This is a genomic window from Tardiphaga sp. GW822-FHT04G09, assembly GCF_058800725.1.
In genome coordinates this window covers 1-44,979 of the sequence record NZ_JBXAMO010000032.1, presented here as the reverse complement: position 1 = coordinate 44,979, position 44,979 = coordinate 1, and the positions used below count along the sequence as shown (strand labels likewise).

The 44,979-nt window shown below is 61.2% G+C and carries 52 protein-coding genes and 2 pseudogenes; 36 read left to right on the top strand and 18 right to left on the bottom strand.

Annotated elements, in window-relative coordinates; translation table 11 throughout:
- Positions 1–7: 7 nt before the first annotated feature.
- The 4 genes from AC1RLZ_RS29940 to AC1RLZ_RS29925 all read right to left on the bottom strand — a co-directional run bounded on the left by AC1RLZ_RS29940 (position 8) and on the right by AC1RLZ_RS29925 (position 3,365).
- Positions 8–916, bottom strand: coding sequence for a phage terminase large subunit family protein (locus tag AC1RLZ_RS29940; RefSeq protein ID WP_493191646.1), 909 nt, complete (start codon positions 914–916; stop codon positions 8–10).
- Positions 864–1,583 carry a hypothetical protein gene (locus AC1RLZ_RS29935; protein WP_493191645.1) on the bottom strand — a complete coding sequence of 240 codons (720 nt, stop codon included), beginning with the start codon at positions 1,581–1,583 and terminating at the stop codon, positions 864–866. The genes AC1RLZ_RS29940 and AC1RLZ_RS29935 overlap by 53 nt, the downstream gene beginning before the upstream one ends.
- A gap of 524 nt (positions 1,584–2,107) precedes the next feature.
- Positions 2,108–2,467, bottom strand: a complete 360-nt coding sequence (locus AC1RLZ_RS29930) for a hypothetical protein (protein WP_493191644.1) — start codon at positions 2,465–2,467, stop codon at positions 2,108–2,110.
- 469 nt (positions 2,468–2,936) lie between these two features.
- A complete protein-coding gene (locus AC1RLZ_RS29925) occupies positions 2,937–3,365 on the bottom strand; it encodes a hypothetical protein (protein ID WP_493191643.1) in 429 nt (142 codons plus the stop codon).
- Between the two features lie 22 nt (positions 3,366–3,387).
- Between AC1RLZ_RS29925 and AC1RLZ_RS29920 the strand changes: the two genes are divergently transcribed.
- Positions 3,388–3,561, top strand: a complete 174-nt coding sequence (locus AC1RLZ_RS29920; RefSeq protein WP_493191642.1) for a hypothetical protein — start codon at positions 3,388–3,390, stop codon at positions 3,559–3,561.
- A gap of 83 nt (positions 3,562–3,644) precedes the next feature.
- On the opposite strand, the gene AC1RLZ_RS29915 is transcribed toward AC1RLZ_RS29920, so the two are convergent.
- The 5 genes from AC1RLZ_RS29915 to AC1RLZ_RS29895 all read right to left on the bottom strand — a co-directional run bounded on the left by AC1RLZ_RS29915 (position 3,645) and on the right by AC1RLZ_RS29895 (position 7,995).
- Positions 3,645–3,956: a hypothetical protein gene (locus tag AC1RLZ_RS29915; protein WP_493191641.1), complete on the bottom strand. Its 312-nt coding sequence runs from the start codon at positions 3,954–3,956 to the stop codon at positions 3,645–3,647.
- A 117-nt stretch (positions 3,957–4,073) separates the two neighbouring features.
- Entirely contained in the window at positions 4,074–4,424 is a 351-nt protein-coding gene (locus AC1RLZ_RS29910) for a hypothetical protein (protein ID WP_493191640.1), read from the bottom strand.
- Positions 4,425–4,548: 124 nt separating this feature from the next.
- Positions 4,549–4,935, bottom strand: coding sequence for a hypothetical protein (locus AC1RLZ_RS29905; RefSeq protein ID WP_493191639.1), 387 nt, complete (start codon positions 4,933–4,935; stop codon positions 4,549–4,551).
- A complete protein-coding gene (locus AC1RLZ_RS29900) occupies positions 4,932–6,944 on the bottom strand; it encodes a hypothetical protein (protein WP_493191638.1) in 2,013 nt (670 codons plus the stop codon). The genes AC1RLZ_RS29905 and AC1RLZ_RS29900 overlap by 4 nt, the downstream gene beginning before the upstream one ends.
- Before the next feature lie 337 nt (positions 6,945–7,281).
- A complete protein-coding gene (locus AC1RLZ_RS29895; RefSeq protein WP_493191637.1) occupies positions 7,282–7,995 on the bottom strand; it encodes a hypothetical protein in 714 nt (237 codons plus the stop codon).
- Between AC1RLZ_RS29895 and AC1RLZ_RS29890 the strand changes: the two genes are divergently transcribed.
- From AC1RLZ_RS29890 to AC1RLZ_RS29825, 14 genes are all read left to right on the top strand, one after another.
- The gene (locus tag AC1RLZ_RS29890) at positions 7,960–9,306 is read left to right on the top strand and encodes an AAA family ATPase (RefSeq protein WP_493191636.1); all 1,347 of its coding nucleotides are present in this window, start codon (positions 7,960–7,962) and stop codon (positions 9,304–9,306) included. The two genes, AC1RLZ_RS29895 and AC1RLZ_RS29890, sit on opposite strands and share 36 nt — an antisense overlap.
- A gap of 2 nt (positions 9,307–9,308) precedes the next feature.
- Positions 9,309–9,572, top strand: coding sequence for a hypothetical protein (locus tag AC1RLZ_RS29885; RefSeq protein ID WP_493191635.1), 264 nt, complete (start codon positions 9,309–9,311; stop codon positions 9,570–9,572).
- A complete protein-coding gene (locus AC1RLZ_RS29880; protein ID WP_493191634.1) occupies positions 9,565–9,846 on the top strand; it encodes a hypothetical protein in 282 nt (93 codons plus the stop codon). The genes AC1RLZ_RS29885 and AC1RLZ_RS29880 overlap by 8 nt, the downstream gene beginning before the upstream one ends.
- On the top strand, positions 9,839–10,048 hold the full coding sequence (locus tag AC1RLZ_RS29875; RefSeq protein WP_493191633.1) for a hypothetical protein: 210 nt from the start codon (positions 9,839–9,841) through the stop codon (positions 10,046–10,048). Before AC1RLZ_RS29880 ends, AC1RLZ_RS29875 begins: the two co-directional genes overlap by 8 nt.
- Before the next feature lie 165 nt (positions 10,049–10,213).
- Positions 10,214–10,807 (top strand): hypothetical protein, encoded by a 594-nt coding sequence (locus AC1RLZ_RS29870; protein ID WP_493191632.1) that lies wholly within the window; start codon positions 10,214–10,216, stop codon positions 10,805–10,807.
- Entirely contained in the window at positions 10,807–11,154 is a 348-nt protein-coding gene (locus tag AC1RLZ_RS29865; protein WP_493191631.1) for a hypothetical protein, read from the top strand. Before AC1RLZ_RS29870 ends, AC1RLZ_RS29865 begins: the two co-directional genes overlap by 1 nt.
- Before the next feature lie 14 nt (positions 11,155–11,168).
- Positions 11,169–11,369 carry a hypothetical protein gene (locus AC1RLZ_RS29860; RefSeq protein ID WP_493191630.1) on the top strand — a complete coding sequence of 67 codons (201 nt, stop codon included), beginning with the start codon at positions 11,169–11,171 and terminating at the stop codon, positions 11,367–11,369.
- The gene (locus tag AC1RLZ_RS29855; RefSeq protein WP_493191629.1) at positions 11,366–11,572 is read left to right on the top strand and encodes a hypothetical protein; all 207 of its coding nucleotides are present in this window, start codon (positions 11,366–11,368) and stop codon (positions 11,570–11,572) included. The genes AC1RLZ_RS29860 and AC1RLZ_RS29855 overlap by 4 nt, the downstream gene beginning before the upstream one ends.
- A 2-nt stretch (positions 11,573–11,574) precedes the next feature.
- On the top strand, positions 11,575–11,868 hold the full coding sequence (locus tag AC1RLZ_RS29850) for a hypothetical protein (protein ID WP_493191628.1): 294 nt from the start codon (positions 11,575–11,577) through the stop codon (positions 11,866–11,868).
- Positions 11,865–12,362 (top strand): hypothetical protein, encoded by a 498-nt coding sequence (locus tag AC1RLZ_RS29845; protein WP_493191627.1) that lies wholly within the window; start codon positions 11,865–11,867, stop codon positions 12,360–12,362. Before AC1RLZ_RS29850 ends, AC1RLZ_RS29845 begins: the two co-directional genes overlap by 4 nt.
- Before the next feature lie 94 nt (positions 12,363–12,456).
- Entirely contained in the window at positions 12,457–13,002 is a 546-nt protein-coding gene (locus tag AC1RLZ_RS29840; protein ID WP_493191626.1) for a hypothetical protein, read from the top strand.
- The gene (locus AC1RLZ_RS29835; protein ID WP_493191625.1) at positions 13,002–13,316 is read left to right on the top strand and encodes a hypothetical protein; all 315 of its coding nucleotides are present in this window, start codon (positions 13,002–13,004) and stop codon (positions 13,314–13,316) included. Before AC1RLZ_RS29840 ends, AC1RLZ_RS29835 begins: the two co-directional genes overlap by 1 nt.
- A gap of 102 nt (positions 13,317–13,418) precedes the next feature.
- The gene (locus AC1RLZ_RS29830) at positions 13,419–14,558 is read left to right on the top strand and encodes a DNA cytosine methyltransferase (protein WP_493191624.1); all 1,140 of its coding nucleotides are present in this window, start codon (positions 13,419–13,421) and stop codon (positions 14,556–14,558) included.
- A gap of 22 nt (positions 14,559–14,580) precedes the next feature.
- Positions 14,581–15,324 carry a hypothetical protein gene (locus tag AC1RLZ_RS29825; protein ID WP_493191623.1) on the top strand — a complete coding sequence of 248 codons (744 nt, stop codon included), beginning with the start codon at positions 14,581–14,583 and terminating at the stop codon, positions 15,322–15,324.
- Positions 15,325–15,403: 79 nt separating this feature from the next.
- Here AC1RLZ_RS29825 and AC1RLZ_RS29820 read toward each other — a convergent pair whose 3' ends face one another.
- Together AC1RLZ_RS29820 and AC1RLZ_RS29815 are read right to left on the bottom strand one after the other, a co-directional pair.
- Entirely contained in the window at positions 15,404–15,577 is a 174-nt protein-coding gene (locus AC1RLZ_RS29820; RefSeq protein ID WP_493191622.1) for a hypothetical protein, read from the bottom strand.
- A gap of 58 nt (positions 15,578–15,635) precedes the next feature.
- Complete coding sequence (locus tag AC1RLZ_RS29815; RefSeq protein WP_493191621.1) at positions 15,636–16,526, bottom strand: SDR family oxidoreductase; 891 nt, start codon at positions 16,524–16,526, stop codon at positions 15,636–15,638.
- Here AC1RLZ_RS29815 and AC1RLZ_RS29810 point away from each other — a divergent pair.
- Entirely contained in the window at positions 16,510–16,770 is a 261-nt protein-coding gene (locus AC1RLZ_RS29810) for a hypothetical protein (RefSeq protein ID WP_493191620.1), read from the top strand. The genes AC1RLZ_RS29815 and AC1RLZ_RS29810 overlap by 17 nt on opposite strands.
- Positions 16,771–17,422: 652 nt before the next feature.
- Here AC1RLZ_RS29810 and AC1RLZ_RS29805 read toward each other — a convergent pair.
- Positions 17,423–18,313, bottom strand: coding sequence for a helix-turn-helix domain-containing protein (locus AC1RLZ_RS29805; RefSeq protein ID WP_493191619.1), 891 nt, complete (start codon positions 18,311–18,313; stop codon positions 17,423–17,425).
- Positions 18,314–18,481: 168 nt separating this feature from the next.
- Between AC1RLZ_RS29805 and AC1RLZ_RS29800 the strand changes: the two are divergent.
- The 6 genes and pseudogenes from AC1RLZ_RS29800 to pobA all read left to right on the top strand — a co-directional run bounded on the left by AC1RLZ_RS29800 (position 18,482) and on the right by pobA (position 24,689).
- Positions 18,482–20,196: pseudogene (locus tag AC1RLZ_RS29800) on the top strand (FAD-dependent oxidoreductase).
- Between the two features lie 58 nt (positions 20,197–20,254).
- On the top strand, positions 20,255–21,493 hold the full coding sequence (locus AC1RLZ_RS29795) for an ABC transporter substrate-binding protein (protein ID WP_493191618.1): 1,239 nt from the start codon (positions 20,255–20,257) through the stop codon (positions 21,491–21,493).
- Positions 21,494–21,503: 10 nt separating this feature from the next.
- The gene (locus tag AC1RLZ_RS29790; protein WP_493191617.1) at positions 21,504–21,833 is read left to right on the top strand and encodes an NIPSNAP family protein; all 330 of its coding nucleotides are present in this window, start codon (positions 21,504–21,506) and stop codon (positions 21,831–21,833) included.
- Positions 21,834–21,873: 40 nt separating this feature from the next.
- Positions 21,874–22,689 carry an SDR family NAD(P)-dependent oxidoreductase gene (locus tag AC1RLZ_RS29785; RefSeq protein ID WP_493191616.1) on the top strand — a complete coding sequence of 272 codons (816 nt, stop codon included), beginning with the start codon at positions 21,874–21,876 and terminating at the stop codon, positions 22,687–22,689.
- Positions 22,686–23,462: an SDR family NAD(P)-dependent oxidoreductase gene (locus tag AC1RLZ_RS29780; RefSeq protein WP_493191615.1), complete on the top strand. Its 777-nt coding sequence runs from the start codon at positions 22,686–22,688 to the stop codon at positions 23,460–23,462. The genes AC1RLZ_RS29785 and AC1RLZ_RS29780 overlap by 4 nt, the downstream gene beginning before the upstream one ends.
- Positions 23,463–23,516: 54 nt before the next feature.
- On the top strand, positions 23,517–24,689 hold the full coding sequence (gene pobA, locus AC1RLZ_RS29775; RefSeq protein WP_493191614.1) for a 4-hydroxybenzoate 3-monooxygenase: 1,173 nt from the start codon (positions 23,517–23,519) through the stop codon (positions 24,687–24,689).
- 231 nt (positions 24,690–24,920) lie between these two features.
- Here the strand turns inward: pobA and AC1RLZ_RS29770 are convergent, their stop codons facing one another.
- Entirely contained in the window at positions 24,921–26,510 is a 1,590-nt protein-coding gene (locus tag AC1RLZ_RS29770) for a flavin-containing monooxygenase (RefSeq protein WP_493191613.1), read from the bottom strand.
- 421 nt (positions 26,511–26,931) lie between these two features.
- Between AC1RLZ_RS29770 and AC1RLZ_RS29765 the strand changes: the two genes are divergently transcribed.
- The 4 genes from AC1RLZ_RS29765 to AC1RLZ_RS29750 all read left to right on the top strand — a co-directional run bounded on the left by AC1RLZ_RS29765 (position 26,932) and on the right by AC1RLZ_RS29750 (position 32,446).
- Complete coding sequence (locus tag AC1RLZ_RS29765; RefSeq protein ID WP_493191612.1) at positions 26,932–27,801, top strand: branched-chain amino acid ABC transporter permease; 870 nt, start codon at positions 26,932–26,934, stop codon at positions 27,799–27,801.
- Positions 27,798–30,347 carry a branched-chain amino acid ABC transporter ATP-binding protein/permease gene (locus tag AC1RLZ_RS29760; protein ID WP_493191611.1) on the top strand — a complete coding sequence of 850 codons (2,550 nt, stop codon included), beginning with the start codon at positions 27,798–27,800 and terminating at the stop codon, positions 30,345–30,347. Before AC1RLZ_RS29765 ends, AC1RLZ_RS29760 begins: the two co-directional genes overlap by 4 nt.
- A gap of 26 nt (positions 30,348–30,373) precedes the next feature.
- Entirely contained in the window at positions 30,374–31,648 is a 1,275-nt protein-coding gene (locus AC1RLZ_RS29755) for an ABC transporter substrate-binding protein (protein WP_493191610.1), read from the top strand.
- A gap of 69 nt (positions 31,649–31,717) precedes the next feature.
- A complete protein-coding gene (locus AC1RLZ_RS29750) occupies positions 31,718–32,446 on the top strand; it encodes an SDR family NAD(P)-dependent oxidoreductase (RefSeq protein ID WP_493191609.1) in 729 nt (242 codons plus the stop codon).
- A gap of 39 nt (positions 32,447–32,485) precedes the next feature.
- Here the strand turns inward: AC1RLZ_RS29750 and AC1RLZ_RS29745 are convergent, their stop codons facing one another.
- A complete protein-coding gene (locus AC1RLZ_RS29745; protein ID WP_493191608.1) occupies positions 32,486–32,971 on the bottom strand; it encodes a MarR family winged helix-turn-helix transcriptional regulator in 486 nt (161 codons plus the stop codon).
- Between the two features lie 195 nt (positions 32,972–33,166).
- On the opposite strand from AC1RLZ_RS29745, the gene lipP1 reads away from it, so the two are divergent.
- The 3 genes from lipP1 (at position 33,167) to AC1RLZ_RS29730 (ending at position 35,977) form a co-directional block, all read left to right on the top strand.
- A complete protein-coding gene (gene lipP1, locus AC1RLZ_RS29740; RefSeq protein ID WP_493191607.1) occupies positions 33,167–34,102 on the top strand; it encodes a LipP1 family hormone-sensitive lipase in 936 nt (311 codons plus the stop codon).
- Positions 34,103–34,144: 42 nt separating this feature from the next.
- Entirely contained in the window at positions 34,145–34,966 is an 822-nt protein-coding gene (locus AC1RLZ_RS29735; protein ID WP_493191606.1) for an SDR family NAD(P)-dependent oxidoreductase, read from the top strand.
- Positions 34,967–35,158: 192 nt separating this feature from the next.
- Positions 35,159–35,977, top strand: coding sequence for an IclR family transcriptional regulator domain-containing protein (locus tag AC1RLZ_RS29730; RefSeq protein WP_493191605.1), 819 nt, complete (start codon positions 35,159–35,161; stop codon positions 35,975–35,977).
- A gap of 24 nt (positions 35,978–36,001) precedes the next feature.
- Here AC1RLZ_RS29730 and AC1RLZ_RS29725 read toward each other — a convergent pair whose 3' ends face one another.
- Positions 36,002–36,550, bottom strand: a complete 549-nt coding sequence (locus tag AC1RLZ_RS29725; protein WP_493191604.1) for an NADPH-dependent FMN reductase — start codon at positions 36,548–36,550, stop codon at positions 36,002–36,004.
- Between the two features lie 174 nt (positions 36,551–36,724).
- On the opposite strand from AC1RLZ_RS29725, the gene AC1RLZ_RS29720 reads away from it, so the two are divergent.
- The 6 genes from AC1RLZ_RS29720 (at position 36,725) to AC1RLZ_RS29695 (ending at position 43,054) form a co-directional block, all read left to right on the top strand.
- The gene (locus tag AC1RLZ_RS29720; protein ID WP_493191603.1) at positions 36,725–37,987 is read left to right on the top strand and encodes an aromatic ring-hydroxylating dioxygenase subunit alpha; all 1,263 of its coding nucleotides are present in this window, start codon (positions 36,725–36,727) and stop codon (positions 37,985–37,987) included.
- Positions 37,984–38,469 carry an aromatic-ring-hydroxylating dioxygenase subunit beta gene (locus AC1RLZ_RS29715; RefSeq protein ID WP_493191602.1) on the top strand — a complete coding sequence of 162 codons (486 nt, stop codon included), beginning with the start codon at positions 37,984–37,986 and terminating at the stop codon, positions 38,467–38,469. Before AC1RLZ_RS29720 ends, AC1RLZ_RS29715 begins: the two co-directional genes overlap by 4 nt.
- 69 nt (positions 38,470–38,538) lie before the next feature.
- Positions 38,539–39,561 (top strand): 2Fe-2S iron-sulfur cluster-binding protein, encoded by a 1,023-nt coding sequence (locus tag AC1RLZ_RS29710; protein WP_493191601.1) that lies wholly within the window; start codon positions 38,539–38,541, stop codon positions 39,559–39,561.
- Positions 39,562–39,575: 14 nt separating this feature from the next.
- Complete coding sequence (locus tag AC1RLZ_RS29705) at positions 39,576–40,586, top strand: PdxA family dehydrogenase (protein ID WP_493191600.1); 1,011 nt, start codon at positions 39,576–39,578, stop codon at positions 40,584–40,586.
- Positions 40,587–40,622: 36 nt separating this feature from the next.
- Entirely contained in the window at positions 40,623–41,612 is a 990-nt protein-coding gene (locus tag AC1RLZ_RS29700; RefSeq protein WP_493191599.1) for a Bug family tripartite tricarboxylate transporter substrate binding protein, read from the top strand.
- 53 nt (positions 41,613–41,665) lie between these two features.
- Positions 41,666–43,054 (top strand): MFS transporter, encoded by a 1,389-nt coding sequence (locus AC1RLZ_RS29695; protein WP_493191598.1) that lies wholly within the window; start codon positions 41,666–41,668, stop codon positions 43,052–43,054.
- An 18-nt stretch (positions 43,055–43,072) separates the two neighbouring features.
- Here AC1RLZ_RS29695 and AC1RLZ_RS29690 read toward each other — a convergent pair whose 3' ends face one another.
- Positions 43,073–43,831, bottom strand: coding sequence for an FAD-binding protein (locus AC1RLZ_RS29690; protein WP_493191597.1), 759 nt, complete (start codon positions 43,829–43,831; stop codon positions 43,073–43,075).
- Positions 43,832–43,923: 92 nt separating this feature from the next.
- A pseudogene (locus AC1RLZ_RS29685) lies at positions 43,924–44,268 on the bottom strand (FAD-binding protein); the annotation flags it as partial.
- A 98-nt stretch (positions 44,269–44,366) separates the two neighbouring features.
- On the opposite strand from AC1RLZ_RS29685, the gene AC1RLZ_RS29680 reads away from it, so the two are divergent.
- Positions 44,367–44,609, top strand: a complete 243-nt coding sequence (locus tag AC1RLZ_RS29680; RefSeq protein ID WP_493191647.1) for an OB-fold domain-containing protein — start codon at positions 44,367–44,369, stop codon at positions 44,607–44,609.
- Here AC1RLZ_RS29680 and AC1RLZ_RS29675 read toward each other — a convergent pair.
- The gene (locus AC1RLZ_RS29675) at positions 44,521–44,766 is read right to left on the bottom strand and encodes a hypothetical protein (protein WP_493191596.1); all 246 of its coding nucleotides are present in this window, start codon (positions 44,764–44,766) and stop codon (positions 44,521–44,523) included. The genes AC1RLZ_RS29680 and AC1RLZ_RS29675 overlap by 89 nt on opposite strands.
- Between the last annotated feature and the right edge of the window lie 213 nt (positions 44,767–44,979).

Sequence of the window (44,979 nt, the reverse complement as noted above, 5' to 3'; positions counted from 1 at the left end):
CTTGCGGCTACGATGAACCAGAAATCCTCCCTCCGGGAAGTCCCTCAATTTGTCTCATGGGCGCTGACGGGGAACACAGCTTGATGAAGTGGACGGCGCCACCGACATCGTGCGGGCAGGGAACGTTGTAGTAGCGGCGATCCCCATGCAGGAACGCCTTCTTGATCTTCGAGGTTTCCTCGTCGACCGGCGTGGAGATCATCATGATCTTCGCGCGGCCCTGATTGAAGAAGGTCGAGGTCCTCTGTTCGGCCAGGAGGATCGGGTCGCCTTCGCCGTCGGCGTCGTGCGGGTACCGGTCCGGTTCGTCGCAGATCAGATACTGGATCGGCATCGACGCGAGCGACGCTGCCGAATTCGAGCCGGCCAGCATCAGGATGCCGCCCGGAAAATCCTTCATCAAAAGGGTGTCGGCGGCGTCTCGCGACGTGGTCTTGCCGGCGCCGACGAGCTTGCGGAGAACCTTGGACTCCTCGATCATCGGACCGAGGCGCTGCCGGCTCACTTTCTTCGCCATATCGACGGTGGGCTGCACCATCAAAATGGCGCCGGGCCGTCGGTGAATCCAGTAACCCAGGGCGTTGTTGGCACACTCGGTGCCGCCGACCTGGGAGCCCTTCATGAAGACCACCTTCTGCGTCGGGCTCGACGCGGACATGTGGTCCATGATCTCGGTGAGGAACGGCGTGCGCTCGTTCCTCCATGGTCCGGGAGCAGCCGCGCCTTTCGACGGCAGCACCCGGTTGTTATGCGCCCACTCAGAGACGGTCTCGTCCGGATCGGGCTCCAGTCCGCGACGCCACGAAGTCAGAAGGTCCGAGCTGTCGAACAGGGCGTTGAGGCCGTCGATACCTCCGATCGGCTCAATTGACGGCGGCGGTGTCGCCGTCGAGGGTGACGCCGGCGCTGAGTGCAAGCTGGTCTCGGACATGGGCTTCTAGCGTCACGGTGACCAGGTGCACGTCGACTTCGATGCCGAGCCTCTCCGATAGCTGCGCCGCCATCAGGGGACCGGTCGTCACGACCCAGTTGAGCCAGGCGTCGCGGAACTGCCGCGCCACCTCGAAGAACCGGTTGTTGGCTGAAATTCGGTCGATGAAGCGTCCCTTGAGCTGGCCGGCCTTGGTCCGTCGTTCGTCGATCTTGATGAGTTCGTGGGCGAGCTGGGCGTCCACCATCGTGAGATTGTCAGCAGGCTGGTCGCCACGCGCCAGCGCGAACGCCGCCGGCGTGAATGCCACATCATCTTTCTCACCTTTGATCGCCCCGCCGTGAGCCTGAGCGTGCAGCGGCTGGTTGGTGCGGGTGTCACGCCCGAGCGAGCGGCGCAGCGCGATCTCCGCGGGATCCGGTTCGGCGTCGTCCGCCACCGGCGCCGCCTTGGCCGCGGTCCGTGCCTTCTTGGCCTTCGCCTTAACATTCGACAGATTGATCCGGGTGTTGGCCGCCCAGTCGCGGTCGGCCTGTTCCGGATCGATCTTGCCGTCGGTGAGCTTGATGCGGCCCGCCTTCACGGCTTTGCCGACCATCACATGCGACACGCCGCGATGCGTGGCGTACTGGCGCTGCGACATCATCGGCATGTGATAGGGTCCGATTGGTTACCACTTCGCCGAAGCGAGACGTGGTAACCGGAAAGTGGTAACCTGTCGGCCTGGTTACCGGCCGCAGAAAATGTCCGGACGCTCGCCGCAAAAGCCTGAATTGAGGGGCTCCGGCGAGGTTCGAAGGCGACGACGAGGCCACTTCCGCGCTGAAATTTCGAAGCGCGTGGTAACCCGCTTTTTCGAGTTTTGACTAGAAATCGTGGGCGCCCTCGCGAATGACCCCCGCCCCGGGGGTGGGCCAGGAAGGACCCAGACACCCCCTCCCATCTAGCCTACGAGCCCGCTGGTGAGCGAGATCGCGAAGCTCTTGATGTCGGAAAGCAAATGAGGCCTTCGCCAACCAGCGCGGCTCTAATCGATTTCATGTGCCAACATTGATCATCTATGTTGGCAAGTCGTCCATCTATGTTGGCAGTTCGCGCCGCATATGTTGGCAGCCTGCACCGGACATTCATGATGTCCCGAACGGGCAGTCAACTCGACTTAGCTTCCCATCCGCATCACGGCTTGGGCAGCCTCTTGAGCACGTTGCGGACGGCACGCTTCAGCGTCCGCTTCACCGTCTCGCGGACGATGGCCTCGACGTTGAGCCGCTGTTCGAACCTCGCCTGCTTCTTGATCACCGCGATGAGGTACATCGCGTTGTGATCGACCTTGCCGAGTAGCTTGCCGCCCGCCTTCTTGGCGGTGATCTCTCTCGCGGCATCGCGTGCATAGATGAGCAGATCGCCGTCCTTGCCCGTCTTCGAGAACGTCAGCTTCTTGCGGCGGAGCCCCTTGAGGAAGTTCCGCGAGAGGCTGCCGAGCTTGTCGAAGCCCGGGGTCGACCAGCTCCGCGTCGGGGCCAGGGACCACGACACCGAGATCGGAGGTCGCGTAGTCGCCTGCCGTCCGCACGCCTCCGTAGGCCTGCAGCCAGAGATATTTGTTCTGCACGTCCTTCGCGAAGACCGCGGCCGCCACGATGTCCGGATCGCCGCTAACCAGCGGGCCGAACGTGAATGCCTTGCGTGTCAGCGCGTTGGGCTTGTCGAAGACCTCGCCGGTGGCCTTGTTGAGGTCGAAGCTGGCGAACTTGGCGACCTCGGTCACTGCCTGCTGGGCGGGATCGAGCAGCGCCCGGTCGATGATCTTGTCCGGATCGATGGTCTTCGTCCGGACCACCCGAAACTGGACCGGCATCGGCGGACACCTGAAATGGGTGAGCCCGCCGGGTGGGGCCGGGCGGGCTCTGGGGGCATTCTTGGTCCCGACGACTGCTTTATCCCCGCAGTTCGGGATCATCCATCACAAAGTCAGGTCGACGTCCGCATGTGTCAAATAGAATTTTCACGCTGCGACATCGTAGGATTCGAGGGCTGTGGATTTCTCATCCATCCACGCATGCCGACGGCGTTGTCCGGTCGGCGCCCAGTTGAACATCCGCGACATGACGTCGAGGCTTTCCTTACAGACGCGTTCGGCTTTCCGGGTCGCCAGGCCGAGTTCGGCGGCCGTGACCTTCAGCGGGATCCCGTGGCCGCCGATCATCACGGCCGGCCGCACGTCGATCTCGCGGCGGGCGCATTCCTTGATCCACTTCGCCATGCGTGCCCGGGCTTCGGCGGCGCGCTCGTTGTCCGTCAGGCCCTGGGACGGTCCGAAGCCTGATCTGGACGTCATCATCCGGATCAGGTCCTGACCCTTCGCACCGATCGACTCCTGGCACGCCGTGCGGAGCTGGAGCGCCGCGAAGTGCTGCGCCACGTCGAACTTCATCCGGAGCAGGGGATCGCGGGAGATGTCCCATGCGGACTTCGAGACGAAGCGTTCGAAGCGGGACCGCCGTGCGTGCGTTCGCGGCCTTCCGCAGGCCGCAAGCCTTCATGCGCCGTCGGATCGTCTGCCGGTCGACGCCGAGGCGTTCGGCCATGAGCTTTTGGCTCAGGCCTTCGGCGATGAGTGGCTTGAGTAGTTCGGCGGTGATGTCGGAGACGCGCATCGGAATCCCTGTTGGATTGCAATGCTCTGACCATCTCGGGCCGAGTTCCGCATCTGTCAAACCGAATTGTCGACTACGAGCCGGATTCCCCGGTTTTCTGCGGCCGAGCCTCCGCAGGCTTCGTGCAGCATGTGATCGACGATCCGTTTGATCTTCGCGAGCTGCGCGATGCGGTGGTCCGGGTCGATGCTGTCGCCGGCCTGCATCGCGAGCGTCATGATGCGGTTGACCGCATCCGGCGGCACGCGAAGCGATGCGGCTGTCAGCGTGCCGACGACGATCGACGGTGCGTTGTATTGGACCGCATCGGACACGGCGAGCAGAAGCGTCCTGAGGTCGCCGGCGAGCTTGAGGTCAACGGGTCGCACGGGCGGTCATCTCCGGAAGCAGGCGGGCGAGAGCGACGAGCGTGACGGTGCTAAACCCGACGGTGGCGAGGCAGCAGAGAATGATGAGCATGGAAATCACCGGATGACGCATGGCGGTCAGGCCGCTGCGCTCGGACGGCGGTCGTCACCGTCCGGCTGTCTGTCACGGATTTCCTCGGCGATCCGGCGCAACGTGCGTTCGATCCCCGCATCCGAATAACGCGGCGTTCCATCCGTTCGGACGATCGAGCGAAGCATCTCGTCGGCGGTCTGCATGATCCTGCGGGCCGAACCTTCGTCTCGGAGAGCATGTTCAAGAACCACTTGCAGGACCGCTTCGGCGAGCACAGGACGCGTCGGTTGACCGTCTTCGGCCAACCGCTGTCGGTACGCCGCATCGTGCTGTAGCTGTCGCTGACGCCGTTCTTCGGCCGACCGTTCGCGACGGGTTGAAAGTGCAGTTCGCATGCTGACTCCCGAAAATGAAAGAGGCCCGCTCCGGTCAGCCTGGCGAGACTTACGGAGCGGACCTCAGTTTGTCCCATTGAGTGGAACGAGGATCAGTCTACGAAGAGAGCTGCAACGCTCAAGCCTACCAACAAGACTTCGGCAGGTTTTTTTGGAATGACCGGATCACGTCCTCGATTTCCTCTCGGTCGAACCCTCGGCCGACCAGAGATTCGAACATCCGACGGACAACACCGATTTCATCCGACGTGAGCTGCGAGAGTGAATATGTGGTCACCAGTGACTCAAGGAGCGCGCTGGCAACCGTGCTGCGCTCCGGACGACGGCGCTGATCAAGCCGCACGCGGTAGGCTGCGCTCCTCAATCTGTCCTTTGCTTTGCGGAGTTCCGGAGATTGTTTCACGCGCTTCGCGACGAACTTGCTGTTCGGGCGGTCCGCGTTACGCATGAATGCCTCGGCTTTCATCCGGTCGTATTCGGCGATCGTCGAAGGGCGAAATGTCTCTGTCACGACCGGACTCCGAAGGCGATGGCGGTGGTCGGATGGATTGTCCGGCTGACCGCAGGGATGACACGGCGGGCGCGACGGGTGAGGTCGGAGGACCGTCCTGATGCGGTGATCCGGCGGTTTGATGCGGCGGTCGGTGATGCGAGGTACTCGGCGAGCCGTTCGAGACGGTCGGAGGGCGTACGGTGGACCACGAGGACGCCGGCACGAAGGAAGTTGGTCAGGTTTGTTCCGGATGCCGACGGCTGCGCCGGGCGGTCTGATAATTTTTCGAGGCGTTCGACCGGCTTGGACCATCCGCCGGTGATCGTCGGAGGGTTGGACGGTGCGTCGTTGTTGCCGGCATTGAGCGACAGGACAGGGGTTACCCCCTTCTCTAGCGTCTCAACTGCATGTTCGGACGCGCACGCGTTCGGACCGGCCGAGACGGCGCTTTTCGCGAGGGACAGTGCGACGCGCCAGTATTCGGCGACGGTGCGGACGGAACGACCGCAGGCCTCGGCGATGAGCTGCTGGGTGATCTTCCCACCGGCGCGCAGCGCGGCGATCAGAGCGTCCTTGATGGCGGTCAGGGAGGCAGCGCGCTTGTTGCCGGCGGAGTAGGTCTGTCCGATGCGCTGGGCCTGGCTGACAGCTTCCTTGGCGGTACGCTGCACGCCGTCGTCGAGGCCGGCGTCGACGAGGTGCTCGGCGGCGCCGCGTCGGCGGCCGCGGTCTTTCGTGCCCTTCAGGAATCGCTGGGCGGTCCACTCGGCGCAATCCCGAATCTGCTTCTCGATCGCACGGCGACGGGACGGCTTCGACATATCGAAAGTCTGTTCCGCCTGCTGCAGGAGGCGCTCGACGATCATCTCGCGAAATTCGACGCGCTCGATGACGGTCGGCACCGGAGACAGACCGGACGAACCGTTCTCATGAAGCGTCTGCCCGATGGTCCAGGTGCCGGCGCGCGCCCAGGAGAACAGCTTGTTGCTCTGGTCGTCCGACAGCATGGCGGCCTGCAGCTCGATCAGGGCCATGCGGCGCGCGATCTGGCGAGGCTCGACGGTGGCGTTGAGCAACGCAAGGTGCTCTTTCAGATTCAGAAGCTTGCTGTCGTTCCAGATGATGTAGGCGCAGTGCGGGCTGATCGGGTTTTTGGTGTCGTGAATGTTGGCAAGCCCGCCTGAGTCTGCTCCCATCTTCTGCAGCGCGGAGGTGAGGCCGGCGGCGACCGCGAACAGCATGCGCTTCTGTTTGCCGTCCTCCCACACTCCGCATCCCTCGGGGAGCGCCCAGAGGAGGTGAGGGTGCAGGATGCCGGCGCGGTGATCGTCGCGCACCCATGCAACGATCTGGGGTTCCTGCTCGGGCGCGAGGCCGCATTCGCGGAAAGCGTGCGAGAGATCGACTGCCGTGGTGAAGTCAGCATCGACCTCGACACGGAAGAAGTCGGCGCAGTCCGTCCTCAACATCAAGTGAGGCATCATGAGCGCGTCCCACTTGCGCGAGAAGGTCTGGCGGAAAGATTTGGTCATGCCGGCGGTGCACTGCTGGGCGCCGGTCTTCCTGCTCGGCTTCGGCACGGCGGCGACGAAACGGCGCAGGAGCCAGTGATCCTCGCTGGCGAACTGGGTGCAGGTGAAATCCCGCTGGCGATATTTGCCGCTGACCAGGCCGCCGGCGAACGTGTAGCCCTTGGAGACGCGCTCCGAGAGCGTCTTCGGCGGCCACTGTCCGTTCTTCTTCAGGTTCTCGATGCGCTCATGGTTCCGGATGAGGGAGCGCTGCTTCGGCGTGGCAAGCGAGGCATCTCCGGTCCGGAGGGATTCGTAGCAGGCGTCATATGCGAGCTGTAGCTGGACATGCGCCGCGGCTTCGCGACGTAGCTTCTCGTCGAGCTGATCGATGCGGTAGCACTCGCGCTCGTGCGCGGACATCGCCTTCAGCCGCTCGACGAGCTCGCTACGCTCTTCCTGGCGCTCCTTGGCGTCATCGGTGCGGCGCTTCGAGCGCTCGTCGCGGACGGCCACGTAGCCGGCGTCGAAAGTCGCCTGGCTACGCACGCGCGCAGCTTTGCCGCGCTTGATGGCGGGCAAATCTGTAGCTGCGTAGGTGTCGGTGAGAGCGGTGTCCATGGGTTCGCCAGGCTGCGGGAGCCCGCATCATCACCGCGGTTCCGGACAGGCGCAAGCGCCGGAAAGCCTACAAATACAGTATGTTGGCATCTTGCGACAGGTCGCACACGCGTCCCGTTCAAGCGGGCGTGGATTTCTCGACCGATATGTTGGCAGAAAATAAATTTCAGGCGGGCGGTGGAGAAATGTGGACTGCGAGTCCTTGCGGGCTCGGGAGGGCAGTTAAGTGTAGTTAGCTGCCCTTACGCGGCTTGGTGACGTCGGGTTGCAGGATTCCCTGCCAAACCGAATTGATCGCATCCACGCTGCCCTTGCTGTCGGCCGGCGCCGGCTTCTCATATCGACCGATGCGATCGAGCCGCTGCGGGTGCCCGTCTGGACGGCGTGAGTTCAGGAAGGTCAGCAGCACGCGTTCCACAAAAAGGGACCGGCTGATGCCTTGCTCGCGGCTCGCTTCGATCAGCTCCGACATCAGATCCGGATGAATCCTGACGACCAACCGATCGGACCGCAGGTCGGCTGGGTCGTGACGGGGGCGGCCACCGGGCAGGTGGTCCTCAGCGGGCTTCCTTCTGGACTTGGTAACCATGTTGTAGTCGAATCCTTGCTTTTTGGTGCCTATTAGTGGCAACAAAAACCTATGCCAACTGACAACAAAATATCCGATTCCAAGGGCCGCCGACAAGGCTTCCAGCCGATCGGCGTGGCCGCTGTCGCTGTCCAGGAAACCCTGCGCGAGCGCCTGCTGCGCGCGGTTGCCGAGGACCGTGCCGAGTTTTTGACCGATGCCGAGGATGATGCCGTGCGCTGCAGTTACCCGATGCCGATCAGTCTGCTCATGGAATCCCGCTGGGATGACGCCGCCGAGACCGCTTGGGCGGACAGTTGCAAATATATCGGCGATCAGCAGTTGTACGACGTCATCGAAGCGCTGTTCCGCAAGCATAACGACGGGCCTCCCAGGCCGCCCCGTGACGTCTGGGCAGGCCCCGTGACGGCCGTCGCCGATACGCTGACCGCGGGCGGCCAGGCGTTGGAGGCCATCGCGTGGCGTATGCTCCAGGCCGACCCGCAGCAGCCGTGGACGTTCGCGCGCTTTCTGCCGCAACTCGATCACCTCGTCCGTGAGAGCGCGGCCACGTTGGCCCCGGCTCTAGTCCGCGAGGCGACACGCCGGCTTGTGCATTGGCGCAAGGCCGCGAACGGGGAATACGTCGAGTCTCCATTCAGCGTTTTCCGCATCGCTGCCGTGGAAGTCGATCGGCAGCTCGCCGCCGTCGGCGATCTTGCGCAGGACGACACCGTCGACGTCGAGCCTAGCGTCTGGGATCGGATGAAGGAGCGCGATGCCGAGCGAAAGGGGGATCGCGAGCGGATTGCAGCCGCGAAGAAATCGCGACCCGGCATCGTCGCGATCCCGATGGAGAAGTCGACGAAGCTGGACCGTAACGCGCACGCGGCATTCATGCCGCTCGTCGGAGCGCACCTGCCGCACGTCCTGGCACCGGACCTCGCCGAGGTGCGCCGTGCATTGCTGGCGGAGTATCCGCACGCGCCGTCGGTGGTCGATCTTCTGATCCGCGATCTCCGCGAGGACCGTCCCGCCCTGATCAAGCCCGTGCTGATCGTCGGCGAGCCCGGCGGCGGCAAGAGCCGCATCGCGCGCAGGCTCGCGGAGCTTGTGGGGCTGTACTGCTACAGGTTCGACGGTGCGGGATCCGCTGACTCACGCTTCTCGGGTAGTTCGAAGACGTGGTCTTCGACCACGCCATCGATCCCCGCGCGTGCGCTATCGATGGCGAAGTCGGCGACGGTGATGGTGATGATCGACGAACTGGAAAAGTCGGCCTCGAGCGATTTCAACGGCAACCTCTGGAACGCGCTGACGCCGTTTTTGGAAGTCGAGACGTCGCGCGTCTACCGCGACAGCTCGCTCGACGCCGAGATCAACCTGTCGTTCGTCAGCTACGTCTGCACGGCCAACTCGCTCGACCCGCTGCCGGGATACCTGCTCGACCGTTTCCGCGTCGTGAAGATGCCGATGCCGACGCTGGAGCACCTGCCGGCGCTCGCGGCGAACGTGCTGCGCGAGATCGAGAAAGAGATCGACGAGGTGGGCTTCAACGCGCCCCTTGAGCCCGATGAGCTCGAGGTGATCGGTCGCGTCTGGAAGCGCGAGCGCTACAGCATGCGTAAGCTCCAGAAGCTGGTCTCGGCGACGCTGGACGCGCGTGCCGCCACCGCACCGAGGCACTGACCATGACTACACTGACAGAACTGATGGCCGGAAAAACGCCGACGGACGCCGAGATCGCTACCGCTCCCGTCGTCGAACAATGGCGGCTGACGGCGGACGTCGAGCGCGGCGCATATCACATGCGCGGCGTCATCATTGGCTTCGACGACGTCGAGGAGCGCGTAACGAAACTCGACGTGCTGTACGTCGACCCGAACCTGAAATGGTTTCTGATCCCGCACGGATACTATGGGCTCGGTCAACGCGCGGAGTTGGACGATGAATGATGGCATCTTGCGACTGCTGGAGAAGCTGCAGACGGGCTGGGGACCGGACGCGAACGCGATCTACGTGCCGCAGCGCGATCTGTTGAACTGGGGCTGGTGGCAGAACGCCGGCACGCAATCGATCGTGCTGCACGGGCAGGACATCGACGGCGGACTGGTGATCGTGCTGCCGATCTGGATTGATCGCAGCCTCGAATGGTGCGTCACCGAGGACGAGTTCGTCTGGCTCTACGACGACGCCGAAAGCGAGAAGGTGAGGTACCTCGGTGGCTGATCTCATCATCACCGCACGGTGGGATGGAGCCGAGCGTCCGATCGCCACCGTTACCGTGAAGGAGGACGGCGTCACGCGCGCCGTCGGTGGTCGTCATCTGCAGATCCTCGCGAAAGTCCTGCCGCCGGACCCGGCCGTCGAGGGCGTGTTCCGATGCCTGGAGCGCATCGTGTCCGAACTAGCATTCATTGACGAGATTTAAGAGATTTAAAGAAGGTTACTCTTGAGCGTTGCAGCTTTCGGACGATGATTGCGAGCTGCCGGTGGCGGTAGCGAACGGGATAGCTATCGCCTGAGCAGCGCGCCTGGATCGCTCCGGGTGTTCTGCAAGAGACAACTCCGGCCCCTCACATTTCAGGAGGCTGGCGTGACGGACAAGTTCGAAGTGTCGGGGATCGACGATGCCATGAAGGCGATGAACGAGATGGCCGCCACGGCGGCGGCATCGGAGACGCAGTCGAAGGACTTCATCCACCGGCGCATCACGGCCGCCGCGGCGATGGCTCTCGCCTTCAATGAAAACCCGTCGCTCGATGAACGCCGTGGTGGCGAGCTTCTGTTGAATGAAGAATGGGGCATCACGGTCGATGATGCCGATCAATTCAGGTTCGACCTCGCGGATAGCCTGGGTGACCGCGGGTTCACCGGAACGATGTCGTATCACGGATGCCTCTTCAGTATCGCGACACATGAATTCGAAGACGTTGGTTCCGAAGAGTATGAGACCGTCAAGAAGGCGCTCGTCTTCTTCCATGGTCGAGACTACGCATGGTGCGGCATCGAGAAGTTCGGCTTCACCATTCAGGACATCATCAGTCAGTCGGGCATTCCGCAGGCCTCTGCTGATGAAACGAAGGCCTACTTTGACCTGCTCATGCGCAACGGAAAGCGCTTCGGCGTGATGCTTCAGGGCGACGACGGCGAATGGAGCACGCTGGAGCCGAGGGAGGAGGCCGCCTGATGAAAATCATCCCGCACGGCTACAACCCACCGGAAGCGCGCATCCTCTCGGAGGTGCCGCTCTTCGTCGAGCCGCGCGGCGCCATCATTAAACCGCTCGACATCCTTGACGTCGGCCATTTGATGACCATCCGCGAGATGCCCGACCTGACCGTCTTCGTCGCTGACTGGTCCGGATGCCGATCGCCGAGCCGCGCCCGCCGTCGGCTGCGCCAGGGCCACCGGCAGCACGTCCGATACCATGTCGCTCCGGATCCCATGATCACCCTCACTGGCAACGTCATCGTCGGACATCCGGAGACGATCAAGAAATTCCTCGATCAGATCCCGGTGGGGAAGGCGGCGTGATGGAAGACTTTCGAATGACGCGCATTCGCGAGCTGCGCGCCCAGTACGGCAATTCGATTTCGGAGGATGAGTTTGCGCTTCGCCTTGAGCAAGCGGGCCTCATCACCCGGAGCGGGCCTGAGGAGTTGCCCAGGCGCTACCGCGTCGGCGGCGAGGGCATGAACCGCCGCGAGCGTCGCGCCGCCTCCAGCAAGCTCAGGAAGGCGAAGACATGACCACCGACGCCTTCATCGACGCCAGTCGCGACACCCTCTTCTTCATGCTGCACGACGGCGAGGAGATGCCGTACGTGACGATCTCCCGCCTGGAGAAGAACGGCTACTCATACAATTGCGCCGACTCCCTGGACGGGACGGGCCGGCGTCTCATCTACTTCACGCGCGTGGTACCAGAGCCCGCGCCGACGCCGGGGATGTGATGATGGCCAAGATCGAACAGCGTCCGAAGATCGAATGCGATTGCGTCATGAGGCTGACTGAGCCCGAGATGAGGGCGCTCGACGCCATCGTCGGGTACGGCTGGGAGGGCTTCATCAAGACGTTCAAGAAGCACATGGGCGAGAGCTACATCCGCGACCACGAAGAGGGCGGCAAGCTTCTGTTCGAGACCGTGCGGAGCCTGATCCCATCGATCCTTCGGCGCACCGACGACGCACGTGCCGTCTTCAGCGGCGAGAAGGAAGCCAGGAACATCGTCCGGAAGGAAGTCGCATGATGGCAAAAGAACGCACTGAGGGCGATGCCGTATTCGATCTGTTCGATGCCCAACATGGATATCACATCGGCTTAGCAAACACGTTTCTCAATGCTCTTTATCGACTCAGGGCGAACCCGTTCTCTCGAGAAGAGGTGGTATCGAGGTGGAACGACAGCGATCGGGATTGCCAGGAGGTCATCATGAAATTGATGGTCCTTCTGGAGCCAGAATTCGAGAGCGAGGTCGTGCAGATCCATGCCATGCTCATCGATCGGCGGCGTTGGATCATCGAGAGCTTAAGTCCGCATGAAGTATACTTTTGGATTCATAACACCGCCATTGCGCGCGCCGAGGCAGGCGATGCTGAAGGCGCCAAGCATTGCGACGACGCATCTGAGTTTCTTCAGAAGGTCTTTTCGAGACCGTCGCACCCAGGCGAGAGGGCTCCTCGCTACGGAGAGATGCGTCTGCAGGAGATCGCAGAGGACGTTGGCTGCGAGAAGGATGCTTGATGCCCACCGCCGCCTCAAGCCATCAATGGACGCTCCGCTTCGACCGCACCGTGTGCCGGGATTGCGGCGTCGACGAGCGTGACGCCGATCTGCCGTGCAGCGGCGCCGTGAGGATCAGGCCGATGGCGACACAAGTGAGACAGCAACAGAACGAGGAGAGAGCAAGATGACTGACAGAAACCAGGCCACCATCGCAGACAAGATTCTGGGGGAGGATCTGCTGAAGCTGGTCGAGGCGGCGTACAGGGACAACGACTTCCCGACGTTCGAACGTGCCATCAGGATGCTGCGCGAAAGCTGCTGCGACAGTGATAGCTTCCCGAAGGGCTCCACCGCTCTGCAGCGGAGTCTCTCTAGGCTGATCACGACTCCGAAAGAAGTGCTCGATCTGAGCATGAAGGACTATGAGATCGAATTCCGAAAGTTCGATCGCGAGAAGACCGTCTTCGAACACATCGATGCAACTCTGGTCGATTTTACCAACCTCTCCGACCTATCAGCCACCGAGGACGAGCGCAGGGCATACGGCAACGCTGCAGACAGACTCAGGAAGGCGCTTATTGGCGACCGGCTGACATTCCGAGAACTCTATCGCGACCCGTTGCTGGCGGACGAGGCGGCGGTCATGAGGGCGGTCTGATGGCACACTTCATCGAGTCCACCGACAAGCCGCTCGCCGGCTTCCAGAACGACGCAGTCAATCTCGACACGATCGCCCGCGTCCGGAAGAGCGTATCGACTTCCCACTTCGACAGGCACGGCAATCGCGCTCGCGGCCTCATGCAGGTCGCAGTCGCCGTGAATGAGGTAAGCGGTCCCTCGATCCGCTTCGAGGGCATCACCGAGCGCGCCGACAGCACCTGGGCGTTCGAGACCGAGGAGCACCGCGACGCCGCTTGGCAGCGCGTCATGGAAGCGAGGGGCCCTGAAGACAAGGGGAACTTGATCGCTTGATTACTGTATGTTCACAAGTTCGTTCTACATTTGTCCTTGATTTTCAGGGACGATCGGGGCCTAACATGCCACAATCCCACAGTGAATCGCGTCGGACCTGACATGCCAGACTTCTACGAATTCTTCGCCGGAGGCGGTATGGCGCGAGCTGGCCTGGGCGATGGCTGGTCGTGCAGTTTCACGAACGACTTCGACATCAAGAAATCCGCCGTCTACCGCGACAATTGGGGTGCCGACGGCCAGCTCACCGGCGACGTCCGCAAGGTGACCGCTGACCAGCTCCCTGGCACTGCCGATCTCGCATGGGCCTCGTTCCCTTGTCAGGACCTCAGCCTCGCCGGCGGCGGTGCAGGCCTGAAAGGCGACCGCTCAGGCACGTTCTGGCCTTTCTGGGCGCTCATGAAGGATCTGCAGGCCGACGGCCGCGCTCCTGCGATCATCGCGCTGGAGAACGTCTGCGGCACGCTGACGTCGCATGGCGGCAAGGACTTCGCCGCGATCTGCAACACGTTCGAGTCGGCCGGCTACACGTTCGGAGCCCTGGTCATCGATGCTTCGCTGTTCATCCCGCATTCCAGGCCGCGTCTGTTCGTGATCGGGGTCCGGCCGGACGTCGCGATTCCGGCCGGCCTGACCACCACGGTTCCGTCCGAGGTGTGGCACACGAAAGGCCTGCAGGCCGCCTACGACGGCGTTCCGGCCCGGATGAAGAAGAACTGGGTCTGGTGGTCGCTGCCGCCCGTGGCGAAGCGCAACACGGTGTTCGCCGATCTGATCGAGGACGATCCGGCCGACGTCGAGTGGCACACCCAGGAGGAAACCCGCCAGCTCCTCGGCATGATGTCGCCCCTGAATCGCAAGAAGGTCGAGGTGGCCAAGCTGGCGAAGCGCCGCATGGTCGGCGGCATCTACAAGCGCACGCGCCTCGATGAGGACGGCGTGAAGGTGCAGCGCGCCGAGATTCGCTTCGACGACGTCGCTGGCTGTCTCCGGACGCCTGCGGGCGGGTCGAGCCGTCAGTCGATTCTGGTCGTTGACGGCAAGAAGGTCCGGTCGCGTCTCATTTCGTCGCGGGAGACCGCGCGATTGATGGGGCTTCCCGACACGTACCGGTTGCCCGGTAACTATAACGAGGCGTACCATCTCACCGGGGACGGCGTCGTCGTGCCCGTGGTGCGCCACCTGGCCGAGAACATATTCGAACCGATCTTGGCTCCTTCCCGAGTGCGCGCCGCAGCCTGAACTTCCTGATCGAGTCTGCTGCATGCCCGAAGCCTCCATCCCGTGCGAGAAGAATCCCGACCTCGAAGCCAAGATCGAAGCGTTCGCCGAGGTCATCCGGACGGAAGCCCACAAGCTCTCCGGTCACGGGCTCGAAGAGAAGGACTTCTACGACAGCGGCATCCTTGAGGGGGCGATCCAGCGCATCCGCGGGCAATACTCCGCATCGATGGCGACGAAGCGCCACTTCGTGTCGCTCGTCCTCAATCACATGCAGGACGAGAAGCTGATCAAGGATTGGCAGAGCGCGGGCGGATCGAACCGCTACGACTACTCCGTCACGCTCCTCGACGATCGGGTCTGCGCGATCGAGCTGAAAGGCTGTCTCGACGGCAACAACACAAACATCTTCGAGCGTCCCACCCACGTGCAGGAATTCGTGATGTGGTCGGTCTGCAGCAACGCGGCCGCTGACCCGAGGCATAACGTCTGGTCCGGGATCCACACGCGCTTGTCGGCGGAGATCATCGAGAACGAGAAGCAGGTCGACGGCCTGGTCGTTTGGGACTGGATCTGCGGCACGGTCGGACGTCCTTGCCCGAAGCTCTCGAAGCTGAAGCCGGTGAACGACCAAGGCAAAGAGCTGCCGCGGCTCACATCAGTCGGCCAGTATCAGCTTCCGCCGGCGTGTATCTATCTATGCGCTCATCCTCGATCATGTTCATGCCGCAGGCAGGGCAAGGCGGCCGCGTCGGGCAATCCACGATGGTGGCGCGCTGGACCATAAAACGTCTTTCATGTAGCCGGCTGCCGGCGCCGGAGAGCGCCGCGCAGCTTAATTGTGGGCGTAACCACTCCGCCTCTGCTTAGTCGTTCGGTGGACCGGACATCGGCTTGTCCGCGTCCCATCGCTGACCTTCGGGCGTCACCCCCTCGTCATCGACCTGGCGCTGCGGCTCAGTCTGCGCGACAGTTTCTTTGTCGATCGACAGGCCGAGCACTTCTGCTTTGAGGGATTTGATGAACTCATCAATCGCCATAGCGCTGTTCTCCTTCCTGAATTGAACTGCACGTCGCCGGCGCGCAAAGTCCTGCCGCTCACGGCTGTCCGGAGCCGCCGGCCGATCCATAAACCTGGCCCGTCGCATAGCTTGCATCAGCCGCAGCGAGCTGGACATAGATCGAGCCGAGTTCAGCCGGCTGGCCCGGACGCCCGAGCGGCGTCATGCTGCCGAATTTCTCCAGCTTCTCCATCGTCGCGCCGCCCGACACCTGCAGCGGAGTCCAGATCGGGCCGGGTGCGACCGCGTTGACGCGAATGCCCTTGGGCGCGAGCTGCTTGGCCAGCGATTTCACGTAGTTGGTCGTCGCGGCCTTGGTCTGCGCGTAATCGTAAAGTTCGGCGGAGGGATCCATCGCCTGCTCCGACGAGGTCGCGAGAATGGCCGATCCCGGCTTGAGATGCGGCAGCGCCGCCTTGATGATCCAGAACGGCGCGTAGATGTTGGTCTTCATGGTCGCATCGAAATCTTCCGACGACACATCCAGGATCGACGCGCGGGTTTGTTGCCGGGCCGCATTGTTGACGACGATGTCGAGGCCGCCCAGTTCCTGCACCGCGCGCGCGACCAGGCTGGTGCAGAAGGCCTCGTCCTTGAGATCGCCGGCGATGCCGACGCCGATACGGCCTTCCGCCTTGATGAGCTTCAGCACGTCATCTGCATCGGGCTGTTCGGCCGGAAGATAGTTGATGACCACATCGGCGCCCTCGCGCGCGAACGCGATCGCGGCGGCCCGGCCCATGCCGGAATCGCCGCCGGTGATCAGCGCCTTGCGTCCGGCCAGACGGCCCGAGCCACGGTAGCTTTGCTCGCCATGATCGGGCGGCGGCTGCATCTCGCGGGCGAGACCCGGCCAGGGTTGCGACTGCCGCTTGAATGGCGGCTTTGGATATTTGCTGCGTGGATCGTCCATGGCAGGGGCTGGCATCGATTGCTCCGTCTTGGCGGCTGCAGGCGCCGCGAATGCACTCAGGCCGGCCAGTGCGATGCCGGCTTGCGAAAACGCGCGGCGCGTAAACCTGCTGGATGCGTGGTCGTCGGCCATCTCGGCACGTCTCGCTGGTTACGACATGCGTCCGCGCGGTGAGGCGGCGTCGGTGCAGGCCATCGTTGGTGTGCAACGACAAGCACCGGATGTCGGCAACGTTCCGATGATCCGCGTGGGGCAGTGATCACAAACAGGCCAAAATCGCAGCGTGCCGAGCCAGGAACCCCTCGACTGTTCATCGGGGCACAGCGACCAGCCGACGACTTCGCGGAACGGCTGCGTCATTTGCTTCGCACCACCTTCGCAGGCGCAGACAGCGGGATTTGTGCATGAACTGGCGAGGAGAGAGGCAGCGAGCGCCGATAACAGGTCCGCAACGTGCTAGGCCGACCTGCGCGTGTCATTGCCGATGAAACGGCAATGAATCGATCCAGCCAAGATAATGAGGCTGGCGCTCCCTAGGGGAATTGAACCCCTGTTTCAGCCTTGAGAGGGCCGCGTCCTTTTATACCCCTACGTAATATTACCACCAATTACCAATCGCAATGCCGAAGGCTATCTGGGCTCCGATTGATAAGGAGCTCAGACCGAACTTGAATCAGTCTTGCGCAGCGGATTCCTACATAGCAGGCAAGCAGGGCCGTCTGTTCTCCCGCGCTCGGTCGCTGGCGAAAGTTCGCGGCCACGCGGGCCGTTTGCGGGGGCGGACAGTAGCGGAGTGGTTTTTGCCCTACGGTTCAGTTGCGGCGATCCCTGCAGTGGCCGAATTATGCCCAAACGTCGATTAGTATCCGACTACGAGATAGTGCTGGATCAATCGCTTGAGGCGTACTGCCCTACACAGCAAGACCACGCTTCTTGATTGCGCCCGATGCTTCCTTCCGGAACGCCCCCGGGGACGTTCCGACGCCCTTCGTGAAGAACCGATTAAAGTATGCAGGATCAGAAAAACCCAGGGCTACTGCGATCTCTGCAACGTTGTGTTCCGAGTAAATCAGCTTCCTTTTAGCCTCAACGAGCAACCGCTCGTTGATCAATTCCAAGGACGACTTTCCCGTTGCGCTTCGACAGCAAGTGTTAAGACGCGCGGTCGTGACGCCGAGCTTGCGGGCGAGAGTGGCGAGCGATGGGTGGTCGCGATACGATCCTTCGATCAGTTCGCGGAAACGCAGTACGACATCGACATCGCGTGCGCCGGAGCGGTTCGGCTGGTCCGCCTTCCCGTGCAAACGGCTGACGGTGACGACGATCAGATGCAAATATGCACGGATGGCCGCGCTTCGGCCGGGCGCAGCCCAGACAAATTCCCTCTCAAGCGCGGCAAACACCTTCTGCAAATCGATACTGTCTCCAAGATGTTGCGGCAGAAATCGCGCTGGACGTACCAGAGCGCTCAGGAGATCCGGATCGTCGCGCAGGATAGAACGGAGGTATGAAGTCGACACCGTGATCACGAGGCCGTTCGTGCCGCGCTTGAAGCGGAATCCGTGCACCGTCATCGCGGGCATAATGATCAGTGTGCCGGACGTTAGGTTCCAGTCTTCGCCCTCGACCTCAACCGTCCCTCCGCCCTTCGATAATAACAGGATCTGATGGTGGTCCGGATGGGTGTGTGTTCGGATTATCCAATCATGCTGGCTGCTGCGAACAACGATCGGTTCGATGTGAAGGAACGAGCCATCGATATCCTGTGAACTTTCTTCAGAGAGAAAATAGTGCGGTATCACGCGCGTCGCTCCGTACGAGACGATTAGTGTGCGTTGCGGCACAGGATGTGGTTTGCGAAAAGTACAATAAATGATTCAGATCGTCCATTGCCGGGCGGCCGTTCACCCATAATGATCGCGTTAATGTCCAGAAAAGCGCGGCGTCGAAGGGCGTCGCTGAGGAAACCCATGGGATATGAAACGCAGACGTGTGACGTCTTGGTTATTGGGTCGGGAGCAGGTGGATTATCAACCGCCATCACCGCCAAGAAGCTCGGTCTTGACGTCATCATCATCGAAAAAGAAGAGCACTTCGGAGGCACGACGGCTTTCTCTGGTGGCGTGCTGTGGATTCCTGGCAACTCTCATGCGGCGCGTGCCGGACACTCTGACAGTCGCGAGGCGGCGATCACCTATCTGCGCAATGAGACCGGCAATTACTTCAGCGAGAAGGAGATCGATGCATTTCTCGACCAGGGGCCGCGCATGCTCTACTTCTTCGAGCGCGAAACCGAAGCCAAATTCGTGCTGTCAGGCTATCCGGACTACCACCCCGACGTTCCGGGCGGCGCGGCGATCGGCCGCTCTGTAACTGCAGCGCCGTATGACGCGCGTAACCTCGGTGACGAAATCAAGCGGCTGCGGCCGCCACTATCGACCATCACTTTCATCGGGATGATGTTCAATTCCTCGAACGAGGATCTTAAGCACTTCTTCCGTGCCACGCGGTCGCTCCGTTCGGCCGCCTATGTCGCTAAGCGGCTTGTCAACCACTTCAAGGATCTCGCTTTGCATGGCCGTGGCGTGCAGATCACCAGCGGCAACGCACTGGTGGCGCGTCTGGCAAAGACGGCGTTCGATCTCAAGATTCCAATTCTGACCAACACGACGGCGAAACGCCTGCTGATTGAAGGGAGCGCTGTGACCGGCGCGGTTGTGTCGCTGGGCGGAACTGAGCGTCAGATCGTGGCGCGTCGTGGCGTGGTGCTGGCCAGCGGCGGCTTTCCGCATGACCTCGAACGCATCGCCCGCGCTTACCCGCATCTGGCTCGTGGCGGGGAGCACGTCTCGCCGACTCCGGAAGGCAATACAGGCGATGGCATCAGATGGCCGAAGCTGCCGGCGGCGTCTGCGATATCCGCTTTCCCAGTGCGGCGGCGTGGATGCCAATCTCGAAGGTACCGATGGGCAAAGGACGGACGGGCGTCTTTCCGCATCTTGTCGATCGCTACAAGCCGGGCGTCATCGCGGTAAACGGTCGCGGCAATCGTTTCGCCAATGAGTCGAACTCCTATCACGACACGGGCGTCGCGATGATTGCCGACAATGACGGACAGCGCGACACAACAGCCTGGTTGATCTGCGATCATGCGACCATTCGCAAATATGGTCTCGGCTACGCCAAACCAGCTCCGGTCCCGATCGGCATCTATCTTCGCAACGGCTATCTGCGTTCGGCATCCACACTGCGCGAGCTCGCCTCGAAGATTGGCGTTGATCCCGCCAACATCGAGCGGACCGTGTCCGATTACAATCTCGGGGCGGTGACAGGAGAGGATCGCCAGTTCGGCCGCGGCACGACAGCGTTCAATCGTTTCCTCGGCGATCCCGACAACAAGCCGAATCCCAACGTCGCGCCGGTCGGGAAGGGACCGTATTACGCGCTGCAGATCTTCATGGGCGATCTTGGAACCTTCGACGGTCTCACGACCGATACGGTAGGGCGCGTCCTGACGAGCGACGCGCAGCCGATTACGGGGCTCTACGCGGTTGGCAACGACCGTGCCAGCATCATAGGTGGCAATTATCCGGGGGCGGGCATCACGCTCGGACCAATCATGACGTTTGGATACATCACCGGGCGGCATCTCGCCGGAGTGAAAGATGCGGCCCACGCTGCCTGAGCAGAACGACCTAAGAATTAAAGCCAACAACGAACAAGAATATATTTGGAGGAAATAGATGGCCATCAATCGACGCACGTTTGTGCAAGGTACGGTCGCGGCTGCGGCGCTATCCCCATTTGCGCAGGCGCGCGCGCAAGGTAGTGCGAAGCCGATCAAGATCGGCGTGATTACCGACATGTCCGGCGTCTATCGCGATGTCTCCGGGCCAACCACCGTAGCGTGCGTCGAACAAGCGATCGCCGAATTCAAGAGCGCGAACCCCGATATCAAGGTCGAGCTGCTCGTAGCGGATCATCAGAACAAGGCGGATGTCGGTTTGGGCATCATCCGCAAGTGGTTCGACCAGGACGGTGTCGATATGATCGAGAATGTCGGCAACAGCTCGATCGCGCTCGATGCAAAACATCTGATCGAGGGGATGAACAAAGTCGCGCTGATCACGACCGCTGGCAGTTCTGATCTGACTGGTAAGGCCTGTAGCCGCAATCTAGTCCACTGGTCGTGGGATTCTTGGTGCCTGTCGCACTCGACCGCGACTTCGGTCGTCCGTACCGGCGGAAAGAAGTGGTTCTTCATCACTGCAGATTATGCGTTCGGCCATGCCGCCGAAGCGGACGCTACGAAGTTCGTCAAGGCCGCCGGCGGGACCGTTCTCGGCTCCGTGCGCTATCCGTTCGGTTCCACCACGGACTTCTCGTCCTTCCTGCTCCAGGCGCAGTCTAGTGGTGCCGAGGTTATCGGATTCGCCAACTCGGGCGGCGAGTTGATCTCCGCGCTCAAGCAGGCGCAGGAATTCGGCCTGGACAATAACGGAATCCGGATGGCGGCAATGGTCGGCTATGTCACTGATGTCGTCGCCATGGGCCTGCCGACAGCAAAGGGTCTGTCGCTCACTGAGACATTCTATTGGGATATGAACGACAGGACTCGCAGTTTCATGGAGCGCGTGAAGCCTCGGTTAGCGAAGAGCGCCATTCCGAACATGAGCCAGGCTGGCGACTATGCCTGCGTCACGCATTACCTGAAGGCTGTCAGGGAACTCGGTGTCGAGCGCGCGAGGGCGGGACGCGACGTTGTCGATCTCATGAAGAAGATGCCGACCGATGATGATTGCTTCGGTCAAGGCAAGATCCGCGAAGACGGCCGCAAGATCCATCCGGCTTACCTGTTCCAAGTCAAGCGGCCGGAAGAGAGCCGAGGGCCAGGCGACGTTTTCAAGCTGGTCTCCACGCTCTCCGCCGACGAAGCCTTCCGGCCGATTGAAGAGGGTGGCTGCCCTTATCTCAAAACGTGAGTGACCTCTGATGACTTTTGATGCGCCAATCGTCGATCTTCGCACCTATACGATCCAGTTGCGCAAGATGGCTGAATTCATCGACGTGTTCGATCGCCTCGCGATGCCTGTGCAGTTGAAATATCTCGGGCGTCCGCTCGGCATGTACACCAGTGCCGTTGGGGCGCTGAACCAGATCGTTCATCTCTGGGGCTTCCCCGATATGGGTGAATTCGAACGATGCCATGCGGAGCGTGACAAGGATCCGGACTGGCTAGCCTATCTCAAGGCCTCCGGACATTTGATCACGGCGCAGGAGAACCGACTGATCCGCCGGGTCGATCTGCCGTCGCTGCGATAAACGTCTGGCCCAGCACCGACCACGATAGACGAGGACGACAATGAACTGGATTGATCTGAGCGGCCGTACCGCGGTCGTGACCGGCGCCGGCGGCGGCATCGGGCGTGGCATTGCGTTAGGTTTGGCGGAGGTCGGCGCCAATGTAGTCCTGCTGGATCGGCAGGACCAGACCTCGGTCGTCGATGAGATTACGGCCAAGGGCGGCTGCGCGATCGCGATCCATTGTGACGTGACCGACGACGACAGCGTCAGGGAGGCTCAGCGCGCTGTCGTTAGTAGGTTCGAGGCTGCGTCGATTCTCATCAACAATGCCGGGACGATGCGGGCCGGACATCTGGCATCGCTCGACATCAAGGATTGGGAAGCGATCATGGCGCTAAACCTGACCGCCTATCTGCGCTGTGCGCAGGTGTTCGGGGAGGACATGCGGAGCGCCGGCAAAGGCGCCATCGTTCATGTGGCGTCGATTGCGGCCCATGCGCCGCAGAGTTACAGCGGCGCCTATAGCGCCAGCAAAGCAGCCATCGTCATGCTGTCGCGCCAGTTGGCGGATGAGTGGGGACCGTATGGCGTCCGCAGCAATGCGGTCAGTCCCGGCCTGATCGAGACGCCGATGATCCGCGGCATCTATGACACCGCCGGCGTACGCGAGGCGCGGACCGCGCTGGTCCCACGTCGCCGCGTCGGCCAGCCTGACGATATCGCAAATGCGGTCGTGTTTCTGGCGAGCGATCGTGCTGACTACATTAGTGGCGAGAATATCGTCGTGGACAGAGGATTGTCGCACATCCTGATGGGCGTGATTCCGCGTCCTGGATTCGACCGTAGCGTGGCCGCCGAGGGAGACGTAGCATGAGCCATGACAAGCCGGTTGCGGCGGTGACGGGAGCGGGCGACGGGATCGGATGGGCGACCACGATTGGGTTTGCGCAACGCGGCTATACAGTCTGCCTCATCGATATCGATTTTGCGAAAGCGGCAGCGCGCGCGCGCGAACTCGGAGAGGGGCATCTCGCTCTGGGATGCGACGTCGCGAATGAAGCGGATGTCCGCAACGTGATGGCGCAGATCGGATCGCAGTTCGGGCGGCTTGATGCGCTGGTCAACAATGCAGGGATCGGTAGCCCGCATCTGCCCACCACCGAGCAGACGCTCGAGAGTTTTGAGAAAGTATTAAGCGTTCATCTCAGTGGCACGTTCCTGTGTACGCGTGAGGCACATCCGCTGCTGAAGGCCTCTGGCGCAGGCGCCGTCGTCAATGTCAGCTCGATTGCCGGTGTCACCGGGCTACCAAGGCGCAATGCCTATGGCGCCGCGAAAGCCGGAATTGCGATGATGACCAAATCTCTGGCCTGCGAATGGGCCGCGGACGGCATTCGCGTCAATGCCGTCGCACCGGGATTTGTCGCGACGGCATTGGTCAAGAAGCTCGAGGCCGACGGTTTCGTCGATGCGCCCCGGCTACGACGACGAATTCCGATGGCCCGGCTCGCCGATCCCGCGGAGATTGCCGAGGCGATCCTGTTCCTTGCGTCCAGAGCCGCGAGCTATGTAACGGGCTCGGTGCTGTCGGTGGACGGCGGATGGGCCGCCTTCGGCGATGGCGGGGATGCCTCGTCGCCCAACTGACGGCCGGCCAGACGCCGACGACGTCGAATTCTGCTCACTATCGGGAATACTAATTTGCGAACACAGGTCGTTATCATTGGCAGCGGTCCAGCAGGGCTCCTGCTTGGGCAGTTGCTCCATCACCACGGCATCGACAACATCATCATCGAGCGGCAAGACCGCGCCTATATTCTCGGTCGCATCCGTGCGGGTGTGCTTGAACAAGGAACTGTTCAACTTCTTGAGCAGGTCGGCGTGGCGGAGCGCCTGCACCGCGAGGCGCTGCTCCATTCCGGCATCTACCTCACCTTTGCCGGGCAGCGTCACGCCATCGACTTCAAGGCCGCGACGAGCGGACGCACCGTCGCCGTCTATGGTCAAACCGAAGTCACGCAAGACCTGATGGACGCCCGCGCCAAGGCGGGGTTGCAGACGATCTATCACGCCAAGGATGTGAGGCCACAGGGCATCGATGGTCAAAGCCCGACAGTGAGCTTCGTCCAGGATGGGAGTGAAGTAACGGTCGCTTGCGACTTCATCGCCGGATGCGATGGGTTTCACGGCGTTACCCGCCAATGTATTCCAGGGTCTGCGATCCAAACCTTCGAGCGCGTCTACCCGTTTGGGTGGCTTGGCCTACTGTCTGATACACCGCCGGTGGCAGACGAACTGATCTATACCCGGCACGAACGTGGCTTTGCGCTCTGTTCGATGCGGTCGATGACGCGGAGTCGCTACTACCTCCAATGCCCTGTAGATGAACAAGTTGAGGACTGGTCGGACGATCGTTTCTGGGACGAACTCCGTCGCCGGCTCGACCCCGAGGCGGCCGAAAGCCTGGTGACAGGTCCATCGCTTGAGAAAAGCATCGCGCCGCTGCGAAGTTTTGTGGCGGAGCCGATGCGCTTCGGTCGGCTGTTCCTTGCAGGTGACGCGGCCCATATCGTGCCGCCGACCGGTGCCAAAGGTCTCAACCTGGCTGCCAGCGATGTGCATTACTTATCGCAAGCGTTGCGGGAGTATTATGCTGAGAAGTCATCGGCAGGCCTGGATGATTATTCCAGGCGAGCGCTCGCGCGGGTTTGGAAGGCGGAGCGGTTCTCATGGTGGATGACATCGATGCTGCATCGGATGTCCGAAGGTGATGGTTTTATGGATCGGCTACAGCTTGCCGAGCTCGACTATCTGATTAATTCACAGGCGGCCACGACGTCGCTCGCTGAAAACTATGTTGGCTTGCCGTTGTAGCTGGCGATCACACGACGGTCAGACGTGTAATTCAATCGTGACGCCGCATGTCTAAACTCGATGGTTTCATGCACGAGACCTGGCGGCCGGGAATATCCGCCGCTTCGATTAAAAAAAATGGCCCCGCATATGCGGGGCCAAGTGGGAGGATCGAGAGGAAGATTGTCGCTCCGCCCACCCCATGCGTTAGCCAGATAGACTGGCTATTGCTAGTGGAGCGATCTGCAAGATTCACGACAGTTCGAAACCATCGTACCCGTTGCGTGCCACACTATCGATCTTGTCGCGATACCCTGCCGCGCCCCCGAGATAAGGCATGAAGATCCGCGGCTTTCCGGGCACATTCGCGCCGACATACCATGAATTAGCGAGCGGCATGAGGGTCCTGTCAGCGACCTCGTTAACATGGGCGACCCATTCATCCTGAGCCTGTTCCGACGCCTCGATCTGTGAGATGCCTTTGCTCTTCATGTGATCGATACAGTCAGCGATCCAATCGATGTGCTGCTCGACCGAGGTCACCATGTTGGTGAAAACTGAAGGGCTTCCCGGACCTGTCACAATAAAAAAGTTGGGAAATCCTGAGATTGCCATGCCGATAAAGGTCTTCGGACCATCTTGCCATTTGTCGCGCAGGCTGACGCCTCCGCGCCCCTTGATATCAACTCGCAGCAGAGCCCCGGTCATCGCGTCGAAGCCGATGGCAAGGACGATCGCATCGAGTTCATACGCTTTCTTACCTGTCCGAATACCGGACTCAGTAAATGTCTCGATCGGATCCTCTTTGACGTCCACAAGCGTGACATTTCCACGGTTGAACGTCTGGAAATAGTCGGTATCCACGCATATCCGCTTGCCGCCAATCCCGTAGTCCTTTGGGGAGAGCTTGTCGGCAACCAATGGGTCAGTCACCACTTCGGCGATCTTGCGTCGTACAAAGTCCGATGCATGTGCGTTGACCTCCGGGTTACCGGTCATGTCGTTGTACGCATACATGAAGCTGATTCCACCAAGAACGGTCCAGCGTCGTTCGAACTCTTTCTCGCGCTCGTCGTAGCTGACCGACAATCCCGATACGTTTCCCGCTTCGTTGAGCGTATTGTTGCGCGTCTCCTTTGCCGCCAGACGGCGTGCACCGTAGTCGCTCTTCCAACCGGCCTCGTAGGTCTCATCCATGCTGCGGTTCAGCGAGGGGATCGAATAATTCGGGGTTCGCTGAAAAACATAGAGATGGTCCGCCCGCTTTGCCAGCAACGGCGTCGCCTGGATGCCGGATGATCCGGTTCCCACGAGGCCCACGCGCTTTCCGGACACATCGACCCCGTCCTTCGGCCAGTCTGACGTTCGATAGATCGGTCCTTTGAAGTCCGACATACCTGGAAATGTCGGTACGATCGGGATGGACAGGCAGCCGGTCGCCATCACGCAGTAGTCGGCAATGAAAGTTTCACCGGCTTCGGTATCGATATGCCAGGACTCCGTCGTATCGTCGAAGCGTGCTGCCGATACGCGGGTGTTGAGCTGTATGCCATCGCGCAGGTTCAGCTTGTCGGCGACGAAATTGATGTAGCGAAGAATTTCGTGCTGCGGGGCGTAGACCTCAGACCATTTCCATTCCTGTTGGATCTCCTCCGAGAAAGAGTAGGAGTACTGCATGCTCTCGACGTCGCATCTCGCGCCCGGATAGCGGTTCCAGTACCAAGTGCCGCCGATCGAGTCTGCGGCCTCCAACACGCGCACCGAAAAGCCCTCTTTCCGGAAGCGGTGCAGGGCATAAACGCCGGCAAAGCCGGCACCGACAACGATGATGTCGAATTTCAAGCTAGGCTTATCCACCAAGTGATCGTCTCCTCGTTAAGATTGTCGAGCGCGTATGTTTCGCGGTTAGCCTTGTAGGCTATAGCCACGGTATGTTGACATCACAACATAGAAATTCAACGCTGATGCAAAAGTTGAAAATTGTCGGAGCGCACTCAAGCGCGGAACCGAGGCGACGAGCCTCCTCCGACTGCCGGCAGATCGGCGTCGTGCCGGCGATGGTGAGCCAATGCTGCGCCGCCAAAATTACGATGCGACAAAAATCATGTTGCGTTCACAACATTGTTCGGACATCTTCTGGAAAATTTTTGTCGACGAAGACGCGGCAATGACGTGACGGAGGAATGATGGGCAGGGAAGGAAGCGGCTTTGCGGGCTGTGCCGGCATTGGAGAAACGGTCACCGGCGCGATCGGTCTAGCGGCATGATCGATGCAATCCTGTCCCAGATTGCAAACGGCTTAGCGCTGGGGTTTCTTTACGTCCTTATTGCTGTTGGCCTTTCGATCATTTTCGGCCTGTTGGGCATCGTCAACTTCGCTCATGGTGCGTTTGTTGCATTGGGTGCCTATTTTGCCGTCAGCGCCGTCGGTCTGCTGGGGTGGCCCGGCCTGCTGCTGGCGCCAATCGGTGTGGCGCTTGTCGGCGTCGTCGCCGAGCTCGTGCTCATTCGCCGGCTGTACAGCGAAGGGGCGCTGCTCAGCCTTGTAGTAACATTCGCCCTGGCATTGTTCATTGAAGCGGTCATCCGGTCAGTGTGGGGCGCCGCCGGCATTCCGATGAGTGTGCCTCCGGCGCTGTCTGGATTGATCGAGGTCGGGCCGATACTGCTTACGACCTATCGCTTCGGCATTCTGGTGATCACGATCGTTGTGCTGGCGCTGCTTTGGCTGTTTTTCGCCTTCACGCCCTATGGTCGCATCCTGCGCGCGGGTAGCCGCGACGCGGAGATGCTGGGGTGGCTCGGAGTCGATTTTCCGAAGGTAATGACCGGCGCCTTCGCGCTCGGCTGTCTGCTCGCGGGGATCGCCGGTGCGCTGGCTGGCCCGCTGTGGACGGTCTCACCGGGCATCATCTCCGCCGCAAGCATGCCGGCATTCGTGATCGTGACCATCGGCGGTCTCGGTTCCTACAAAGGCGCGATCATTTCAGGCCTGATGGTTGGGCTTGTGACGGCGCTCACCGTGCAATTCATCCCGGAAGCGTCCGGTGTCGCGATGTATGTGCTGATGGCGGTCGTTCTGCTCTTGCGCCCTCGTGGCCTGTTCGGTGAAGCTTGGGAGCGTTTTGAATGAACCCGATCAAGAATCGGCTGCATCCTGTTGCAGTCATGGCGGTGGCGCTCGCCGCGCTTTCCGGATGCGCCGTTGCCGGGTGGATCAATGTTGCTACCGTGACGGAGATCGCGATCTATGTGCTGTATGGCCTCGGCGTCAATCTCATGCTGGGCTATACTGGGCTCGTCCCGTTCGGCGCGTCGGTCTTCTTTGGCACCGCTACCTACGCCGCGGCCATCACGGCTCGCAGCTTCATCGGCAACGAGATCGGCGGGCTCGCTGTCGCCATCGTTTTCTCGGCGTTGCTCGGCGTCGCGCTCGGCGCGATCGTGTTGCTCCGGCGTGGTTTGTACTTCTCCTTGCTGACTCTTGCGTGTTCTCAGATCGCATTCGAGATCGCTTTCAAATGGACCGATGTGAGCGGGGGCGAGAACGGCCTGCAAAACGTACCGCGGCCGATGTTCCCGAGCGCCGTTGCCTTCCATGTGATTTGCGTGCTGGTCGTCCTAGTGGTCGCCTGGCTGCTGTGGCGCCTGGCGCATTCGCCGCTCGGCCGTTCGTTTCAGGCGATCCGAGAAAACGAGGCGCGCGCCGCTAGTCTCGGCTACGACGTCTATCGGCTCAAGCTGGCGTCCTTCACGATCGCCGGTGTGGTGATCGGCGCAGCCGGCGGGCTACTGGCCTTTCTGATCCAAGGTGCATATGCGAACAACCTGAATTGGCAGCATGCCGGCGACGCCGTGCTGGCGAACGTCCTGGGCGGCGTCCATCACTTCCTGGGACCGTTGTGGGGAGCGATGACCTTCATCCTGCTCAAGGACTATCTCAGCGGGGCGATCGAGAATTGGTGGCTGGTCTTCGCCCCGATTGTGATCATCCTGGCGATCTTCTCTCCGCAGGGACTGCACGGCCTGGCGCAGCGGCTGATATCCCGTTCGCGCTACACATTGGTGCGGGACGGCGTGCCGCCGCAGCCGCAGCAGATCACTCCATATCGACCGGGACGATCGGATGCCGAAGCCAGCGTGCCCTTGCTCGAGGTCCGCAAGCTGTCGCGCAATTTCGGAGCGTTGGTGACCGCCAAGGATATCGATCTGCAGATATTTTCGCGCGGCCTGCACAGCCTGATCGGCCCGAACGGTGCGGGCAAAACGACGTTCTTCAACATGCTGTCCGGCGTGCTGCCGCCATCGGGCGGGCAGATCTTCTTTCGGGGGCAGGAGATCACCGGGCTTTCGGTGCACAAGCGGGCAAGGCTCGGCATCGGACGATCGTTCCAGATCGTCCGGGTCTTTCCCCAGCTCTGCGCCTTCGAGAACGTACGGATCGCGGTGCAAGCGTCTCACCCAAGCCGCCACTCCTTCTTCCGCGATGCGTATGAGCTACATGACGTCAACGAGCGGACCTGGAGTCTTCTTGCGGCCGTCGGGCTGGAAGGACGGGCCCAAACTCTTTGCGTGAATCTCTCGCATGGTGAGCAGAGGCTGCTGGAGATCGCTGTTACGCTGGCCTGCGATGCCGAGATCCTTTTGTTCGACGAGCCGCTCGCTGGATTGGCGGAGCAGGACCGTCGGGTTGTGACTGACCTGCTGGTCTCGTTGGCGCGCAATCATGCGGTTTTTCTGGTGGAGCACGATATCGACCGCGTCTTGTCCGTCTCCGAACGGATCACGGTCCTGCATCAGGGCAAACTGATCGCGGATGGTCCGCCGGATGCCATCGTCAATGACCCCGCGGTGATTGCAGCCTATCTCGGTAAGTCCCGCGACAAGTCGGCGGCTCCCGCCATGGCTGCCCGCAGCGATGTATCATTGGCATCGTGCAGCACGGTTCTGGAATTGCAGGGTGTGGTTGGCGGATACGAGGGCAGCCGTGTTCTCGACGGCCTGTCGCTGCGGCTGCGAGAAGGCGAGGTCGTTGCCCTGCTTGGGCGGAACGGCGTCGGCAAGACCACGGCCCTGCGCGCGATCCTCGGCGCCTGCACGGTCAATCAGGGCACGATCCATCTTGACGGGACTGCTATCCAGGGCCTGCCGGGCCATCAGATCAACCGTAAGGGGATTGCGATCGTGCCGCAGGGGCGACGGCTGTTCCCAAATCTCACCGTCGAGGAAAATCTGCGGGTCGCGGCCCGGGCGGGCGGCGCGACGCTGGACGAAGCATATGACCTGTTTCCGAAGCTCGGCGTCCTTAAACACGCTAAAGCGCAGAACCTCTCAGGCGGCGAGCGACAGATGGTGGCGATTGCCCGCGCGCTGATGGCACCATGCCGGGTCATACTGCTCGACGAGCCGTTCGAAGGTCTGGCCCCCGCTGTCGTCAACGACATCATGGAAGCGATTGTCCGTCTTCGCTCGCGGTCGAGCTTGATCATCGTCGAGCACGATGCCGACGCGATCCTGTCGATCACCGACCGCGCCTACATTCTCGTCAATGGCGCAGTCGCCTTCGAAGGCGATGCGGCAGAGCTTGCCGCAAGGCCGGACCTTCAGGCGCGATATCTCGGGATCGCGCATGGCGGCGAGATCGATGCAAAGAACAGCCTGGCGGCCGCGACAATCTAGAAACGAAGAAAAGGGGAGAGATAACGATGCAAGATCAGGATAATAAAGGTTCAAATTCCGACCATCGAGGAAACCTGTCGCGCCGCGGCTTGCTCAAGGGCGCCGGCGGGGCAATCGCGCTCGGAGGCGTGACATCCTTCGCATCGCCGTTCATCCACAGTGCGGCGGCCGATGAGCCGGTAAAGCTCGGCATGGTGCTTGCCAAGCAGGGGCCGTTCGCCCAGCAGGGCGCGGATCTCGCAGCCGGCGTGCAGATGGCGCTCAAGCAGGCGAACAATCTCGTAGCGGGCCGCAAGGTCGAACTGACCTGGCTCGACGAGTCCGATCCCTTGAGCGCAACGCAGTCGATCACGAAGCTCGCCCAGGAGCAGAAAGTGGCAGCCGTGCTTGGCGGCACATCGAGCGCAAATTCGCTGGCCATGGGTGCGGTGGCCAAGCGCGCGCGGGTGCCATTTATCTCGCTTAACGCTGTTGCGAGAGAGGTTACGGGCAAACAGTGCAATCGCTTCATGTTCCGCTCGCCGCCGTCGATTCCCGTCTATGCCCGGGCTATGGGACCTGACCTGCTCGCGGCGGGAAAGAAATGGTACTTTCTTGTCGCGTCCTTCGCCATGGGAGACGACGTGCTGGCGACCTTCGGTGATTTCGTCAAGGCGTCCGGCGGCACGATTGCCGGCGTCGATCGCGTCCCGGTCGAAACCACTGATCTGAGTTCGTATATACTCAAGGTGCGCCAGGCCAAGCCGGACGTGCTTATTAGCGGCCTTGCCAATGTCGGCCCGATCCTCAAGCAGCTGCATGAATTCGGCATGACCGGAAAGATCACGGTCGGCGGGCCGGCGGTCAGCGATACGGATCTGTGGAGCGTCCCCCGCGAAGCGTTGTCCGGGATCTACGGCAAGATGTGGTACTACAACGATCCCGGCAATTCGTCGGAAGACAAGGAATTCACGGCGACTTACCTGAAGGACAACGGCAAGCCGCCGACGGATCGCGTCTGGGCCGGATGGTTCATGACACGTTATCTGCTCGCTGCGGTGGAAAATGCAAAATCGGTCGACGCCGCCAAACTCGTCGCCGCGCTCGAAGCGTTGCAGTTCAAGGATGGGTCGCAGCAGGTCGGTTTCAGGGAATGGGATCATCAACTGATCCGGCAGCCGGTCGTGGCGACGGCACAGCCGAATCCGAAGGACAATTGGGATACGCTGAAGGTCACCGCGAAATCCTCGGCGGATGCCAAGGCCCTCGACGCGCTGTTCGGAGCCAAGGAAGAGATCGGCTGCGCGATGGAAAGCATCTGAGTTGACTGAGCCGAGGCGTCGTATCCGCGGCGTCTCGGTCCGCGTCCCGCACGTACTGATGATGGTGCCATGAAACGTTTCGAACGAAAGATCATTCTGGTCACTGGCGGCGCGCGAGGACAAGGCGCCGAGGAAGTTCGGCGACTTCACGCCGAGGGGGCGACCGTCATTGCCGCAGACGTCGCCGACGAGCCGGGCGCAGCGCTCGCTGCGTCTCTCGGTGATCGCGCCATCTATCTGCATCTCGACGTATCGAATGCCGACAACTGGCAGGCCGTGCTGGATGCGTGCGGTGAGCGCGGCGGCCTCGACGGGCTCGTTAACAATGCTGGCATCTACCGACCGCGCGATATCGCGCATACGGATGACGCGGCCTTACGCCAGCATTTCGAGATCAATCAGCTTGGCGTCGCGCTCGGCATCAAATATGCGGCGCCACTGCTTGCGCAGCGCAAAGGCGCCATTGTCAATATTTCATCGACGGCCGGCCTGCAGGGCATCCCCAATGCGATGGCCTATGTCGGCACCAAATGGGCCGTTAGAGGCATGACCAAGGCTGCTGCTCTCGAACTGGCTCCGATGGGAATCCGGGTGAACTCCGTCCACCCCGGCCTGATCGATACGCCCATGCTGGATAGTCGGCCGCGCGAGGACCTGCTACGTCGCGCCCAGACGATCCCGCTCGGACGGCTCGGAACCTGCGAAGACGTCGCCCACGTCGTGCTTTTCCTGCTGTCCGACGAGAGCCGCTATATGACTGGCGCCGAGATCAGCATCGATGGTGGGATTTCGCTGTAACGACGGCACGCGTCAACCGCGCCATGGGATTTCGCGATGTCAGAACTCGGTGAAATCGACCTGTTCGACGGCCGGAAGATTTTTCAGAAGCACATGCAGATAGCCAATCAGATTATCGATCTCCTGCTCGTCCAGACCCGTAAGCAGTGCTTTTTCGCGGGCGAGGGCGAGATGAATGATGCGGTCGTGCATCGCGCGTCCCCTGGCGGTCAGCTTGAATTCGATCCTTCGACCCGTGCCTGGTTTCACCGTGATGTATTTCTTTTCGTCCAAGAAGACGGCGGCACGACTGAGCGCGGCCTTGTCGATCCCGATGAACTGACTGATGTCCGCGCCGGTTCCGATGTCGAACACCGCCAGATAAGACAGAATACGCCATTCGACGATGCCAAGTCCGTATTGCTTGCGATAGATGTGCGACGCGCTTCTCGCGAGCTTGTTGGAAAGCCAGGCGAGCAGGCCCGGTACGTAACGTTCGAGATGAAGCGCCGTCTTTTTGGTGGCGCCGGAGGTCTTGGCAGGCATCTGGGATTCCGTTCGGATCGTGGTATCGCAGACTGCAATATCGGTTACGGAGTTGTAGTTGCGCAAAGCATTTCCGCTTTGATCCTTTTGGCCGGTGCTGCGCCCGTCTATGTTGATAAGTCAACATATGTTGGAAGCGGGTGACGTCGCGGCGTTGTCGATCCGCCATACCGATACAGTCAGGAGAAACCAGAGATGTCACTTGATCAGGACAGCGCAGAGCTCGTTGCTCGGCTTCGCGAAATCAAGGCGCCGCGCTATGAGACCTTCACGCCGGATGAGGCACGGGCGGCGATGGCCGCTTCGCGCAAGGCCGCTGCGCTTGTTCCGCCGCCGATCTACGCCGTTCGTGACATCGCGATGGCAGGTGTCCACGGCGATGCCATTCAGGCACGTCTCTATGTGCCGTGCGATGCGGCAGGACTTCCTTTGTTAGTGTTTTTCCACGGCGGCGGCTTTGTTTTAGGCGATCTCGATTCACATGACATTCTTTGCCGCCGTCTTGCCACTGCGAGCGACTGCGCCGTGCTGGCCGTCGACTATCGTCTCGCGCCCGAGCACAAATTTCCTGCCGCAGTCGAGGACGCCATCGCGTCGGTGGAATGGGTTCTGGCTCATGCCACCGAGCTCGGAATCGACGGCACACGCATCAGCCTCGGTGGCGACAGCGCCGGCGCGAATCTTGCCACAGTCGTGGCGCTGCATCGCAAACGGAGCGGGTTGCCGCAGCAGACATGCCAGGTATTGCTCTATCCGGTGACCGATCTGCGGTGTGAGTTGCCATCCCATCAGATCGCACTGGATGGTCTGCCGGTGGTGGGCGACACGATGGTGTGGTTTCGCGATCATTATCTGGCGAGCCCGCAGCAGCGGGCAGACTGGCGCGCCTCGCCGCTACGAGCCGAGGACTTGACCGGCTTGCCACCGGCCTTCGTGCTCACGGCCGGCTACGATCCCTTAATGGACGAGGGCCGCGCCTATGCGGGGAAATTGCGCGAAGCAGGCGTGGCCGTCACTGAAAAGCATTACGCAGGTCAGCTCCACGGCTTCCTCACCATGGGCGCCAGATTCCCAACCACCGAGGCCGCGATCGCCGAGATCGCTTCGTTCATGCGCGACGAGCTGCGATAGCGGATCGCCGCGCTCAGAGTATGGCTATGAGAAGGTGATACAATGCTCCCCACATTTGCACCACATCGCGAGATCTTCGATCTTCCTGATCGCGTAGCGGTGGTCACCGGGGCGGGGTCCGGACTCGGCCGGATGTTCGCGTCGGTGCTGGCGGCGTATGGCGCGGAGATCTGCTGTCTTGATCAAGATCTTTCGACGGCCGAACAGACCGCAGCCGATATCACAGGGGCAGGCGGCAGTGCCTTGGCTGCGGCCGTCGACGTGACGGACGAGACCTCTGTGCGCGCCTTCGCTTCGATGATGTCGGAACGGGGCCGCACGATCGATGTTCTGGTCAACAATGCGGGTGTTGCGGATCTGCCAACCCGCATTCATGAGATGGACGATCTGACCTGGACCACAGCCATCGACGTCAATCTCAGCGGCACCTTCCGCTGCACGCGGGCTCTGCTGCCCATCATGATAGAAGGCGGTGGTGGTTCTATCGTCAATATCAGTTCGATCATGGGGCTCGGTGGGTTCTATCCAGGCAGCCCCGGCATTTCGGCGGCCTATAACGCGACCAAGGCTGCGATCATCGGCCTAACGAGACAACTCGCGGCTGAATATGCGAGCGACAATATCCGCTGCAACGCCATCGCTCCCGGCTGGCATCAGGGCACGAATCTCGGTGCTCGCAGAAGGTCATCTGCGTCGCTCGCAACGACGCAGGCGTTTGATCAGGCTATCCTTGACGGCACGCCGCTGGGCAGGCGGGGCCATCCGGAAGAACTGCGCGGGCTGATGCTGCTTCTAGCCAGCGATGCGTCGTCGTTCATCACGGGACAGGTTTTCGTGCAAGATGGTGGCTGGTCCGCGGTCTGACCGCAGGAATGGTCGTGGTTTGTTAGAATTCGCGTGGGTTGACGCGGTCGCACTCCGCGTCTGACAAGCGGCGGCAGAAGCGTGCGTGCGATTGACAGTCGCAAGGTCGTTCGTATATCGAACGCGCCAGCTGATTTCCCAATGAGAGCACTACGACGAATGCCGGCTGAACAGCCCAAATCGCGGAAACGTGTGCCATCTGTACGCCCGGTCGAGGGAATGGGAGGGCTGGCCAAAGGGCTGGCCATTATCGAAGCGCTGTCGTCGCGCGGTGCGCAGAGCGCGGCGGATGCGGCGAGAGCCGCAGACGCAACGCGGGCTGCCGCGCGCAGATGTCTTCTGACGCTCGTCGATCTCGGCTATGTCGAGCGTGTGGGACGCGAGTTTCGGCCGTTGCCGAGACTGCGCAATCTGGGCCAGCCGCGCAGTCTTCGTGACAGGCTTGCGGAGTCGAGCAATGACATTCTTGGATATGGCCGCGATCAGTTGAACGAGTCGCTGTCGCTCGCGATTCTCGAAAGCGACCATGTCGTTTTTGTTGCCCGCGCTGAGGCGGAGCACATCGTGCGAACGGGTGTGCGGATTGGTGCGCGCCTTCCGGCCTATTGCTCTGCGACCGGCCGTATCCTTCTGGGGGCGCTTCAGGATGCCGAGATCCGCGCCGTCATCGGGCAGAAGCCGCTGCATCGGCGCACGCCGCATACGATCGTCGAGCCGGACCTGCTTCTGAACGCCATCGATGAGAGCCGGGCATCGGGATTCGCGATCAGCGACGAAGAGCTCGAACTCGGCATGCGCGCACTCGCCGTGCCCGTTCGCGATATCGACGGGACGATTGTGGCCGCCGTCAGCGTCAGTGCCTATTCGGCGCGCGTGAGCCGCAAGATGTTTCTCACCGAGTTTCTCGATGTCGTCCGGGACTGCGCTGCGCGACTGGAAGAGCGCTGTTTTGGCGTGAAACGACCGGCCGCAGCGCCCACACAGAAGGCCGCTCCAGTCAAAAAGCGCTGAGCAGAATCGACCTCGCGCGGACCATCATTTCGACGAGGACAGTCGGCGCAGGCAACCTTCGACAAGCTGTTTCCTGATTTTGGGGTGTAATTCGCCCGCAGCATCGAACGGCCCGTCAAGCGAGCCTAGCTCGAGTTGCTGCGATACGACGGTCGCGCCGAGCTCGCGAAAGAATTGTTGAAGTGCAGGCTGCCCCCGCAAGCCGCCGGCGCCGCGTCCCGCCGTGCCGCATAAGGCGACCAGCGCGCCTCGAAACGGTGTCTGCTCCTCTTCATCCGCCAGCCGAAGCCACCCCACCAGGTTTCGGAGAACGGATGAATACACACCGGTGTATTCATCCGAGCTAACGAAGAAGCCGTCGGCGGAAGCGAGCAGAGACTTCAGCTGCACGACCTCGGCGGGGAGCTCCTGCGAACTTTGATGTTCGAAGCTCGGCAGATCGATCTGCGTAGGGTCGAGCACGATAGGCTCGATATGATCGAAGGACTCTTCTGCGATCTCAGCCGCCGCGGGCGCCAACTTCCAGTTCGTCGATCCGACGTGACTACTCCCCGAAATAAAAACCAGCTTCATCTACGCGCGACCTTTCGCTGAAGGGACCATGCGCATCGCCGCGATCGTTACGGGGCGACAAGCGCGCGGTCGCATTTCGAACATTTCTAAAAACTTGACACGTGTCATACCCGCTTGTAAACGAAAATTCGAATAACGAACTACGTTCGAATAACGAACAATATGGAGAGCGGGATGAACGAGCACACTCGCATCGAAGCAAGTCGGTCTGATTGGCCTGACGAGGGAGAAATCCGCCGCGTCCCATATTGGGCTTTCAGCGACAAGGATCTGTTCGAGCGTGAAAAGCAGGTGCTGTTTCACGGTCCGACATGGAATTTTCTTTGTCTCGAAGTCGAGCTGCAGGTGGCGGGCGACTTTGTCGCCGTGCATGTCGGCGAAACGCCGGTCATCGTCACGCGCGATCGTGATGGCGAGCTATACGCGTTCGAAAACCGCTGCGCGCATCGCGGGTCGCTGCTGGCGCTCGAGGATCGCGGTAACGTCAAGGATTTCACCTGCGTGTATCACGCCTGGAGCCATAACCTTCAGGGCGACCTGATCGGTATCGCCTTCAAGGACGGACTCGGTGGGAAGGGGGGCATCGCGAAGGATTTCTGCATGTCCGACCGCGGGCCACGTAAGCTCAGGGTCGTCGTCCTGCATGGTCTCGTCTTCGGTAGCTTTGATGAAGACGCCGAGGAGCTCGAAGACTATATCGGCGAGGAACTCGTCGCGCGGATCGCGCGCGTGATGGAAGGGCGCAAGCCCGTCGTCCTTGGCCGCTTCACGCAGATCCTTCCGAACAACTGGAAGCTCTACGTCGAGAACACCAAGGACAGTTATCACGCCAGCATCCTGCATACATTTTTCACGACCTTCGAACTCAACCGGCTGTCACAGCGCGGTGGCATCGTCGTCAATGAAAGCGGCGGCTCGCATGCGAGCTATTCCGAAGTCGACCGCGAAGCGGAAGGCGCGAAATCCAAGGACGTCTATTCCCAGCAGAACATTCGCTCGCAGTCCGACCTGAAGCTGTCGGACATGTCGTTGCTCGGCAATTTCAAGGAATTCAAGGACGACACCACGCTCCAGATCCTGTCGGTGTTCCCGAACTTCGTGCTGCAGCAGATCCAGAATGCGCTGGCCGTCAGGACCATCCTGCCGCGCGGCACGGATCAGATGCATCTGAAGTGGACTTACTTCGGCTTCGAGGACGATACGCCGGAACAGCGCAAGATACGCATGAAGCAGTCGAACCTGGTCGGTCCCGGTGGATATGTTTCGATGGAAGACGGCTGCATCGGCGGCTTCGTGCAACGTGGGACGGCCGGATCGCAGGACGAGCAGGCTGTGCTCGCGATGGGCGGCTACTCCATCGAAAGCAGTGATGACCGCATCACCGAGGCCGCGATTCGCGGGTTCTGGAAGGAATACCGTGAGAGGATGGGTCTATGAGCGACATGCAGGAGCGCCATCGGTTGATGGCGCTGATCTCGATGGTGCAGGCGCGTTACGTGCGTGAGATCGATGACGGCGATTGCACTGCATGGCCCGATTATTTTGCGGACGATTGCTTTTACAAGATCACGACGGCCGACAATCACAGCCAGAATCTCGAAGCCGGATTGATGTGGATGGATAGCAAGGGAATGCTGCACGATCGCATCCTTTCGCTGCTGGAAGCGAATGTGTATGAGCGGCATTCTTACCGGCACATCCTTGGTCAGCTTTATATCGGCGACATCGAAGGCGATGAGCTCGACTCGGAGACACCATTCATGGTGGCGCGGATCACGCGCGAGGGGCCGACCGATCTTTTCGCCACCGGGCGCTATATCGACCGCTATCGCGTGGCGGGCGAGGACGCAAAGCTGGTGAAGCGGATCGTGGTGCTCGACAGCGGCTATATCGATACGCTGCTCGGCTTCCCTCTGTGACGATGCGAGCTGGATCGCTTCTGCGATCCGACCGCCAACCAACAACTCAATCATCTGGGAGGAAACTGCGTGAGTTTCCTGATTTCTGTCGCGGATAAGGATATCAGCTTCGATTGTGCCGAGAATGAAACGGTTCTCGATGCTGCGGAGCGCGCCGGTTATGCGATCCCTTATTCATGCCGCAAGGGCGTCTGCTCGTCCTGTGCGGGAGGGCTCGTCGCCGGTCAGGCTGTCGTCCGTGGGCAGGGGGCATGTATCGGACCTGCGCAGAACGTTCTGCTGTGTCAGGCACGTCCGCAAAGCGATCTGTTGGTGGCGCCGACGCGTATCCGTTCCGCCGACATCATCGAACGCAAGATCTTCACGTCGAAGGTGCGCAAGATCGAGCTGCTTGCCGCAGACGTGGTCGTTGTTCATCTGCGTTTGCCGATCGGTCGTCGCGCGATCTTTCAGGCCGGACAATATGTGCGCGTGATGATGACTGATGGCGACAGCCGCAATTACTCGCTGGCCAATCCGCCTCAGAAGAACGACGAGATCGAGCTTCATATCCGGCATGTGCCCGGCGGCAAATTTTCCGAGGGTGTGCTTGCAAGCCTTGCCAAGGCGAAAACGCTGGAAATCGAATTGCCTTATGGGGAATTTGCGCTCAGCGAAAATGCTGGGCGCCAAGCGATCTTGATCGCTACGGGAACGGGATTTGCGCCAATCAAGTCCATGATCGAGAACGTCATCCGCCTGGGCGAGGCGCGGCCGATCCATTTCTATTGGGGCGCCAATCGCGAGGCCGATCTTTACATGACCGACCTGCTGGCCGAATGGGCGACAGCACATCCGTGGTTTCGCTACACGCCGGTCGTTTCCAGCCCGGATCCCTCCTGGAGCGGGCGCACCGGCTTCGTGCATCAGGCGGTTCTATCCGACTACCCCGACATGTCGGCACTCGAAGTCTATGCCTGCGGCGCGCCGGCAATGATCGATGCCGCCCGGCACGACTTTCTGAATAAAGCGGGCCTGTCGCGCGACGCCTTCTTCAGTGACGCTTTCGTTCCCACCGGTGACGACGGGGCGACGTCCCTGTCGGCGACCTGATGCGAGGAATTGCGATGAGCGGTGTCATCAAGACGATCGCACTGACGATCGGAGATCCGAATGGGATCGGGCCGGAGATCGCGGTCAAGGCGGCTATGGATCTGGCTGGCAGCGAGCAGCCCAGGGTCATCCTGGTCGGGGACGATCATGTCATCCGGCACTATGCCGAGCGGCACGCGCCAGACAGGGCCCTGGTCGGATACCAGAGCAGTGAGGCGCCGCAACGCGACGCGCTTTATTGGCATCCGGTGCAGGCACTGCCTGCGGGGAGTTTCAAGCCAGGCGTGATCGATGCTGCCGCCGGAAGAGCTACCGTGGAATATGTCGCGTCAGCGATCGAACTCGTCCGCACAGGCGTCGCCGATGCCATCGTTGGATGCCCGCATAACGAGACTGCGGTCAATGCAGCTGGGATTCCGTTTTCGGGCTACCCCGGTCTGATCGCGCGGCTGACGCATGTGCCCGAGAGCGACGTCTTCATGATGTTTGTCGGCGGCGGGCTCCGCATTCTGCATGCGACGTTGCACGAGCGTCTGCACGACGCGCTGGCGCGCCTGACGCCCGAGCTGATCGAGCAGGCGGGGCTAACCTGCCTGAACACACTCAAGCGTCTCGGTATCGAGGCGCCGCGGATCGGCATCTTTGGCATCAATCCGCATGCCGGCGAGGGCGGACTGTTCGGCAATGACGACGATGAGATCACGTCGCCGGCCGTTGCGCGTTTGCGTGCCGCAGGGCATGCGGTCGAAGGGCCTGTGGGCGCCGACCTGCTGGTTACGCGCAAGGACATCGACGGTTTTGTCGCGATCTATCACGATCAGGGGCATATCCCGGTCAAACTCTTGGCGGGGCGCAACGCGTCGGCATTCTCGGTCGGCTCGGACATCCTGTTTTCCAGTGTCGGGCATGGCAGCGCATTCGACATCGCTGGCAAGGGCGAGGCGGACGCCACAGCGGTGCTGCGCACCATACGCCTCATCAGTAACACAGCCCCGCCAGGCCAAAGCGTCGGGGCGGCTGGATAAAATCTACAAAACAAAATCATTGGGAGGAATGAATATATGGTCACCGCGAAAACAGTCGTGAGGACTCTGTCGGTTGCCGCGATCGGCACCTTGCTGTTTGCCAGTGGATCGCGCGCCAATGTGGAGGCGGACTATCCATCGAAAATCATCAAGATCGTCGTGCCGTTCTCGGCCGGCGGCACCGCTGACGCATTGCCGCGTATCGTCGCCGAGAAGCTCCGTCAAAAATGGGGGCAGGCGGTGATCATCGAAAACCGCGCAGGCGCCGGCGGCAATATCGGCGCGGAGTTTCTGGCGAACAGTGCGCCTGACGGACATACGCTGCTCGCAAGCCCGCCAGGACCGATCGCAATCAACGAGACGCTCTACAAGAAGATGAGCTTCAAGCCATCCGAATTCCTGCCCGTCACGCTACTGGCGACTGCGCCGAATGTGGTCGACGTCCGGCCGAACTTTCCCGCCAAATCCGTCGGCGAGCTCATCGCCTACGCCAAGGCCAATCCCGACAAGGTGACATTCGCCTCGCAAGGAAATGGGTCGACGTCCCACCTGACCGCGATGTTGTTCCAGAAGCTGACACAGACCAGCATGACGCATGTCGCCTATAAAGGCACGGCGCCGGCGTTGCAGGACATTGTCGGTGGCACGGTGGACATCTTCTTCGACAATCTCGGCTCCTCACTGAATCTGCATGAGAGCGGCAGGCTGCGGATCCTCGCCGTGTGCGGTCCGGAGCGTACGCCCCAACTGGCCGAGGTGCCGACGGTCCGGGAGGCCGGCGTCAAGGATTTCACGTCGGTGACCTGGTTCGCGCTGATGGCGCCGAAGGGGACGCCGAGTGGAATCGTCGAAAAGTTGAATCAGGCGATCACAGAAATCCTGCGCGAACCGGAAGTGCAGTCCAAATTCACGGCGCTTGGCGTGCAAGCCAGTCCGATGACGGTCAAATCTACAGCGGAGTTCATTGACGGAGAACGCACCCGCTGGGGGGACATCATCAAGTCCACGCAGATCGCTGTCGATTGAAGCGAGAAAACTGCGTGTGACGTCGGTCTGAACAGATGCAAGCAGGAGCGGAAATGGTCTCGGACAGATCGTTCGACGTGGCGGATTTCATAAACAACCGTCGTGTCGGGCTCACTCAATATGCGATCATCGTGCTATGCGGGCTGGTGATGTTCCTGGATGGCTTCGACACCCAGGCAATCAGCTACATGGCGCCGTCGATCTCCCGTGAATGGCATCTCTCCAAGGAGATGCTCGGTCCGATCTTCTCGTCCGCGTTGATTGGGCTGATGGTCGGCTATCTCCTGGTCTCGCCGCTCTCGGATCGTTATGGACACCGCAAGCTGGTGGTCGTCAGCACGTTCGGCTTTGCGTTACTCACTTGCGCGACAGCATTTGCATCTGGAGTTACTGAGCTGATCGTGCTGCGCTTTGCCACCGGCATCGCACTTGGATCCGTCGTGCCCAGTGCCATTGCTTTGACGACGGAGTTTAGCCCGACACGGACGCGCGCCACTTTCGTGCTGGCGATCTATTGCGGCTTCTCGCTCGGTTTCGTTGCTGCAGGTGGCGTGGCTGCTTGGGCAATCCCGCAATATGGCTGGCGGTCGATGTTGTGGATCGGGGCGGTCGCCCCGTTCGTCGTCGCGCTGATTGCGCTGATCGCTTTGCCGGAATCGATGGACTTTCTGGTTCGCACCAAGGCGTCCCCTGAGCGCATCTGGCGCGTCGTCCGTCGCGTCGATAACACGCTCCCTGTCAGCAGCCCTGTGCGGTTCTGGACCGAAATGGCCGAGCAGCGCAGTTCGATCGGCAGCCTGTTCGCAGCCGGGCGGAGCTTGGGGACGCTGGTGATCTGGGTGGTGTTCGTGCTCAATCTCGCGGAGTTCTACGGTCTGCAGAGCTGGCTGCCGACGGTGCTCGGCAATGCCGGTTACTCCCTCAGCACTGTTGCCCTGGCGACTTCGATGACGACGGTGGGCGGGATTATAGCCGCTTTCGCGATCGGCCCGGCCATGGATCGGATCGGCGCCTACAAGTCGCTCGCTGTGGTCTATCTCAGTGGTGCAGTGCTGGTGCTTGTGTTCGGCTTTTCGATCGGACGCCCGGACTGGCAACTGGTGCTGGCGGCGTTCCTGGCGGGATTTTGCATCAGCGGGGGACAGAAGAGCGTCATCGCGCTCGCTGCAATTTATTATCCGAGCGCAATCCGCTCGACCGGGGTTGGCTGGGCCCTTGGCATAGGCCGACTGGGTGGCATTGCCGGTCCATTACTGATCGGTGCGATGCTGGCATATCAGCTGTCCGCACAAAATATTCTCTACATGGCATCAATCCCGATGGTGTTTGCGGGCATCCTGATCGCGGTGCTTGCGCGCCGCTACGGATCGCCAGCGACGGACAAAGCTGTGACGCCACCATTGAATGGCGCCCAGGCAATTTCGACCGGTAACCGAGCTTGAGCAGGACGTGACACGGCCCTATCGATGAGGAGGATGGTCGGACCAAACGTCGTCAGGCCTGGGATTCGATATTCCGTGTTGTACCGCGCGAAAAGCACCCGCGATCGCGGGGCCCAATGTGATGCCCGGACCGGGATAGGCGTCCCCCATGATCGAGGCCGCATCGTTGCCGCAGACATAGAGGCCGGGAATGGCGCTGCCGTCCGATCGAAGGACCTGTGCATCCCTGCTGACACGAAGCCCGGCGGTGGCACCGATATCGCCGACATAGAGACGGACCGCATAGAATGGCGCAACGGCGATCGGACCGAGCGTTGGATTGGGAGCATGCGTCGGATCACCATTGGCCCGATGATACGGCGTGGTGCCGCGGCCGAAATCCTCGTCCACCCCCGCCGGGGCAAAGCCGTTGAAGCGCGCGATGGTCTGCGACAATTGCATCGCCGGAACGTTCAAGGCCGCGGCCAATCCAGCGATCGTCGATGCCTCGGTCAGATATCCATCGGCGATAAATTCGGTGAGATCGCGGGTGCCTTGTCGCACCATGCCAAGCCCGTAGCGGCGCAGCCCGGTCGAATCCGTGATGATGAAGCAGGGCACGCAGGGGACCGTCTCGTTCCTGTCGAGCATCGCGCGCCCGAAGGCGTGATAGGAGGTCGACTCATTGACGAAGCGGCTGCCGCCTTGATCGACGCACAGCGTGCCAGGCTTGCTCCTGTCCAGAACGAAGTGCGGAAACACCGCGCGGCTGCCGTCCCGGCGTTGTCGCGTCGACACCGGGGCCCAGAAAACATTGTCGCGCCCGATGGTCTCAAAACCGCGCCCATCGCGAGTGCTGCGTCCTGCGCCGTGCCGACCAGGCCCGGCGCCATCGGACTGTGGACCTCGACGGGCGGCAGCATTTCGCTCCGTCTTGTGGCATGCGCGCTGAAGCCGCCGGACGCGAGTATGACACCGATATTTGCCTTCAGCGCAAGTGTGGTTCCTCCGGCGGCCAGCACGGCTCCCGTAACTTTTCCATCGCGCGAAATGAGTTCGACCAGGCTCGTATTCAAGACGATATCGACCTTGCGGGCGCGCAATGACGAGAGCAATCGTCCAACAAGCGCATTTCCCATGACAAGGCGGCTGCCGCGCCGTCCTGCGATCTTGTCGAGCGCATAGCGGCCCAGGATCCGCGTCGCATGTTTGAACGATGCAAATGACCGCGTCATTTTGAGCAGATGGCCGATATCGGTGCGATCGACCATCATGCCGCCGAGCCTGTCACGAATTCGATCCGGATTGGGTCGAGGTCAGGCCGGAAGGTACTATATTCAGCTGGGAGCGGGCATGGCATCCATCACATCCGGCCGTGCGAGATGACGTCCCTTACATTGCGGTCTTGGTGGAGCTGAAAGATGCAGGTGGTGTGGGACTGGTCGGAAATCTTCTCGGAGATCCGACGCAGGCAGTCGAGATAGGCGCTAGGGTTGAGGGGGTGTTTGAGCAGCACCCAGACGCAAACCCGCCTCACGGTCTGCTTCAGTGGAGAGCTGTTCAGTCGATTGATTGAGGCGGCGTTCGAGGGCTACCACCAGCTCTGCGATCAATAGCAGCACGGTGCATACTGAATTCGGCGGTGCCATCCAGTTCATGGTGTCAAGCGGCCAGGTCACCCTTGGCACCGGCGTCGCCACGCTGTTGGGATTTTGCTTTGAGGAAGTCAGCATGCTGACTTTTGCATTCGCATACGCGTTTCAACGGTGACTTTTCAACCGGACACCATCACCGTCGCCGTTATAGCGCACCAGCCGAATGGCAGACGGTGGAAGCAATTTCACGTGACGGAAGTTAAGTTGGGTGAACTGTCATTCGGCCTGCAATATTGACCCCGTAAGCCGGGGGATCGGCGTCCAAAATTGACCCCCTACCATTAGCCTGTT

Excerpts from the sequence above, each read along its gene's own strand:
- AC1RLZ_RS29705 (WP_493191600.1), top strand. The coding sequence starts at position 39,576 with ATGAGCGGTGTCATCAAGACGATCGCACTGACGATCGGAGATCCGAAT.
- AC1RLZ_RS29675 (WP_493191596.1), bottom strand. The coding sequence starts at position 44,766 with ATGCTGACTTCCTCAAAGCAAAATCCCAACAGCGTGGCGACGCCGGTG.
- AC1RLZ_RS29845 (WP_493191627.1), top strand. The coding sequence starts at position 11,865 with ATGATGGCAAAAGAACGCACTGAGGGCGATGCCGTATTCGATCTGTTC.
- AC1RLZ_RS29850 (WP_493191628.1), top strand. The coding sequence starts at position 11,575 with ATGGCCAAGATCGAACAGCGTCCGAAGATCGAATGCGATTGCGTCATG.
- AC1RLZ_RS29835 (WP_493191625.1), top strand. The coding sequence starts at position 13,002 with ATGGCACACTTCATCGAGTCCACCGACAAGCCGCTCGCCGGCTTCCAG.
- AC1RLZ_RS29885 (WP_493191635.1), top strand. The coding sequence starts at position 9,309 with ATGACTACACTGACAGAACTGATGGCCGGAAAAACGCCGACGGACGCC.
- AC1RLZ_RS29935 (WP_493191645.1), bottom strand. The coding sequence starts at position 1,583 with ATGCCGATGATGTCGCAGCGCCAGTACGCCACGCATCGCGGCGTGTCG.
- AC1RLZ_RS29830 (WP_493191624.1), top strand. The coding sequence starts at position 13,419 with ATGCCAGACTTCTACGAATTCTTCGCCGGAGGCGGTATGGCGCGAGCT.
- AC1RLZ_RS29760 (WP_493191611.1), top strand. The coding sequence starts at position 27,798 with ATGAACCCGATCAAGAATCGGCTGCATCCTGTTGCAGTCATGGCGGTG.
- AC1RLZ_RS29755 (WP_493191610.1), top strand. The coding sequence starts at position 30,374 with ATGCAAGATCAGGATAATAAAGGTTCAAATTCCGACCATCGAGGAAAC.
- AC1RLZ_RS29720 (WP_493191603.1), top strand. The coding sequence starts at position 36,725 with ATGAACGAGCACACTCGCATCGAAGCAAGTCGGTCTGATTGGCCTGAC.
- AC1RLZ_RS29865 (WP_493191631.1), top strand. The coding sequence starts at position 10,807 with ATGAAAATCATCCCGCACGGCTACAACCCACCGGAAGCGCGCATCCTC.
- AC1RLZ_RS29780 (WP_493191615.1), top strand. The coding sequence starts at position 22,686 with ATGAGCCATGACAAGCCGGTTGCGGCGGTGACGGGAGCGGGCGACGGG.
- AC1RLZ_RS29815 (WP_493191621.1), bottom strand. The coding sequence starts at position 16,526 with ATGCCAGCCCCTGCCATGGACGATCCACGCAGCAAATATCCAAAGCCG.
- lipP1 (WP_493191607.1), top strand. The coding sequence starts at position 33,167 with ATGTCACTTGATCAGGACAGCGCAGAGCTCGTTGCTCGGCTTCGCGAA.
- AC1RLZ_RS29820 (WP_493191622.1), bottom strand. The coding sequence starts at position 15,577 with ATGGCGATTGATGAGTTCATCAAATCCCTCAAAGCAGAAGTGCTCGGC.
- AC1RLZ_RS29725 (WP_493191604.1), bottom strand. The coding sequence starts at position 36,550 with ATGAAGCTGGTTTTTATTTCGGGGAGTAGTCACGTCGGATCGACGAAC.
- AC1RLZ_RS29785 (WP_493191616.1), top strand. The coding sequence starts at position 21,874 with ATGAACTGGATTGATCTGAGCGGCCGTACCGCGGTCGTGACCGGCGCC.
- AC1RLZ_RS29715 (WP_493191602.1), top strand. The coding sequence starts at position 37,984 with ATGAGCGACATGCAGGAGCGCCATCGGTTGATGGCGCTGATCTCGATG.
- AC1RLZ_RS29695 (WP_493191598.1), top strand. The coding sequence starts at position 41,666 with ATGGTCTCGGACAGATCGTTCGACGTGGCGGATTTCATAAACAACCGT.
- AC1RLZ_RS29810 (WP_493191620.1), top strand. The coding sequence starts at position 16,510 with ATGGCAGGGGCTGGCATCGATTGCTCCGTCTTGGCGGCTGCAGGCGCC.
- AC1RLZ_RS29910 (WP_493191640.1), bottom strand. The coding sequence starts at position 4,424 with ATGCGAACTGCACTTTCAACCCGTCGCGAACGGTCGGCCGAAGAACGG.
- AC1RLZ_RS29855 (WP_493191629.1), top strand. The coding sequence starts at position 11,366 with ATGACCACCGACGCCTTCATCGACGCCAGTCGCGACACCCTCTTCTTC.
- AC1RLZ_RS29895 (WP_493191637.1), bottom strand. The coding sequence starts at position 7,995 with ATGCTTGCGGAACAGCGCTTCGATGACGTCGTACAACTGCTGATCGCC.
- AC1RLZ_RS29860 (WP_493191630.1), top strand. The coding sequence starts at position 11,169 with ATGACGCGCATTCGCGAGCTGCGCGCCCAGTACGGCAATTCGATTTCG.
- AC1RLZ_RS29925 (WP_493191643.1), bottom strand. The coding sequence starts at position 3,365 with ATGAAGTTCGACGTGGCGCAGCACTTCGCGGCGCTCCAGCTCCGCACG.
- AC1RLZ_RS29795 (WP_493191618.1), top strand. The coding sequence starts at position 20,255 with ATGGCCATCAATCGACGCACGTTTGTGCAAGGTACGGTCGCGGCTGCG.
- AC1RLZ_RS29920 (WP_493191642.1), top strand. The coding sequence starts at position 3,388 with ATGTCCCATGCGGACTTCGAGACGAAGCGTTCGAAGCGGGACCGCCGT.
- AC1RLZ_RS29750 (WP_493191609.1), top strand. The coding sequence starts at position 31,718 with ATGAAACGTTTCGAACGAAAGATCATTCTGGTCACTGGCGGCGCGCGA.
- AC1RLZ_RS29880 (WP_493191634.1), top strand. The coding sequence starts at position 9,565 with ATGAATGATGGCATCTTGCGACTGCTGGAGAAGCTGCAGACGGGCTGG.
- AC1RLZ_RS29700 (WP_493191599.1), top strand. The coding sequence starts at position 40,623 with ATGGTCACCGCGAAAACAGTCGTGAGGACTCTGTCGGTTGCCGCGATC.
- AC1RLZ_RS29825 (WP_493191623.1), top strand. The coding sequence starts at position 14,581 with ATGCCCGAAGCCTCCATCCCGTGCGAGAAGAATCCCGACCTCGAAGCC.
- AC1RLZ_RS29765 (WP_493191612.1), top strand. The coding sequence starts at position 26,932 with ATGATCGATGCAATCCTGTCCCAGATTGCAAACGGCTTAGCGCTGGGG.
- AC1RLZ_RS29735 (WP_493191606.1), top strand. The coding sequence starts at position 34,145 with ATGCTCCCCACATTTGCACCACATCGCGAGATCTTCGATCTTCCTGAT.
- AC1RLZ_RS29790 (WP_493191617.1), top strand. The coding sequence starts at position 21,504 with ATGACTTTTGATGCGCCAATCGTCGATCTTCGCACCTATACGATCCAG.
- AC1RLZ_RS29745 (WP_493191608.1), bottom strand. The coding sequence starts at position 32,971 with ATGCCTGCCAAGACCTCCGGCGCCACCAAAAAGACGGCGCTTCATCTC.